General features: G+C 59.9%; 53 protein-coding genes, 1 other RNA gene and 1 pseudogene (2 of these 55 cut by a window edge). 24 read left to right on the forward strand and 31 right to left on the reverse strand.

Annotated elements, in window-relative coordinates; genetic code table 11:
• The 4 genes from ACYZT1_RS20220 to rlmF form a co-directional block, all read left to right on the forward strand.
• A protein-coding gene (locus tag ACYZT1_RS20220; protein ID WP_462016407.1) for a DNA polymerase III subunit chi crosses the window boundary here: on the forward strand, positions 1 to 274 show its 3' portion. Its footprint begins 155 nt before the window's first position; only the last 274 of its 429 coding nucleotides appear in the window; its start codon lies beyond the left edge, outside the window; it ends in the stop codon at positions 272 to 274.
• Positions 275 to 282: 8 nt separating this feature from the next.
• Complete coding sequence (locus ACYZT1_RS20225) at positions 283 to 672, forward strand: DNA polymerase III subunit chi (protein WP_462016408.1); 390 nt, start codon at positions 283 to 285, stop codon at positions 670 to 672.
• 177 nt (positions 673 to 849) lie between these two features.
• The gene (locus tag ACYZT1_RS20230) at positions 850 to 3,696 is read left to right on the forward strand and encodes a valine--tRNA ligase (RefSeq protein WP_462016409.1); all 2,847 of its coding nucleotides are present in this window, start codon (positions 850 to 852) and stop codon (positions 3,694 to 3,696) included.
• A 258-nt stretch (positions 3,697 to 3,954) separates the two neighbouring features.
• Entirely contained in the window at positions 3,955 to 4,977 is a 1,023-nt protein-coding gene (gene rlmF / locus ACYZT1_RS20235) for a 23S rRNA (adenine(1618)-N(6))-methyltransferase RlmF (protein ID WP_462016410.1), read from the forward strand.
• Positions 4,978 to 5,120: 143 nt separating this feature from the next.
• Here the strand turns inward: rlmF and ACYZT1_RS20240 are convergent, their stop codons facing one another.
• On the reverse strand, positions 5,121 to 5,402 hold the full coding sequence (locus ACYZT1_RS20240; RefSeq protein WP_007905514.1) for an HU family DNA-binding protein: 282 nt from the start codon (positions 5,400 to 5,402) through the stop codon (positions 5,121 to 5,123).
• A 393-nt stretch (positions 5,403 to 5,795) separates the two neighbouring features.
• On the opposite strand from ACYZT1_RS20240, the gene yejK reads away from it, so the two are divergent.
• On the forward strand, positions 5,796 to 6,800 hold the full coding sequence (gene yejK, locus ACYZT1_RS20245; RefSeq protein ID WP_462016411.1) for a nucleoid-associated protein YejK: 1,005 nt from the start codon (positions 5,796 to 5,798) through the stop codon (positions 6,798 to 6,800).
• A complete protein-coding gene (locus tag ACYZT1_RS20250) occupies positions 6,800 to 7,150 on the forward strand; it encodes a glutaredoxin family protein (RefSeq protein ID WP_462016412.1) in 351 nt (116 codons plus the stop codon). Before yejK ends, ACYZT1_RS20250 begins: the two co-directional genes overlap by 1 nt.
• A 49-nt stretch (positions 7,151 to 7,199) precedes the next feature.
• Here the strand turns inward: ACYZT1_RS20250 and ACYZT1_RS20255 are convergent, their stop codons facing one another.
• From ACYZT1_RS20255 to ACYZT1_RS20275, 5 genes are all read right to left on the reverse strand, one after another.
• On the reverse strand, positions 7,200 to 8,135 hold the full coding sequence (locus ACYZT1_RS20255; RefSeq protein ID WP_462016413.1) for a glutathione S-transferase family protein: 936 nt from the start codon (positions 8,133 to 8,135) through the stop codon (positions 7,200 to 7,202).
• A gap of 88 nt (positions 8,136 to 8,223) precedes the next feature.
• On the reverse strand, positions 8,224 to 8,538 hold the full coding sequence (locus ACYZT1_RS20260; RefSeq protein WP_462019292.1) for a GIY-YIG nuclease family protein: 315 nt from the start codon (positions 8,536 to 8,538) through the stop codon (positions 8,224 to 8,226).
• 39 nt (positions 8,539 to 8,577) lie between these two features.
• Complete coding sequence (locus tag ACYZT1_RS20265; RefSeq protein WP_462016414.1) at positions 8,578 to 9,048, reverse strand: nuclear transport factor 2 family protein; 471 nt, start codon at positions 9,046 to 9,048, stop codon at positions 8,578 to 8,580.
• A gap of 110 nt (positions 9,049 to 9,158) precedes the next feature.
• Positions 9,159 to 10,457 carry a CynX/NimT family MFS transporter gene (locus ACYZT1_RS20270; RefSeq protein WP_462016415.1) on the reverse strand — a complete coding sequence of 433 codons (1,299 nt, stop codon included), beginning with the start codon at positions 10,455 to 10,457 and terminating at the stop codon, positions 9,159 to 9,161.
• Positions 10,447 to 11,106, reverse strand: coding sequence for a FadR/GntR family transcriptional regulator (locus ACYZT1_RS20275; RefSeq protein WP_462016416.1), 660 nt, complete (start codon positions 11,104 to 11,106; stop codon positions 10,447 to 10,449). The genes ACYZT1_RS20270 and ACYZT1_RS20275 overlap by 11 nt, the downstream gene beginning before the upstream one ends.
• A gap of 167 nt (positions 11,107 to 11,273) precedes the next feature.
• Here ACYZT1_RS20275 and ACYZT1_RS20280 point away from each other — a divergent pair.
• Positions 11,274 to 11,584, forward strand: a pseudogene (locus ACYZT1_RS20280) (type II toxin-antitoxin system MqsR family toxin).
• Positions 11,581 to 12,063, forward strand: coding sequence for a type II toxin-antitoxin system MqsA family antitoxin (locus ACYZT1_RS20285; RefSeq protein ID WP_462016417.1), 483 nt, complete (start codon positions 11,581 to 11,583; stop codon positions 12,061 to 12,063). Before ACYZT1_RS20280 ends, ACYZT1_RS20285 begins: the two are co-directional and overlap by 4 nt.
• Before the next feature lie 59 nt (positions 12,064 to 12,122).
• Here the strand turns inward: ACYZT1_RS20285 and ACYZT1_RS20290 are convergent, their stop codons facing one another.
• From ACYZT1_RS20290 to ACYZT1_RS20305, 4 genes are all read right to left on the reverse strand, one after another.
• Positions 12,123 to 12,887, reverse strand: a complete 765-nt coding sequence (locus tag ACYZT1_RS20290; protein WP_092272917.1) for an amino acid ABC transporter ATP-binding protein — start codon at positions 12,885 to 12,887, stop codon at positions 12,123 to 12,125.
• 11 nt (positions 12,888 to 12,898) lie between these two features.
• Entirely contained in the window at positions 12,899 to 13,996 is a 1,098-nt protein-coding gene (locus ACYZT1_RS20295) for an amino acid ABC transporter permease (RefSeq protein ID WP_462016418.1), read from the reverse strand.
• A 10-nt stretch (positions 13,997 to 14,006) separates the two neighbouring features.
• Positions 14,007 to 15,188, reverse strand: coding sequence for an amino acid ABC transporter permease (locus ACYZT1_RS20300; protein ID WP_462016419.1), 1,182 nt, complete (start codon positions 15,186 to 15,188; stop codon positions 14,007 to 14,009).
• Positions 15,189 to 15,253: 65 nt separating this feature from the next.
• Positions 15,254 to 16,285 (reverse strand): amino acid ABC transporter substrate-binding protein, encoded by a 1,032-nt coding sequence (locus ACYZT1_RS20305; protein ID WP_462016420.1) that lies wholly within the window; start codon positions 16,283 to 16,285, stop codon positions 15,254 to 15,256.
• A gap of 467 nt (positions 16,286 to 16,752) precedes the next feature.
• Between ACYZT1_RS20305 and ACYZT1_RS20310 the strand changes: the two genes are divergently transcribed.
• From ACYZT1_RS20310 to ACYZT1_RS20330, 5 genes are all read left to right on the forward strand, one after another.
• The gene (locus ACYZT1_RS20310; protein WP_462016421.1) at positions 16,753 to 17,409 is read left to right on the forward strand and encodes an alpha/beta hydrolase; all 657 of its coding nucleotides are present in this window, start codon (positions 16,753 to 16,755) and stop codon (positions 17,407 to 17,409) included.
• 100 nt (positions 17,410 to 17,509) lie between these two features.
• Entirely contained in the window at positions 17,510 to 18,973 is a 1,464-nt protein-coding gene (rhlB, locus tag ACYZT1_RS20315) for an ATP-dependent RNA helicase RhlB (RefSeq protein WP_462016422.1), read from the forward strand.
• A 126-nt stretch (positions 18,974 to 19,099) separates the two neighbouring features.
• On the forward strand, positions 19,100 to 20,077 hold the full coding sequence (locus ACYZT1_RS20320) for an ornithine cyclodeaminase family protein (RefSeq protein ID WP_462016423.1): 978 nt from the start codon (positions 19,100 to 19,102) through the stop codon (positions 20,075 to 20,077).
• Entirely contained in the window at positions 20,074 to 21,201 is a 1,128-nt protein-coding gene (locus tag ACYZT1_RS20325; RefSeq protein WP_462016424.1) for an NAD(P)/FAD-dependent oxidoreductase, read from the forward strand. Before ACYZT1_RS20320 ends, ACYZT1_RS20325 begins: the two co-directional genes overlap by 4 nt.
• Positions 21,202 to 21,290: 89 nt before the next feature.
• Positions 21,291 to 21,932, forward strand: coding sequence for a helix-turn-helix transcriptional regulator (locus tag ACYZT1_RS20330; RefSeq protein ID WP_462016425.1), 642 nt, complete (start codon positions 21,291 to 21,293; stop codon positions 21,930 to 21,932).
• A 96-nt stretch (positions 21,933 to 22,028) separates the two neighbouring features.
• Here the strand turns inward: ACYZT1_RS20330 and hmpA are convergent, their stop codons facing one another.
• Entirely contained in the window at positions 22,029 to 23,210 is a 1,182-nt protein-coding gene (gene hmpA, locus ACYZT1_RS20335) for an NO-inducible flavohemoprotein (protein ID WP_462016426.1), read from the reverse strand.
• Between the two features lie 155 nt (positions 23,211 to 23,365).
• On the opposite strand from hmpA, the gene norR reads away from it, so the two are divergent.
• The 5 genes from norR to ACYZT1_RS20360 all read left to right on the forward strand — a co-directional run bounded on the left by norR (position 23,366) and on the right by ACYZT1_RS20360 (position 27,910).
• Positions 23,366 to 24,916 carry a nitric oxide reductase transcriptional regulator NorR gene (gene norR / locus ACYZT1_RS20340; RefSeq protein WP_462016427.1) on the forward strand — a complete coding sequence of 517 codons (1,551 nt, stop codon included), beginning with the start codon at positions 23,366 to 23,368 and terminating at the stop codon, positions 24,914 to 24,916.
• 268 nt (positions 24,917 to 25,184) lie between these two features.
• Positions 25,185 to 26,087, forward strand: a complete 903-nt coding sequence (locus tag ACYZT1_RS20345; protein WP_462016428.1) for a chemotaxis protein CheW — start codon at positions 25,185 to 25,187, stop codon at positions 26,085 to 26,087.
• A 3-nt stretch (positions 26,088 to 26,090) separates the two neighbouring features.
• Entirely contained in the window at positions 26,091 to 26,573 is a 483-nt protein-coding gene (locus ACYZT1_RS20350) for a GNAT family N-acetyltransferase (protein WP_462016429.1), read from the forward strand.
• A gap of 177 nt (positions 26,574 to 26,750) precedes the next feature.
• Positions 26,751 to 27,077 carry a hypothetical protein gene (locus tag ACYZT1_RS20355; protein WP_462016430.1) on the forward strand — a complete coding sequence of 109 codons (327 nt, stop codon included), beginning with the start codon at positions 26,751 to 26,753 and terminating at the stop codon, positions 27,075 to 27,077.
• 83 nt (positions 27,078 to 27,160) lie between these two features.
• Positions 27,161 to 27,910 (forward strand): YkgJ family cysteine cluster protein, encoded by a 750-nt coding sequence (locus ACYZT1_RS20360; RefSeq protein ID WP_462016431.1) that lies wholly within the window; start codon positions 27,161 to 27,163, stop codon positions 27,908 to 27,910.
• Positions 27,911 to 28,003: 93 nt separating this feature from the next.
• Here ACYZT1_RS20360 and ACYZT1_RS20365 read toward each other — a convergent pair whose 3' ends face one another.
• Both ACYZT1_RS20365 and ACYZT1_RS20370 read right to left on the reverse strand, forming a co-directional pair.
• Positions 28,004 to 28,249 carry a hypothetical protein gene (locus ACYZT1_RS20365; RefSeq protein ID WP_462016432.1) on the reverse strand — a complete coding sequence of 82 codons (246 nt, stop codon included), beginning with the start codon at positions 28,247 to 28,249 and terminating at the stop codon, positions 28,004 to 28,006.
• A gap of 138 nt (positions 28,250 to 28,387) precedes the next feature.
• On the reverse strand, positions 28,388 to 28,519 hold the full coding sequence (locus ACYZT1_RS20370; protein ID WP_462016433.1) for a hypothetical protein: 132 nt from the start codon (positions 28,517 to 28,519) through the stop codon (positions 28,388 to 28,390).
• A 452-nt stretch (positions 28,520 to 28,971) separates the two neighbouring features.
• On the opposite strand from ACYZT1_RS20370, the gene ACYZT1_RS20375 reads away from it, so the two are divergent.
• From ACYZT1_RS20375 to ACYZT1_RS20395, 5 genes are all read left to right on the forward strand, one after another.
• A complete protein-coding gene (locus ACYZT1_RS20375) occupies positions 28,972 to 30,132 on the forward strand; it encodes an efflux RND transporter periplasmic adaptor subunit (protein ID WP_462016434.1) in 1,161 nt (386 codons plus the stop codon).
• On the forward strand, positions 30,129 to 33,236 hold the full coding sequence (locus ACYZT1_RS20380; protein WP_462016435.1) for a multidrug efflux RND transporter permease subunit: 3,108 nt from the start codon (positions 30,129 to 30,131) through the stop codon (positions 33,234 to 33,236). Before ACYZT1_RS20375 ends, ACYZT1_RS20380 begins: the two co-directional genes overlap by 4 nt.
• An 8-nt stretch (positions 33,237 to 33,244) precedes the next feature.
• Complete coding sequence (locus ACYZT1_RS20385; RefSeq protein WP_462016436.1) at positions 33,245 to 33,919, forward strand: heavy metal response regulator transcription factor; 675 nt, start codon at positions 33,245 to 33,247, stop codon at positions 33,917 to 33,919.
• Entirely contained in the window at positions 33,912 to 35,276 is a 1,365-nt protein-coding gene (locus ACYZT1_RS20390) for a heavy metal sensor histidine kinase (protein WP_462016437.1), read from the forward strand. Before ACYZT1_RS20385 ends, ACYZT1_RS20390 begins: the two co-directional genes overlap by 8 nt.
• 400 nt (positions 35,277 to 35,676) lie before the next feature.
• Positions 35,677 to 37,179, forward strand: a complete 1,503-nt coding sequence (locus ACYZT1_RS20395; protein ID WP_462016438.1) for a diguanylate cyclase — start codon at positions 35,677 to 35,679, stop codon at positions 37,177 to 37,179.
• 164 nt (positions 37,180 to 37,343) lie between these two features.
• On the opposite strand, the gene lpxC is transcribed toward ACYZT1_RS20395, so the two are convergent.
• From lpxC to rsmI, 18 genes are all read right to left on the reverse strand, one after another.
• Positions 37,344 to 38,255, reverse strand: a complete 912-nt coding sequence (gene lpxC / locus ACYZT1_RS20400; RefSeq protein ID WP_064675983.1) for a UDP-3-O-acyl-N-acetylglucosamine deacetylase — start codon at positions 38,253 to 38,255, stop codon at positions 37,344 to 37,346.
• A gap of 112 nt (positions 38,256 to 38,367) precedes the next feature.
• Positions 38,368 to 39,561 carry a cell division protein FtsZ gene (ftsZ, locus tag ACYZT1_RS20405; protein ID WP_462016439.1) on the reverse strand — a complete coding sequence of 398 codons (1,194 nt, stop codon included), beginning with the start codon at positions 39,559 to 39,561 and terminating at the stop codon, positions 38,368 to 38,370.
• A 103-nt stretch (positions 39,562 to 39,664) separates the two neighbouring features.
• Positions 39,665 to 40,924 (reverse strand): cell division protein FtsA, encoded by a 1,260-nt coding sequence (ftsA, locus tag ACYZT1_RS20410; RefSeq protein ID WP_461996174.1) that lies wholly within the window; start codon positions 40,922 to 40,924, stop codon positions 39,665 to 39,667.
• A gap of 14 nt (positions 40,925 to 40,938) precedes the next feature.
• Positions 40,939 to 41,808: a cell division protein FtsQ/DivIB gene (locus ACYZT1_RS20415; RefSeq protein ID WP_462016440.1), complete on the reverse strand. Its 870-nt coding sequence runs from the start codon at positions 41,806 to 41,808 to the stop codon at positions 40,939 to 40,941.
• A gap of 3 nt (positions 41,809 to 41,811) precedes the next feature.
• Positions 41,812 to 42,780 (reverse strand): D-alanine--D-alanine ligase, encoded by a 969-nt coding sequence (locus ACYZT1_RS20420; protein WP_462016441.1) that lies wholly within the window; start codon positions 42,778 to 42,780, stop codon positions 41,812 to 41,814.
• Positions 42,777 to 44,237 carry a UDP-N-acetylmuramate--L-alanine ligase gene (murC, locus tag ACYZT1_RS20425; protein ID WP_462016442.1) on the reverse strand — a complete coding sequence of 487 codons (1,461 nt, stop codon included), beginning with the start codon at positions 44,235 to 44,237 and terminating at the stop codon, positions 42,777 to 42,779. Before murC ends, ACYZT1_RS20420 begins: the two co-directional genes overlap by 4 nt.
• Positions 44,230 to 45,300, reverse strand: coding sequence for an undecaprenyldiphospho-muramoylpentapeptide beta-N-acetylglucosaminyltransferase (murG, locus tag ACYZT1_RS20430; protein ID WP_462016443.1), 1,071 nt, complete (start codon positions 45,298 to 45,300; stop codon positions 44,230 to 44,232). Before murG ends, murC begins: the two co-directional genes overlap by 8 nt.
• Complete coding sequence (ftsW, locus tag ACYZT1_RS20435) at positions 45,290 to 46,507, reverse strand: putative lipid II flippase FtsW (RefSeq protein ID WP_462016444.1); 1,218 nt, start codon at positions 46,505 to 46,507, stop codon at positions 45,290 to 45,292. Before ftsW ends, murG begins: the two co-directional genes overlap by 11 nt.
• A complete protein-coding gene (gene murD / locus ACYZT1_RS20440) occupies positions 46,504 to 47,850 on the reverse strand; it encodes a UDP-N-acetylmuramoyl-L-alanine--D-glutamate ligase (RefSeq protein WP_462016445.1) in 1,347 nt (448 codons plus the stop codon). The genes ftsW and murD overlap by 4 nt, the downstream gene beginning before the upstream one ends.
• 5 nt (positions 47,851 to 47,855) lie before the next feature.
• Positions 47,856 to 48,938, reverse strand: a complete 1,083-nt coding sequence (mraY, locus tag ACYZT1_RS20445; RefSeq protein WP_462016446.1) for a phospho-N-acetylmuramoyl-pentapeptide-transferase — start codon at positions 48,936 to 48,938, stop codon at positions 47,856 to 47,858.
• Positions 48,938 to 50,305: a UDP-N-acetylmuramoyl-tripeptide--D-alanyl-D-alanine ligase gene (locus ACYZT1_RS20450; protein ID WP_462016447.1), complete on the reverse strand. Its 1,368-nt coding sequence runs from the start codon at positions 50,303 to 50,305 to the stop codon at positions 48,938 to 48,940. The genes mraY and ACYZT1_RS20450 overlap by 1 nt, the downstream gene beginning before the upstream one ends.
• A complete protein-coding gene (locus tag ACYZT1_RS20455; protein WP_462016448.1) occupies positions 50,298 to 51,761 on the reverse strand; it encodes a UDP-N-acetylmuramoyl-L-alanyl-D-glutamate--2,6-diaminopimelate ligase in 1,464 nt (487 codons plus the stop codon). Before ACYZT1_RS20455 ends, ACYZT1_RS20450 begins: the two co-directional genes overlap by 8 nt.
• On the reverse strand, positions 51,761 to 53,500 hold the full coding sequence (locus tag ACYZT1_RS20460; RefSeq protein WP_462019293.1) for a peptidoglycan D,D-transpeptidase FtsI family protein: 1,740 nt from the start codon (positions 53,498 to 53,500) through the stop codon (positions 51,761 to 51,763). The genes ACYZT1_RS20455 and ACYZT1_RS20460 overlap by 1 nt, the downstream gene beginning before the upstream one ends.
• On the reverse strand, positions 53,500 to 53,793 hold the full coding sequence (ftsL, locus tag ACYZT1_RS20465) for a cell division protein FtsL (RefSeq protein ID WP_427636176.1): 294 nt from the start codon (positions 53,791 to 53,793) through the stop codon (positions 53,500 to 53,502). The genes ACYZT1_RS20460 and ftsL overlap by 1 nt, the downstream gene beginning before the upstream one ends.
• On the reverse strand, positions 53,790 to 54,737 hold the full coding sequence (gene rsmH, locus ACYZT1_RS20470; RefSeq protein WP_462016449.1) for a 16S rRNA (cytosine(1402)-N(4))-methyltransferase RsmH: 948 nt from the start codon (positions 54,735 to 54,737) through the stop codon (positions 53,790 to 53,792). Before rsmH ends, ftsL begins: the two co-directional genes overlap by 4 nt.
• Positions 54,734 to 55,189 carry a division/cell wall cluster transcriptional repressor MraZ gene (gene mraZ / locus ACYZT1_RS20475; protein ID WP_008147486.1) on the reverse strand — a complete coding sequence of 152 codons (456 nt, stop codon included), beginning with the start codon at positions 55,187 to 55,189 and terminating at the stop codon, positions 54,734 to 54,736. Before mraZ ends, rsmH begins: the two co-directional genes overlap by 4 nt.
• 354 nt (positions 55,190 to 55,543) lie before the next feature.
• Positions 55,544 to 55,897: RNase P RNA component class A (gene rnpB / locus ACYZT1_RS20480), an RNA gene on the reverse strand.
• A gap of 76 nt (positions 55,898 to 55,973) precedes the next feature.
• Complete coding sequence (gene rsmI / locus ACYZT1_RS20485; protein ID WP_462016450.1) at positions 55,974 to 56,879, reverse strand: 16S rRNA (cytidine(1402)-2'-O)-methyltransferase; 906 nt, start codon at positions 56,877 to 56,879, stop codon at positions 55,974 to 55,976.
• Positions 56,880 to 57,055: 176 nt separating this feature from the next.
• On the opposite strand from rsmI, the gene ACYZT1_RS20490 reads away from it, so the two are divergent.
• Positions 57,056 to 57,083: the beginning of a penicillin-binding protein activator gene (locus tag ACYZT1_RS20490; RefSeq protein ID WP_462016451.1), read on the forward strand. 1,784 nt of this gene lie beyond the right edge of the window; only the first 28 of its 1,812 coding nucleotides appear in the window; its start codon is at positions 57,056 to 57,058; the stop codon falls past the right edge of the window.

Here is a 57,083-nt window from a genome sequence, read left to right on the forward strand (position 1 = left end):
GTGGGCGTTCAAGGGCGAAAGCTTCGTACCGCACGGTCCCGCTGAAAGCGAGCCGGACAGCTTGATCGTACTGGGCCTGGGTGATGATTGCGGTCAGCATCAGGATTTACTGATCAACCTTGACCTGAAAGTTCCGGTCTTCGCTCAACGCTTCGCCCGTGTGGCTGAGATGGTGGTGGAAGAACCGGCGATTCGCACGGCCGCGCGGGAGAGTTTCCGCTTCTACCGCGAACAGGGCTATTCTCTGCAAGATCACCGTTTACAGCGACTCTGAGCATTTCGATGGACACTCCAAAACCGCTGCAAAAACCTGCGCACCTGCTGGACGACCTCGAGTCGATCCGCCAATTGCTGGGCGATGACAACCTGCAACCGCCGCTGCTGACCGATACGGTCGAAGAGGATGACCAGGAACAGATCCCCATGTTGTTCGACTCGGTCAGCGCTTCCCAGCCTGCCGTCGAATCCTCTGCGCCGGCCGCCGCCGCCAAACCGGCAGCTGCCGCGAGCAAGAATCCCGACGACCTGCTGCACCTGGACAGCGAACTGCGCGCCGCTGCGCAATTGATCATGCAGGACGTGATCGACGATTTTGCGCCGCATATCGAAACTGAAATCAAACGTCGCCTCAGCGCGCGGCTGGAAAGGTTGCTGAGCCAGTACAACGACTGAACCGCCTGGCGCGCGGCATTGTGGCGAGGGGGCTTGCCCACAGATAAACCCCCTCGCCACAAAAACCAAATTTCACAATTCGCTTCGTGCTCCATCCCCGCCCGCTCGCCCTATCCCCCGTGCCCCGCTATACTCGTCGGCTTTTCCTGAATTAATGCCAATAGGGTCCCGCCGCGCATGGATAAGACCTACCAGCCGCACGCCATTGAAACTTCCTGGTACAACACCTGGGAGTCCGCGAATTACTTCGCCCCGCAAGGCGCGGGCGAGTCCTACACCATCATGATTCCGCCGCCGAACGTCACCGGCAGCCTGCACATGGGTCACGGTTTCAACAACGCGATCATGGACGCCCTGATCCGTTTCCGCCGCATGCAGGGTCGCAACACCCTTTGGCAACCGGGCACCGACCACGCCGGTATCGCCACGCAAATGCTGGTGGAGCGTCAACTTGAAGCCCAGGGCCAGAATCGCCATGATCTGGGCCGCGAGAAATTCCTCGAGAAAGTCTGGGAATGGAAGGATCAGTCCGGTGGCAACATCAGCCGTCAGATCCGCCGCCTCGGCTCGTCCGTTGACTGGAGCCGCGAGCGCTTCACCATGGACGACGGCCTCTCGGAAGCGGTCAAGGAAGCCTTTGTGCGTCTGCACGAAGACGGCCTGATCTATCGCGGCAAGCGGCTGGTCAACTGGGACACCAAGTTGCACACCGCGATTTCCGACCTCGAAGTGGAAAACCACGACGAGAAAGGTTTCCTGTGGAACCTGAAATATCCGCTGGCTGATGGTGTGAAAACCGCTGAAGGCAAGGATTACCTGATCGTCGCGACCACTCGCCCGGAAACCATGCTCGGCGACGCCGCCGTCGCCGTGAACCCGAACGATGAGCGTTACAAAGCCCTGATTGGCCAGTTTGTCGAGTTGCCCTTGGTGGGCCGCCGCATCCCGATCATCGCCGACGATTACTGCGACCCCGAATTCGGCACCGGATGCGTGAAGATCACCCCGGCACACGACTTTAACGATTACGAAGTCGGCAAGCGCCACAATTTGCCGCTGCTGAACATCTTCGACAAGAACGCTACGGTACTGCCGGCCTGCCAGGTATTCAACCTCGACGGCACGCTGAACGAAAACATCGACGGCATGATTCCGGCTGAATACGCCGGCCTTGACCGTTTCGAAGCGCGCAAGCAGATCGTGGCCGCGTTCGACGCCGCCGGACTGCTGGTCAGCGTCGACGATCACAACCTGAAAGTGCCAAAAGGCGACCGCTCCGGCACCGTCATCGAACCTTGGCTGACCGATCAGTGGTACGTGTCGACCAAACCTTTGGCCGAGCCTGCAATCGCTGCCGTTGAAGATGGCCGCATTCAATTCGTGCCCAAGCAATACGAAAACATGTACTTCTCGTGGATGCGCGACATCCAGGATTGGTGCATCAGCCGTCAGCTGTGGTGGGGCCACCGGATTCCGGCCTGGTACGATGAGTCCGGCAAGGTCTATGTCGGCCGCGACGAAGCCGAAGTCCGTGCCAAGCACAACCTCGGCCCGGACGTTGCGCTGCAACAGGACAACGACGTACTCGACACCTGGTTCAGTTCGGGCCTGTGGACGTTCTCCACACTGGGCTGGCCTGAGCAGACCGAATTCCTCAAGAAATTCCACTCCACCGACGTGCTGGTCACCGGTTTCGACATCATTTTCTTCTGGGTTGCCCGGATGATCATGATGACCATGCACTTGATGAAGAACGAAGACGGCACGCCGCAAGTCCCGTTCAAAACGGTGTATGTACACGGACTGGTCCGGGACGGCCAGGGCCAGAAGATGTCCAAGTCCAAGGGCAACGTCCTTGACCCGCTGGACATCATTGACGGTATCGAGCTGGAAGCGCTGGTGCAGAAGCGTACGTCGGGCCTGATGCAGCCGAAACTGGCGAAAAAGATCGAGAAGCAGACCCGCGACGAGTTCGCCGAGGGCATCGCCAGCTACGGCACCGACGCCCTGCGCTTCACGTTCTGCTCGCTGGCGTCCACCGGTCGTGACATCAAGTTCGACATGGGCCGCGTCGAAGGCTATCGCAACTTCTGCAACAAGATCTGGAACGCCGCGCGTTATGTTCTGGACAAGGGCGAAGACTGCGGCCAGAACGGCGAAGCGTACGAGCTGTCGCTGGCGGATCGCTGGATCATTTCCCAACTGCAACGCACCGAAGCCGAAGTGACCCGTCAACTGGATCAGTTCCGTTTCGACCTGGCGGCGCAGGCCTTGTACGAGTTCATCTGGAACCAGTATTGCGACTGGTACCTGGAACTCTCCAAGCCTGTGCTGTGGGACGAAAATGCCCCGGTTGAACGTCAGCGCGGCACCCGTCGCACGCTGGTTCGCGTGCTGGAAGTCGCGCTGCGTCTGGCGCATCCGTTCATGCCGTTCATCACCGAAGAAATCTGGCAGCGCATCGCGCCGTTGGCCGGTATCGAAGGCAAGACCATCATGCTGCAGCCTTGGCCGGTGGCCAATGAAGCACGCATAGATCCGGCAGCCGAAAGTGACATCGAATGGCTGAAGGAACTGATGCTGGGCACGCGCAACATTCGTGGCGAAATGAACATCGGTCCGGGCAAGCCGCTGAACCTGTTCCTGAAAAACGTCAGTGCCGAAGACCAGCGTCGCCTCACCGAAAACGAGGCGCTGTTGAAGAAACTCGCGCGGCTCGAATCCATCACTGTATTGGCGACCGGCGAAGAAGCACCGCTGTCGGCCACTGCTCTGGTCGGCGAGATGGAAGTGCTGGTGCCGATGGCCGGCCTGATCGACAAGGACGCCGAACTGGCGCGTCTGGACAAGGAAATGCTGCGCCTGCAGGGCGAAGTTCAGCGCGTGGGCGGCAAGTTGTCCAACGCCGGTTTCGTCGACAAGGCCCCGGCCGAAGTCATCGAGAAAGAACGCGCCAAACTGGCCGAAGCCGAACAGGCTTTGGGCAAGCTGGCGGAGCAACATGCGCGGATTGCCAGTTTGTAACGGCACATCGCAATGAAAAAGGGAGGCCAGCGATGGCCTCCCTTTTTTGTGCCTGTGTCCCTTTATCTCGGACTCCACAAATCCCTTGTGGGAGCGAGCCTGCTCGCAATGATGTGTCAGCTTGAAGCCGACTGACCCACCATCGCGAGCAGGCTCGCTCCCACAGGGAAAACAAGGCCGATCGCACAATGGGGTTCACAACGCTTGAATGTGGGACAATGCCCGCCACTTTCAGCCATACCCGAATCGACAACGCCCATGAACGCCCCCCGCACTCCCAAACCTGCGCGTAAAAAGCCTGCCTCCGCGCCCCCGGCCAATGCCGTCGAGCCGCGCGAGAAGGCCAGCCTGCACCCGCGCAATCGCCATCAGGGTCGCTACGACTTCCCGGCGCTGATCAAAACCACGCCGGAACTGGCGAAGTTCGTGATCATCAACCCGTACGGCAAGGAAAGCATCGACTTCGCCAGCCCGGATGCGGTGCGCGTGTTCAATCGGGCATTGCTCAAATCGTTTTACGGCATTGCCCATTGGGACATTCCCGCGGACTACCTCTGCCCACCGGTGCCGGGCCGTGCCGATTACGTGCACTTTCTGGCGGACCTGCTGGCCAGCGTCAACGATGGCGAAATCCCGCGCGGTGCGCCGGTCAAGGTGCTCGACATCGGCATGGGTGCCAACTGCGTCTATCCATTGATCGGCTACAGCGATTACCGATGGCACTTCCTCGGTTCGGAAATCGATCCGACTGCCGTCGCCGCTGCCAAAGCCATCGTGCAATCCAACGGGCTGAACAAAGCCATCCAGCTGCGCCAGCAAAGCAATCCCAAGCACATCCTGCTGGGCCTGCTGGAGCCGGGCGAGCGCTTTGACCTGACCATGTGCAACCCGCCGTTCCACGCTTCGATGGACGAGGCCACCAAGGGTAGCGAGCGCAAATGGCGCGCCCTCGGTCGCGCCGACCCCAAGCGCAAACTGCCGGTGCTGAATTTTGGCGGACAATCCGCTGAGCTGTGGTGTGAAGGCGGCGAAGCACGCTTCGTGACTCAACTGATCGCCGAGAGCGCGCACTTCCAGCACAAGGTGTTGTGGTTCAGCACGCTGGTGTCCAAAGCCTCCAATCTGCCGGCGATCGAGATCGCTTTGAAAAAGGCCGGAGTGCTGGAAAGTCAGGTCGTGGAAATGTCCCAGGGCCAGAAGAAAAGCCGATTTGTTGCGTGGACCTTCCAGACCAAATCCGAGCAGCAGGTCTGGCGCGAGCGTTGGGCCCGCAAGAGCTGATTAACGCTGACGAAGATCAACTGTGGGAGCGAGCTTGCTCGCTCCCACAGGCGGGGGCCGCGACGCCTGTGGGTCAATCGCCAAATTGCAGGCCCAAAAAAACCGTGCCCGAATCGCTCCGGTGCACGGTTTTTTAATGCGTCTTACTTGTTAACAGCGTCGGTCAGGCCTTTGGCCACAACCAGCTTGATAACTTTTTTGGCAGCGATTTCGATGGCAGCGCCAGTCGAAGGGTTGCGGCCGGTACGGGCAGGACGCTCAGTCACTTTCAGTTTGCCGATACCTGGCAGAGTGATTTCGCCGCCGTTTTCCAGCTGATCGGCAACGATCTGGCCCAGTTGGTCCAGAGCGTTACGCGCGGTGGTTTTTGGCGCGTCGATAGCTTCAGCGATGTCGGCGATCAGTTGGTCTTTAGTAAGAGCCATGTAGTGTTCCTTCCCTATCAAATTCATATGGATTGCAGAGTGCAGTGTCAGCCATCGAGCCCGATCTTCTGGATCTGGCACCCTCGGCCAATAACCACGGGATCGGGGTTATAGATACCGAAATCAGGGTTTGGTTCGACCTGACAAATGCTGAATGCACGCTTGACGCAGTGACTTCGCGCAAGACCGGGCAAAACTAGCACAGAGACGGGGAAATATCGCCTCTAGCTACCCATTTGGTCAGCTTTATTGCGCTAAACCGGGAAAAAACTGCCCGAGCAGTGCCGCACCGTTGTCAATTGCCCTTCACCCAGCGCCAAAAGCAGTGGTTGCGGTACACTGAGCGCTTTTTCGGGGAGCACGCCCTCCTCTCTTCAATCAGCCGAGAAGCCCATGCCGATCCGTCATTGCATCGTCCACCTGATCGACAAAAAACCCGACGGCACACCTGCAGTTCTTCATGCCCGCGATTCCGAACTGGCCGAGTCGAGCGCCATCGAAAACATGCTCGCCGACCTCAACGAAAGTTATAACGCCAAACAAGGAAAGGCCTGGGGTTTCTTCCATGCCGAGTCGGGCGCGCATCCGTTCAGCGGCTGGCTGAAGGAGTATCTGGACGGCGGCAAAGACTTCACTGCATTCAGCCGTGTGGCGGTGGAACATCTGCAGAAGTTGATGGAAGAGTCGAATCTCTCGGTGGGCGGCCACGTGCTCTTCGCTCATTACCAGCAGGGCATGACCGATTACCTGGCGATCGCCCTGCTGCACCACAGCGAAGGCGTCGCCGTGACCGATCAGCTCGACGTCACTCCGTCACGCCATCTCGACTTGGGCCAGTTGCACCTTGCCGCGCGGATCAACGTCTCGGAATGGCAGAACAACAAACAGTCCAGGCAGTACATTTCGTTTATCAAAGGCAAGAACGGCAAGAAGGTCTCGGAGTATTTCCGCGACTTCATTGGTTGTCAGGAAGGCGTCGACGGCCCGGGCGAAACCCGCACCTTGCTCAAGGCGTTCAGTGACTTCGTCGAAAGCGAAGATTTGCCGGAAGAAGCTGCCCGTGAGAAAACCAGGACGCTGGTCGATTACGCCAGCAGTCAGGCAAAAATGGGCGAACCCATGGGGCTGCAGGAGTTGTCGGAGCTGATCGACGAAGAGCGTCCGAAAGCTTTTTACGATCATATCCGCAACAAGGATTACGGTCTGTCCCCGGAAATCCCTGCGGACAAGCGCACCCTGAACCAGTTTCGCCGCTTCACCGGTCGCGCCGAAGGGCTGTCGATCAGCTTTGAAGCGCACCTGCTGGGCTCGAAGATCGAATACGACGAAGAAGCCGGCACGCTGATCATTAAAGGCTTGCCAACGCAGCTGACCGATCAGCTCAAGCGACGCAATTGATGCTGGCCGCCGTCCTCAAAAAAGTCCTGCTGATTGTACTGGTGGTCGTCGTTTATCAGAACTGGGGCAAGATCGAGCGAGTATTCAACCCTTCGCAGGGGGTGTCCGAGCAGACTCAGGCCAACGCCAACATCGTGCTGTACGCCACCGAGTGGTGCGGCTATTGCAAACTGACCCGGCGTTTTCTTGATCAGAAAGGCATTCCGTACCAGGAATTCGATATCGAAAAGAACACCGAAGCGCGCAAGGCCTATGAGGCCTTGGGCGGGGGCGGAATTCCGATCATCGATGTCAACGGCACATTGATTCGCGGGTATGACCCCGACGCCATCCTTGCGGCACTGAAATAACGCCTCGCCACAAGGATGTGTGAATTACCAAGCCTGGACTATGTGTGAATCAGCAAGCCTCGATACGGAACCCGAACCGTGGAAAGTGCACATGCACCACACCGCCGCGCGCGTCTTCGCGACGCAGAATCAATTCTTCGCTCCCCGCAAACAGCAATTCGCCGGCCACCGGATCAACACCGTAATCGGTAGCGGCAATCGTCACCTGCTGGCCAGGCTTAAAGCCGTTCGGCTCTTCGAACTGCTCATCCGGCAAGGCCGCCGGCGTCGCATTGCGCGCCACTTCCAGCGCCTGCCCGGCGCTCATCTCGCTCGAGGCGCCATGGCCGAAGCTCATGACCCGAGCGAACCACGCCGACACCGCTGGATAAGCATCAACCAACGGCGCAGTCACCGGCGTTGCCTTGAGGAACCACAATGGATGAGCCAGCGCAAAGTCGGCAATCGACGGCGCGCCGAACAGGAAGTCACCCTGCTCGCGCTGCAGCTGCTGCTCCAGGCGCGCCATGATGGTTGGCCATTGATGCCGCGCCTGCTCGGCCGACAACCGCGTGGCGCTGCCACCGCTGAACAACCCGGCGCGATCCGCCAAAAACGCCTTGATGGCTTCCGGCGGCAAACTGGCGAAGCGCACGGCAACGGATTCGGGCTGGAACACCAGGCTGACAGCGTGCTGGAACACGACCGAATCAACCCACGCCGCGAACGACGCGACGACCATTTCCTGGCCTTCGGGGAAGAACGCCGGCAAGGCCTTTTCCTGCTCCAGCCGACGCGCAATCAAGGCAGTGTCGCAATAAATATCGGCGCCAATCTGCAACACCGGCGTCTTGCGATAGCCGCCAGTCAACGCGGTCAGATCGGGTTTTGGCATCACCGGGGAAATCTTCACCGAGCGCCATGACAAGCCTTTGAAGCCCAGCAACAGGCGGGCCTTTTCGGCGAAGGGGGACGTCGGGTAATGATGAAGGATCAACGCTGACATGCTCGGCTCCGCCGCTGGAATAAGTAACCCGCAGCTTAGCGCGCAAATCGGTAGCAGCCTACAGATCTGCCTGATGGGAAATGATCAGTCAGATTGATAAGGCGCCAGCGGCACTCGCCACCAGGCATTCCTTGGCGCTTTTCTTGAGTTTTTTGATCAGCCGTTCCTGGCGCAACGCTTCGCTTCTGTCGCAACAGGCTTCGGTATAGACCAGCGCCACCGCTGGGCTGGAGAGGAAAAATCGTGCGCCCTTTCCACTTTGATGCTTAGCAAAGCGGCGCACGGGATCGTCGCTGATCCCGCAGTAAAGCGAGCCATTGGCCGCACGAACCAGGTAGACGAACCAGGGTTTAGCAACCGGTGGCTCGGCCGCAATGATGGAGAGTTCGCTCGGGGTATTCACGTGACGATCAAAGTTTGAAGGAGACAAGCCGCGATCTTATCAGCGACCGGCCTGAAAAGCCTTCAGCCCCTTCAACGCCTGAGCGCGCACGGCGTTCCTGACCAGCGGCGTCCAGCCCAGCAGCAAACCTTTGAAACCCAGCGCCTGACGCGACCAGGCCCACAAATCGAAATGGTCGTGGTGCTCGCAGATTCTGCCGTCGCGAAACACGAAACGCGCCTGAATATCGTTGACCACAATGTTGCCGGTCTGGCTGAACAGATAAGTCGCCACCCAATGTGCGCCACCCGTGCGCTCATCGCTGCGCACCTTATCGAACGTCACGGAAAACTCTTTCGCGCGGGTAGTCAGCATGCGCCACATATCGCCCGCATCTCGCCCACGCAATTCGCCGAAGGCCGGATCGCTGAACACCACGTCGTCGGTATAGCAGGCGCTCATGGCCTGCGCATCCAGTCGCTGGAAAGCTTGGTAAAAGCGGGTGATCAAGGCGTCGTGAGTTTCGCTCATGGGCAAGCTCTGTGGGTGCAAATGGCTGGGTAACAATGCCTGCACGATAGTCTGCAAAGCCGCGAAACACTATCGGCATTCGTGAACCGAATACCGGGAGTGCCGACATCTCAGACCTTTTCGCTTTCTACCTGGACGTACAACGAACGGCCCGCGCCAAGCCCGGCAACGATCGCGCCGAGGCCGATCACGGCGAAAATCCAGCCGACCGCCGACCAACCCCCGGTCCAGTCATGCACGATGCCGACCGCGAAGGGCCCCATGGAAGCCAATGTGTAGCCGAACCCCTGAGCCATGCTCGACAGGTTGGCGGCGACGTGGGAATCGCGCGAGCGCAGCACGATGAGCGTCAGCGCCAGACTGAATGCACCGCCCTGCCCCAGGCCCAGTACAATTGCCCACCCCCACAGGCCCTCGATGGGCGCGTAGAGGCAACCGAACAAGCCGCCAAGAACCAGCGCCATGACCACCACGATCGCCAGCCGTTGATCTTTGCCGCGCGTGGCCAGCCACGGGGCGGCCAGGGAACTCACCAGTTGCACGATCACCGATCCGGACAGCACCAGACCGGCCTCGGTCGGCGTCAGTCCGCGACCGATCAGGATCGAAGGCAACCAGCCGAAAACGATGTACGCCAGTGAAGATTGCAGGCCCATGTACAAGGTCACCTGCCAGGCCAGACGATCGCGCAACAGTCCGCGAACGCGATAAGCAACGTGATGCGAACCGTGTTTCTGTCCGACTTGCGGCAACCAGAAGATCGCCGCCACCACGGCGGGGATCACCCAGATACCGAGACCCAGTGCCCAGCTATGGTCGAAATGCTCGCTCAACGGTACGGTCGCGCCCGCGGCCATCGCGGCGCCCAGACAGAGGGCCATGGTGTAGACGCCAGTCATGGTGCCGGCGTGTTTGGCAAAATCGCGTTTGACGATGCCCGGCAGCAATACGCCGATCACGCCGATACTGGCCCCGGCCATCACGCTGCCAGCGAACAGACCCCACTGACCGAACGAGCTGCGCACGATGATCCCGGCGGCCAGCGTCAGGAGAATCCCCAACACCACCCGCTCGGCACCGAAACGGCGTGCGAGGATCGGTGCCATCGGTGCAAACAAGCCCAGGCATAGCACGGGCAGCGTGGTCAGCAAACCGGCCTGCGCGGCGGACAGCCCGAGCGTCCTGGAGATTTCACTGAGCATCGGCGCCAGGCTCGACAACGCCGGGCGCAGGTTCAGCGCCACCAAAATCAGGCCCAGCAACAGCAACCACGGGCGGCGCAGTAATGGGGGGCGTTGCTGAACTTCGTCGTCATCGGCTTCGGCGTCGATCAGCAGCTCTTCGAGCTCGGCCGTGCGCTGGGTGTGTGGCGTGTTACTGGACATGGATTTTCCGGTTTCAAGGTTCATTGATCAACTGCCTCGACAGGGCTTTCGCTCGTTCGGGGTCGTGTCGTTCGACGGCATCAAGCAGTTCGATATGCAGATCGAAGACTTCCTGGCGTCGGGGTGTGATGTTCAGACTGTGGCGCAATTGTGCGCCGACAATGCTGGAAAAGTAGCCATACAGCTCGCTAAGGGCCGGGTTGTGCGCGGCGGCAACCAATCGGCGGTGAAACACCAGGTCGCAGGCGATATAAGTGTCAAGGTCGCCGTGGTAATGACTGCCGCTGACAGCGAGGGCCTCGCGCAGTGCTTGCAAATCTTCATCCGTGCGCCGCAATGCAGCGAGGCCGATCGCCTCGACTTCGAGGATGTGCCGTGTCTCGCGCGCCTGTTCGATCGAGCAGCGCGACAAGGCCTTAACGGCGTCGAGGGGGTCGACCACCGTGCGTAGATAACTGCCGTCGCCCTGGCGGATTTCGATCAACCCGGAAAACGCCAGCACGCGCATCGCCTCGCGCACGGTGTTGCGGCTGATGCCCAGCTCTGCCGAGAGCTCGGGTTCGGTAGGCAAACGCTGCCCAACGACCCAAACACCTTGGGTAATGCGCAAGCGCAGCTGCTCCAGCGCCTGATCGACCAGAGAGCGTTTGATTAACGGAGAAATGTCTGACATGGAGCCCGCCCTTTCATCCAATCATAGGATGAATTTTCTGACATGTTAGTCAGCTTCGTGTAGGACGGCAACCGTCCAGGGTCATTGAGCAGAAGAAGGAGCGGGATTTTCGATTAGTCAAAATTACCCTTTAAGGGTAATTTCACGGACAGGGTTAACGGCTTCTTATGGAAAAGAACACGCCCCATTACAACCTGATAGTGATCAAGGCAGACGTCCGGCGACTTGGAACCAAAGCATTCACCAGCACGGCTAAAAACGACGGCCACGTTCTTGGGTTAACCATCGAGGAAATGCTGACGGTCATTTTCGAGCTACAGGGAAGGATGCTGTACAAATCGATGACCACCTATGCTGATCATCGCGTTTGGCAGGATGTTTATCACATCAACTCATTCGGCTTGGAGATTTATATCAAGGTGACATATCGCCCGGCGGTGGCCCACCCATAATCTCCTTCAAGGAGAAATCCCAATGAAAACCCAGCAATGTTTTAGCTGCGGAGCCCAGGAAGGCATGCGCCATTTCGAGGGTCGCGCGAAGACCATGTCCGTCAAAGGCATAGAGCGCCGCGTAGATGATTTATCTGGCTGGGAATGCCAGATGTGTGGAGAGGTGGAATTAGACGACAGCTGTTCTGAGCGCCATTCGGACGCGGGTGACGAATTGGTGATGGCGGCACGACAGATGATTGGCGACGAAATGAAGCGAATCCGGCGCAAGCTGCATCTGACGCAAAAAGAGGCGGTGCAAGTACTGTCTGGTGGCGGGCACAACGCGTTTTCTCGTTACGAGCGTGGCGAAATACTTCCCCCAAAAACATTGGTGTTGCTGATGCGCCTGCTCGACCGCTATCCGCATTTGCTTGCTGACGTAAGATCACTGGGTGAAGGTGCGGACTTGAGGGGGTTCAAGCAGGTAGAGCATAAAGAGCACCAAACCCTCACGGTTACCTGAGCGAGAAAAAAGCAAAACCCGGCACGTGGCCGGGTTTGTCTATTCGAGTCGGCCCGGCATCAATGCAAAATCTGGCTCAAGAATAACTTGGTCCGATCATTCTGCGGGTTATCGAAGAAGTCATTCGGCGCCGCCTGTTCGACGATTTCACCTTTGTCCATGAAGATCACGCGATTGGCCACGGTACGGGCGAAGCCCATTTCGTGGGTAACGCAAAGCATGGTCATGCCATCCTCGGCGAGGCCGATCATGGTGTCCAGAACCTCTTTCACCATCTCCGGATCGAGCGCCGAAGTCGGTTCGTCGAACAGCATGATTTTTGGCTTCATGCAGAGGGCCCGTGCAATCGCCACACGTTGCTGCTGACCACCGGACAACTGCCCCGGAAATTTATGCGCCTGCTCTGGAATGCGTACGCGCTCCAGGTAATGCATGGCGATTTCTTCGGCCTTGCGCTTGGGCATCTTGCGCACCCACATCGGCGCCAGTGTGCAGTTCTGCAGGATGGTCAGGTGCGGGAACAGGTTGAAATGCTGGAACACCATGCCGACTTCGCGGCGCACCGTCTCGATCTGCTTGAGGTCGTTGGTCAACTCCACGCCGTCTACCACGATGCGGCCCTGCTGGTGTTCTTCCAGACGATTGAGGCAGCGAATGGTGGTGGATTTGCCGGAACCCGACGGGCCGCACAGGACGATGCGTTCGCCCTGCTTGACGTTCAGGTTGATGTCTTTCAACACATGGAACTGGCCGTACCACTTGTTCACGCCCTGCATCTGAATAATGCCTTCAGGGCTCACAGGCTGTTTGATCGCTTCACTCATAAACTACGCTCCTAACGCTTGTGGCCAGTGTCGAGCTTGCGTTCCAAATGCATGGAATAGCGCGACATACCAAAACAGAAAATCCAGAACACCAGCGCCGCGAACACGTAGCCTTCAGTGGCCATGCCCAACCATTTCGGGTCGGCGGCGGCTTGCTTGACGCTGTTGAGCAAGTCGAACAGGCCGATGATGATCACCAGGCTGGTGTCCTTGAACAGCGCGATGAAGGTGTTGACGATGCCGGGAATCACCATCTTCAGGGCTTGCGGCAGAATCACCAGGCCCATGCTGCGCCAGTAACCGAGGCCCATCGCCGCGGCCGCTTCGTACTGACCTTTGGGAATCGCCTGCAGACCACCGCGCACCACTTCGGCCACGTACGCCGACTGGAACAGGATCACGCCGATCAAGGCCCGCAGCAATTTGTCGAAGTTCATGCCTTCTGGCAGGAACAATGGCAACATCACCGAAGACATGAACAGCACCGTGATCAACGGCACGCCACGCCAGAATTCGATGAAGGTCACGCAGACCACACGAATCGCCGGCATGTTCGAACGACGGCCCAGCGCCAGGACAATCCCCAGCGGCAACGCACCGGCGATGCCGACCGTTGCGATCACCAGGGTCAGCATCAAACCGCCCCATTGGCTGGTCGACACGGTGCTCAGACCGAATACACCGCCATGCAGCAGGCACCAGGCAATGATCGGGTACAGCACGAGGAAGCTCAGGCCGTACACCGCTTTGCGCGGAAAGCGCGAAATGAACAACGGTGCCACGCCAATCACTGCCAGCCACACGGTCAGGTCCACGCGCCAGCGCATGTCCACCGGGTAATAGCCGTACATGAACTGGCCAAAACGCTGCTGAATGAACACCCAGCAGGCGCCCTCTTTGGTGCAATCGGCCTGGCTGGTTCCGACCCAATTGGCATCGATGATCGCCCAGCCGAGGATGGGCGGGACCACCAGATAAATCAGGTAAAACGCAAACAGGGTCAACAGCGTGTTGAGCCAGCTGGAGAACATGTTCGCGCGCATCCACGCCACTGCCCCGATACTGCGGTTCGGTGGCGGCATGTCAGGTTTGAAAATATGAGTACTCATGCGCTTTTCCTTACCGCTCGATCAGCGCAATGCGCTTGTTGTACCCGTTCATCAGCAGAGAAATGCTGATACTGATCGCCAGGTACACGCTCATGGTGATGGCAATCACCTCGATCGCCTGTCCGGTCTGGTTCAGCACCGTACCGGCAAACAGCGAGACCATTTCCGGGTAACCGATGCCGGCCGCCAGGGAAGAGTTTTTCGCCAGGTTCAGGTATTGGCTGGTCAGCGGCGGGATGATCACGCGCAAGGCTTGCGGGATGATCACCTTGCGCAGGGTCGGACCGTTACGCAGGCCCAGTGAGTGCGCCGCCTCGGTCTGGCCGTGGCTGACCGATTTGATGCCCGAACGCACGATCTCGGCAATAAACGCCGCGGTGTACACGGTGAGCGCCAGAGTGAGCGCCAGCAGTTCCGGAATCAGCACCCAGCCACCGACGAAGTTGAAGCCTTTGAGCTGGGGCATTTCCCAGTGCACCGGTGCGCCGAAGATCAACGCGCACAGCGCCGGAATCACCAGAAGCAGTGCCAGGCCCACCCAGAACTTGTGGAACGGAACGCCAGTCGCTTCAAAACGTTTATTGGCCCAGCGGCACATCATCACGACGGCGACAATGGCAATGATGACGCTCACCACAAACGGCCAGAAACCTTCCGACGCCAACGCGGCCGGCATGTTCAGGCCACGGCTGCTGACGAAGAACGTGTCACCGAAGTTGTGACTGTTGCGCGGCCCCGGCATGGTCAGGAACACCGCGAAGTACCAGAACAGGATTTGCAGCAGCGGCGGAATGTTACGGAAAACTTCCACGTACACCGTCGCCAGTTTGGCAATGATCCAGTTCTTCGACAGGCGTGCCACACCGACAATAAAGCCGAGCACAGTCGCCAGAATCACGCCGATGAATGTCACCAGCAGCGTATTCAGCAGGCCGATGACAAAGACTCGCGCGTAGCTGTCCGATTCGGTGTAGTCGATCAGGGTTTGAGCAATGCCGAAACCGGCACTGCGCTCCAGAAAACTGAAGCCGGAGGTAATGCCCCGGTGTTCCAGGTTGGTTTGCGTGTTATCGAACAGAAACCAGCCCAGCGAGACCACACCAATAATGGTGACGATCTGAAATACCCACGCACGCACTTTTGGATCGCTGAGGCTGAACCTCTGCTTTGGTGCGCCGATTGAATTTTGCATGAAGTGCCCCGGATGTAATGGAACAGAACATCACCCGGCGGTTGGCCCACCGGGTGATAGATCCATCAGCGCACTGGTGGTGCGTATTGAATGCCGCCGTTGTTCCACAGAGCATTCAGCCCGCGGTCGATTTCCAGCGGCGTGCTCTTGCCAAGGTTCTTCTCGAACACTTCGCCGTAGTTACCCACTTGCTTGACGACCTGAACAACCCAGTCTTTCGGCAATTTCAGATCTTTGCCGTACTCACCGTCAGCGCCGAGCATACGAGCGACGTCGGGGTTCTTGGTGGCTTTGGCTTCGGCTTCGACGTTCTTCGAAGTGATGCCGGCTTCTTCAGCGTTGAGCATGGCGTAGCCAGTCCAGCGCACGACAGCCAGCCACTCGTCGTCGCCATTACGCACGACCGGGCCCAATGGTTCCTTGGAAATGGTTTCCGGCAGAACCACGTAGTCCTTCGGCGCGGCCAGCTTGCTGCGCTGTGCGAACAGTTGGGACTTGTCGGAGGTCAGTACGTCGCAACGACCGGATTCCAGCGACTTGGCGCTTTCGTCGGAGGTGTCGAACGTAATCGGGGTGTATTTCAGACCGTTGCCGCGGAAGTAGTCGGAAACGTTCAGCTCGGTCGTAGTGCCGGCCTGGATGCAGATGGTCGCACCGTCCAGTTCCTTGGCACTTTTGACGCCCAGCTTGTTGTTCACCAGGAAGCCGATGCCGTCATAGTAGGTAATGAAGCCTGGAAATTTCAGGCCCATGCCCGCATCACGCGAACTGGTCATGGTGGTGTTGCGCGACAGAATGTCAATTTCGCCGGACTGCAGCGCGGTGAAACGCTCTTTGGCGTTCAGCTGGCTGAATTTCACTTTGTTCGCGTCGCCAAAAACCGCAGCGGCGACAGCGCGGCAGAAGTCAGCGTCGATGCCGAGGATCTTGCCGGTGGCATCCGGTACCGAGAAGCCCGGCAAACCATCGCTGACGCCGCACTGTACGAAGCCTTTTTTCTGCACGGCATCCAGGGTCGCGCCCGCCTGAGCGAACCCACTGACGCCAAGCACTGCGGCTGCAGTCACGACGGCCAGGGTGGATTTCAACATCTTCATTCAAACCTCCAGTTTTGCTCTTGTTGTGTCGGAGCGAGCGTCCAGTCGCACCCTTATGAGGCGTTGTTGACCCGTGTTGGCTTTTTTTAGGGTCAACCGACGTAAGACCTAGCTATAAGTCGAGTAGGGAAAATCCACTTTCATGAATCCTCGCTTCTCATCAATCGGCCGAACAGGCTGTAGCCCTTTCACGTTCGCGAAGCCCGTTGCGGCCGCTGGCGAACATCCATCACCGGATTTTTTTGCTATCCCCCTGCTAGCGATGGCCTGATAGTGTTACCGCCAAGCGTGGGATTATTCGTACAAGTGTTTACATAGCAAAGCCCGTACCAGACCGCTTGCGGACCTCGATACGCGACAGGTCAATAGCTAAACTTGTAACCTTGCGACATCTTCTTAACTGATCAACCCGACGCGCACTCGAATCACGCACTCATTGAGAGCGTATGCACATATTTGGAGCAGCCATGACCGAGCCCTTGATTCTTCAACCTGTTAAGGCCGCTGATGCCTGTGTTATCTGGCTGCATGGCCTGGGCGCCGATCGTTTTGACTTCCTGCCGGTGGCGGAAGCGCTGCAGGAAAGCCTGCTGAGCACCCGCTTCGTTCTGCCGCAGGCACCCACTCGCGCCGTGACCATCAACGGCGGATACGAGATGCCCAGCTGGTACGACATATTGGCCATGAGCCCGGCGCGTGCGATCAGTCGCGAACAGCTCGACGCCTCCGCCGACCGCGTGCTGGCATTGATCGAAGAGCAGCGAGCCAGCGGAATAGACGCCTCGCGGATTTTCCTTGCCGGGTTTTCCCAAGGGGGCGCGGTGGTCTTGCACGCTGCCTTCCTCAAGTGGCAGGGACCGTTGGGTGGCGTACTTGCCCTCTCCACGTATGCGCCGACGTTCAGCGATGAGCTCGAATTGTCCGCCAGCCAACAGCGTATTCCGGTGCTTTCCCTGCACGGCCAATACGATGACGTGGTGCAGAACGCCATGGGTCGGACTGCTTACGAATACCTCAAGCACCATGGTGTCACCGTGACATGGCAGGAATACCCAATGGGTCACGAAGTGTTACCTGAAGAGATCCGCGACATCGGCGTCTGGCTCGGCGAGCGCTTGCGTTGATCGCGTGACGTTAATCGCGTGACAGCAGCCCATTGATCCCTCCCACTTCGCCGCGCCCGATTCTTGCATTACACTGGCCGGCACTTAACCTATTGATGAGATGACCGTGCTCAAAGCACTCAAGAAAATGTTCGGTAAAAGCGAGACTGAGCAGCTCGCGCCAGGCCCCGCTCCGTCTCACAGCCCCAGCCACCGCGCCGATGCCAATCAGTCGGGCCGCAGCCCAAGCGCAGAGGCAGCAAAACCGGCGCCGGTTGTCGAAGCAGCTGCTGTTGAACAGCCGCTCGCCGAAGCACCGCCCCCCCCGCGCCCGCGTCGTGAAACCAGGCCGAAAGCGCCAGTGATACCCTGGAAACTTGAAGATTTCGCAGTCGCCCCCCAGGAAGGCAAAACCCGCTTCCACGATTTCAAACTTGCGCCAGAGCTGATGCACGCCATCCAGGACCTGGGCTTCCCGTATTGCACGCCGATCCAGGCGCAGGTGCTCGGTTTTACCCTCGCCGGGAAAGACGCCATTGGCCGCGCCCAGACCGGCACCGGCAAAACCGCCGCGTTTCTGATTTCCATCATCACCCAGCTGCTGCAAACCCCGCCGCCCAAAGAGCGCTACATGGGCGAGCCGCGCGCGCTGATCATTGCGCCAACCCGGGAACTGGTGGTGCAGATCGCCAAGGACGCTGCCGACCTGACCAAGTACACCGGCCTCAATGTCATGACGTTTGTCGGGGGCATGGACTTCGACAAGCAGCTCAAGCACCTCGAAGCCCGTCACTGCGACATCCTCGTGGCGACGCCGGGCCGTTTGCTTGATTTCAACCAGCGCGGCGACGTGCACCTGGACATGGTAGAAGTGATGGTGCTGGACGAAGCCGACCGCATGCTCGACATGGGCTTCATCCCGCAAGTGCGGCAGATCATTCGTCAGACCCCACCGAAAGACGAGCGTCAGACGCTGCTGTTTTCCGCGACCTTTACCGAAGACGTGATGAACCTCGCCAAGCAGTGGACGACCGACCCGTCGATCGTCGAGATCGAGTCGCAGAACGTTGCCAGCGAAAACGTCGAGCAACACATCTACGCGGTGGCCGGTGCCGACAAGTACAAATTGCTCTACAACCTGGTCAACGACAACGGCTGGGAGCGGGTGATGGTTTTCGCCAATCGCAAGGATGAAGTGCGGCGTATCGAAGAGCGTCTGGTGCGTGACGGCGTCAACGCCGCGCAACTGTCCGGCGATGTGCCGCAACACAAGCGCATCAAGACCCTGGAAGGTTTCCGCGAAGGCAAGATTCGCGTGCTCGTCGCCACCGACGTAGCCGGACGAGGCATCCACATCGACGGCATCAGCCACGTGATCAACTTCACCCTGCCGGAAGTCCCGGACGATTACGTCCACCGTATCGGTCGGACCGGTCGTGCCGGCGCCGATGGCGTGTCCATCAGTTTTGCCGGTGAGGACGATTCCTATCAGTTACCGTCCATCGAAGCGCTGCTGGGCCGCAAGATCAGTTGTGAAACACCGCCAACGCATCTGCTGCGGGCGGTTGAACGCAAACGCCCGTAACACGGCGCAAAGCAAAAAGAGGCGCAGCCGGCCACGGACTGCGCTTTTTTTTTGCCTGGACGTTGCCTGATGAAACTAAATGTCCATAATGGACAAACCAGTTTAGTTAGAGCTTCCGGAACCGATATGTCCCGCCCCTCCAATGTGATCAACCAGCTTCAGGCGCGCGAACTGTTGGCTCGGGTCGATGTGCCGCACATCCTGCGCAAACTGTTCCGCGACCTCGCTGCCGGGCAGGCGGTGCAACCGGCACAACAACGGGTGGAGTTTCCACAGGGCGCGGGCGACTTCATCAATTTCCTCGGGGTGTTGGCCCAAGACGGCGTATATGGCGTCAAGACGTCGCCGTACATCGTGCGCGAGCAAGGTGCGCTGGTCACGGCGTGGACGCTGTTGATGTCCATGCAGACCGGCCAGCCATTGCTGCTATGCGATGCCGGCGAACTGACCATCGCTCGCACGGCGGCCACCACTGCTGTTGCCGTTGACGCCCTCGCCGCGCCCGATGTTCGACGCTTGGCAATTATTGGCAGCGGCAAGGTCGCCCAGGCACATCTGCACTACGTAAAAAATCTGCGGGACTGGCAGAGCATTCGCGTGTATTCGCCGAGTCTGGCTGAAAAAAGCCCGGAGGCCTTGGCTGGCTGGCAGCGTCTTGATGCTCGCCTCAGCTTTGCCGACAGCCGTGAAGCCGCGGTGGAACAAGCGGATGTGATCATGCTCTGCACTTCGTCCGCCGGCCCGGTCATCGACCCGGCCAGCCTGAGCAAACCTGCCCTGATCACCTCCATTAGCACCAACGCCCCGCGCGCCCACGAAGTGCCACCGCGAAGCCTCAATGACATGCGGGTATTCTGCGACTATCGGCAGACCACTCCGGACTCGGCCGGCGAGATGCTCATTGCCGGCGAGCAGCATGGTTGGGATATAAGTCTGATCGTGGGCGATCTGCCTGAGTTGATCAGCGCAAAAGTGAAGCGTCCCGATTACGATCGCCACGTATTCTTCCGGTCCATCGGCCTGGGTCTGGAGGACATTGCGCTGGCCAATGCCATCTACCGCTTGCAGACCGGACAACACGAAACCTGTGGGAGACATCAATGAGCCAGGCAGACTTCATCATCATCGGCGGCGGGATTGCCGGCGCCTCCACCGGTTTCTGGCTGTCGCAGCACGCCCGGGTCATCGTGCTCGAGCGCGAATCGCATCCGGGTTATCACTCCACCGGCCGTTCCGCCGCGTTGTACACCGCTGCATACGGCACGCCGCAGGTGCGGGCGCTGACCCAGGCCAGTCGCGACTTTTTCGACGCCCCGCCCGCCGGTTTCTGCGAACACCCGCTGCTGACCCCGCGCGGCGAGATGACCGTAGACTTCACGGGCGACCCGGCAGAGCTACAAAATCAGTACCTGAGCGCAAAAGCCACCGTTGCCGAAGTGCAAATGCTCAGTCCCGAAGAGGCCTGCGCCCGTGTGCCGATTCTGCGCCGGGAAAAAGTCCACGGCGCCATCTACGACCCGACTGCCAGCGACATTGACACCGATGCCCTGCACCAGGGTTATCTGCGCGGCATCCGGCGCAATCAGGGCGAGGTGCACACCGACAGCGAGGTCATGCGCCTGACCCGCGATAACGAGGGTGTGTGGCACGTACAGACCGCCCGCCAGACTTTCAGCGCACCGGTCGTCATCAATGCCGCCGGCGCCTGGGCCGACAAGATCGGCGCATTGGCCGGCGCCCGATCGCTGGGCCTGCAACCCAAGCGCCGCGCCGCGTTCATCTTCGCTGGCCCCGAGGGCGTAGACATTCACCAGTGGCCGATGCTGGTCAGCCTCGACGAATCGTTCTACATGAAACCTGACGCCGGCATGTTCCTCGGTTCGCCGGCCAACGCCGATCCCGTTGAACCCCACGACGTACAGCCGGAAGAGCTCGACATTGCGATGGGCATCTACCAGATCGAAGAAGCCACCACGCTGACCATCCGCCGACCGACGCGCACTTGGGCGGGCCTGCGCAGTTTTGTCAGCGATGGCGATATGCTGTGCGGTTTCGATCAGCACGTACCGGGATTGTTCTGGGTCGCGGCGCAGGGCGGCTATGGCATTCAGACCTCCCCGGCCATGGGCCAGGCCAGCGCCGCACTGGTACGCGGCGGGGCTCTGCCGGAGCAACTCACGCGTTTCGGTCTGCACGCTTCGATGCTCTCCCCGGCGCGGTTGGGTTGATCCTTGCTCAGGTGACGTGTCGACGCGATTGCGGCAAAATCCCTGCGCCCTTCTTCACCGGCGCAGATGCCTCCTGGAGCTCCACCGTTATGACCGCACCTGAACAAGACCCGAGCCAGGATGATGCCGTGCTGGATAACTACCGGGCGATCGCCGATGCAATCGCCACGTTGTTTTTCCCTCACGCCGAGGTGGTGCTGCACGACCTGCGCACACAGAAGGTCGACTACATCGCCAACAACCTGTCGAAGCGGGAAATCGGTGACGACTCGTCGCTGGAGGACATGCTCAGCGACGACGTCAGCGAACGAAACATCGGGCCGTATGAAAAGCTCAATTGGGACGGTCAGAAGATTCGCAGTCTGAGCAGCGTTCTGCGCGACAGCGCGGGGCATCCATTGGCCGTGCTGTGCATCAACCTGAATATTTCGCTGTTCGAGAATGCCAAGGCCGCGCTGGACCTGTTTCTGTCGCCCAGCAAATTGATTCCGCAGCCGGACTCTCTGTTTCGCGATGACTGGCAGGAGCGCATCAACACGTTTCTTCACGCCTGGCTGCGCGAGCGCCAGCTGAGCCTGAACCTGCTGACCCGCGATCACAAACGTGAACTGGTACTGGCTCTGCACGCCGAAGGCGCCTTCAAAGGCAAAAGCGCCTCCAACTACGTCGCCAATGTGCTGAACATGGGACGGGCGACGGTGTACAAGCATTTGAAGGAACTGAAAAGCTGAAGAACCCACCGGCGATTTTGTAGCAGCTGGCGCAGCCTGCGTCCTCCGACGCAGGCTTCGCCAGCTGCTACGGGAATCGTGTTACCCGATCTGGTGTTATTCCAGCGCCGAAGCCGGGCCGAAGAACTCGTAGCGGCTTTGCTTCTCCGGCACACCCAGTGCCTTGAGGTGGCGTTTGATGGCCGCCATGAAGCCTTTAGGTCCAAGGAAGTAGGCATCCACATCGCGATGCTGCGGCAGCCACTCGCCCAACTGTTCCTGACTCAACAAACCGACCTTGTCCGCCGCCGGGCTGACGCCATCGTCTTCGGCGTAGCAATAGAAGCGTTTGAGCTGCGGGTGACGCGCGGCCAATTCGTCGATCCAGTCACGAAACGCATGAACGCTGCCGTTGCGGGCGCAGTGGATGAAGTGCACCGGGCGCGTGGTGGCCAGCGCCGCTTCGAGCATCGCCAGGGTCGGGGTGATGCCGACGCCGCCGCTGATCAGTACCAGCGGTTTATCGCTGGCGGTCAGGGTGAATTCGCCCGACGGCGGGAACAGCTGAATGCTCGAACCGACGTGCAACTGGTCGTGCAAGTGGTTAGACGCTCGGCCACCGTTTTCGCGTTTGACGCTGATGCGGTACTGACCTTTGTTGGCCAGCGCCGACAACGAATAGTTACGACGAATCTCTTCGCCATCGAGGATCAGTTTCATGCCGATATATTGGCCAGGTTCCGCCGCCAGAATCGCGCCTTTGTCCGCCGGCTCGAAGTAGAACGAAGTGATTTGCGCACTCTCTTCCACTTTGGCCGAGACAATGAATTCCCGCGCACCGCGCCAGCCGCCGGGCGCCTGTGCTTTCTGATCGTAAATGCTGCTCTCCGCACCGATCAGGATGTCGGCCAACTGACCATAGGCCGCCCCCCAGGCGCTCATGACTTGCGGCGTGGCGATCTCGTCACCCAGCACTTCGGAGATGGCGCGCAACAGGCAGCTGCCCACAATCGGATAGTGTTCCGGAAGAATTTGCAGGGCGACGTGCTTGTTGATGATCTTCGCCACCAGGTCGCCCAACTGATCAAGCTGATCGATGTGTCGTGCGTACATCAACACGCCGTTTGCCAGAGCGCGGGGCTGATCACCGCTGGCCTGGTGGGCCTGGTTGAACAATGGACGAACTTCCGGATATTCGGAGAGCATCATGCGATAAAAATGAGTGATCAACGCTTCGCCACCGCTTTCCAGCAACGGCACGGTGGACTTGACGATTGCACGGTCTTGAACGCTAAGCATAAGTTGACTCCTGGCTTCTGGGGCTGCTAACTGATTGCCTTGTGCTTATCAGTTTCCGTGCCAGTTATTTATTCTTTAATAATCAACATGTTAAAAGAGTGATAGTCATATTGACGCAAGCTGACTTATAGTCATCCCGACTACATGGAGTCACTATGACTGCGAAATCTCTGCTGACGGCGTTGCTCCCTCTGGTCTCCGACCTGTCCCGCGAACTGCCTGAAAGCGAGCGTTATCGACGCCTGCTCGAAGCCATGCGCGCCTTGTTGCCCTGCGACGCCGCCGCCCTGCTGCGCCTCGACGGCGAATGGCTGGTACCGCTGGCCGTGGACGGATTGAGCACCGACACCCTCGGCCGGCGCTTCAAAGTCAGCGAACACCCGCGCTTCGAAATACTCCTGAGCAGCCCGGACCCGACCCGGTTCGCTGCCGACAGCGACCTGCCCGACCCTTACGATGGCCTGGTCGATGGGCTCGATGATCATCTGGAAGTCCACGATTGCCTGGGTTGCCCGTTGTTTATCGACGAACGCCCTTGGGGTTTGCTGACCCTCGACGCACTCGACCCGCAACGTCTTGAGCCGATTGAACTGGACGCCCTGCAGGCATTCGCCAGCCTCGCCGCCGCCACCGTCAACGCTGCCGAGCGCATCCAGCGCCTGGCCAATCGCGCAGAGCACGAACACCAGCGCGCCGAGGTCTATCGCCAGGCCAGCGGTCAGCAAAATCGCGAAATGATCGGCCAGAGCAAAGCGCATAAACGCCTGGTCGAGGAAATCAGCCTGGTCGGTGGCAGCGATCTCACCGTCCTCATCACTGGCGAGACCGGGGTCGGCAAAGAGCTGGTCGCTCAGGCCATTCATGCCACTTCGTTGCGTGCAGACAAGCCCATCATCAGCCTTAACTGCGCAGCGTTGCCGGACACGTTGGTGGAGAGCGAACTGTTCGGCCATGTGCGCGGGGCGTTCACCGGCGCGACCAGCGACCGTCGTGGCAAATTCGAACTGGCCGATGGCGGCACATTGTTCCTTGATGAAGTCGGGGAATTGTCGCTGACCGTGCAGGCGAAATTGTTGCGTGTGCTGCAAAGCGGTCAACTGCAGCGTTTGGGTTCGGACAAGGAGCACCAGGTCGATGTGCGCCTTATCGCCGCGACCAATCGCGACCTTGCTGAAGAAGTGCGCAGCGGCCGCTACCGCGCCGACTTCTATCATCGTTTGAGTGTGTACCCGCTGCTGGTGCCGGCGCTGCGTGATCGGGGCCGCGACGTGCTGTTGCTCAGCGGTTATTTTCTGGAGCAGAACCGCTCGCGCATGGGCCTGAACAGTTTGCGCCTGAGTGCAGAGGCTCAGGCGGCGCTACTGGCTTATGACTGGCCGGGCAACGTGCGTGAACTCGAGCACCTGATCGGTCGCAGCGCGCTGAAAGCCTTGGGTCAGTGCCAGGAACGGCCGAAGATCCTCAGCCTGAGCGCGGCGGACCTGGACCTGCCCAGCGCCCGTGTCGAAGTTATCGCCGAGCAAGCGACGGCTGCGCCATCGACGTCAGTAACGGGCGATTTGCGCGAGGCCACGGACAATTATCAGCGCCAGTTGATCGGCGCCTGTCTGGCACGCCATCAACACAATTGGGCCAGCGCCGCCCGCGAGCTGGGCCTCGACCGCGCCAACCTCGGACGCTTGGCCAAAAGGTTGGGCATGAAATAACCCCGATCCCTTGTAGCAGCTGCCGAAGGCTGCGTTCGGCTGCAGAGCAGTCGTCAATGGTTAAACTCAGTGCCCTGGACATTGCTCGTTGAGGGTCGGGCGAGGACTTCGTCCTCGAACGCAGCCTTCGGCAGCTGCTACAGGGTCGCTTTCACCAGGTGTCGATGGAATGTTGCTAAAGCCTGCCCACACCAAGTCGATAACCCGGCATCGATAGCTTCTGGCGATCCATGCGATCGCCCGCCACCTTTCTCTTCAGAAGGTTTTTATGTCCTCCACCAAAGCCCGCGCAGATTCACTTTCGCTTCTGCTGTTTACCTTGCGCAGCGGCAAGCTGATGGCGATCAACCTGCTTAAAGTCAGTGAAATCATCCCTTGCCCGCCGCTGACCAAGCTGCCGGAGTCGCATCCTCACGTCAAAGGCATCGCCACCCTGCGCGGCACGTCGCTGTCGGTGATCGACCTCAGCCGCGCCATCGGCGAGCGGCCGCTGGAAGATCCGAACGGCGGCTGCCTGATCGTGACGGATGTCAGCCGTTCGAAACAGGGTTTGCACGTTCAGGCCGTGAGCAAGATCGTGCACTGCCTGACCACCGATATCCGCCCGCCGCCCTTCGGCTCCGGCGGGGTACGTTCTTACATCACCGGCGTGACCTCGGTGGACGGCACGCTGGTCCAGGTGCTGGATATCGAAAAAGTCATCCACGGTATTGCCCCCGCTCAAATCGAGATGGCCCCGACCGAGCTGAGCATGGAAGACGCCGAAGTACTGGGCAATGCGCGCATTCTGGTGGTTGACGACAGTCAGGTCGCCTTGCAGCAATCGGTGCACACTCTGCGTAATCTCGGCCTGCAATGTCACACCGCCCGCAGTGCCAGGGAAGCCATCGATTGCCTGCTGGACCTGCAAGGCACGGCGCAGCAGATCAACCTGATCGTCTCGGACATCGAAATGTCCGAGATGGATGGCTATGCGTTAACCCGGACCCTGCGCGACACCCCGGACTTCGCGCACCTGTACGTGTTGCTGCACACCTCCCTGGACAGCGCGATGAACAGCGAAAAAGCACGGCTGGCCGGCGCCAACGGGGTGCTGACCAAGTTCTCTTCACCCGAACTCACCAAGTGCCTGATCCAAGCGGCGAAGGCTGTCGCCGAACAAGGTCACTGAGGGATGGCCGAGGATTTCTGCTATCTGATGCGGCGCAATCTGGCCGAGGTTTGCGCAGCGGTGGTGTGGCCACCGTCCATTATTCTCAGCGAGTACCGCCCGGAACTGGCAGAAGCGGTGCATGGTTTGATGGAACTGGGTTATCCGGACGGCGGTGGTCGCGTGCCGGCACTGGACGTCTGGCAGCAAAGGTTCGAAACCGATCCTGAATACGATCCTTCACTGTGTTTTATCGCCCTGGATGCCGACGGCATCGTTGGCGTCTGTCAGTGCTGGACCAGCGCGTATATCAAAAATCTGGTGGTGCATCCTCGCGCACGAGGTCAGGGTCTTGGCCGCGCATTGTTGCTGCATGCATTCAAGGTGTTCCAACAGCGCCGCGAAGGCTTTGTGGATTTGAAAGTGAAGGAAGACAACCTGCGGGCGCAGCGTTTGTATGAAGATGTCGGGATGTATGTAGTCCGGCGTGAAGTTATTCCAACCTGATCCACCGTCATCGCGGGCATGCCACGCTCCGGCAGGATTTTGCGTCGTACGTGGGAAAGCAATTCGACGCAGATTGTGTGGGAGCGCGGCTTGCCCGCGAAGAGGCCGACACATTCACACTAAACCCTCAGGCATACTCCAAACCTCGGCCAACCCAATGCCCAAGGATTCTTGACCATGAAAGTGACAACCCTGACCTTCCTCTGCCTCAGCGCCCTTGCCACCCAGGCGCAAGCCTCCAGCCCGGACGCCTGGGCAACGTTCGACAAAGCGGTGCTCGCCAGCTGCACCAAAGCCAGCGGCCTGAAAGGTGCAAAACCGGTGGGCAATGCAGCGCAGTTTGATGATCGCGTCGGCTACGTCGCCGTCCTGCTGCAAGGCCAATACCCGCAGAAGCACATGAAGGGCCAGCAAGGCACCGAGCTGTGCCTCTACAACAAAAAAAGCAAAACCGCTTACGTGACCGAATGGGATTCGGTCCGCACGCCCGCCAAATCGCGCTGAGTGGCGCACAACTTGCTTCGACGCAATCCTTGGCGGTGACATTCTGTCGCCGTTTCGGACCCTGAGAGTCGACTAAGCGCTCAATGAACACGACCTTTTCCTGCGTAGGCTGCGGCAAATGCTGCACTGACCATCACGTGCCCTTGACCCTGGCGGAAGCGCAGATGTGGGCGGCTGACGGCGGTCAGGTGATCGTGCTGGTGGAAGCGTTTCTCGACAATGGCCTGGGCCTGCCGCTGCAACAGCGCGAGCACGCCGAACGCCGGTCGGCGCAGGTGCACAGCGGCAAATCGAACGCTCATGTCGCCATCACCTTCGCGGCATTCAACGCCGGCCGCTGCCGGAATCTTGACGAAGAAAACCTCTGCCGGATTTATGAACGCCGGCCATTGGTGTGCCGCATCTACCCGATGGAGATCAACCCGCACATACCCTTGAATACTGCCGTGAAGGAATGTCCGCCCGAGTCGTGGCAAAAAGGACCGGCACTGATCATCGGTGGCGAGCTGGTCGATCAGGAACTTGCAGGGCTCATCCAGCGCTCGCGTCAGGCGGATCGTGATGACATCCGCACCAAGGAAGCAATCTGTGCATTACTGGGGATTCGCACGACGGCGCTGAAAGGCGATGGATTTACCGCGTATCTGCCGCAAATGAGCGCGTTCACAACGGCCATCGACCAGATTGCGCAACAACCGCTGGCGGGCACCTGCGGTGAATGGTTGTTTCATGTGTCAGGTGACGATATCGCCGGACAGGTGCTGGCGGCAGGTGCTCGAGTGACGACCGGGACGCCGCGCGGCTACACATTTATCTCGCTGCGGGCGATTTGATTCAACGGATGTACCGCTTGCCATGGCCTATTCGTCGAATCGCCGCCCTCGATCCGACGAAAGCGGCAGATCAGACAGGGCAGGCCTTGAATCTCAGCGCTTGCCCATTGAACGCCGCGTACCTGGCGGCGCAGCGCCCGGGGTTTTGGTATGTCCATTCCTGGCGCCGTTTTTGTACCAGGGCTGGCTCGCGTTCTTCGCGGCGGCCACTTCACCCGGTTTGAACGGAAACTTGAACGCCGGGATCGCGGCTTTGCTCTCGCTGTCGACGCTGTCTGGCAGGTCTGCCGGGGCGTCGCTCAAGGCATCGGCAACCGGCGGTTGTATCGGGGAAGTCATGAAAGCTCCGGGTGTTGCATGCAGTCGGCCCGGTCAGCGAGCCGTCAAAGGCGGCAGTATACCTGCCCGTATGACGCACGCACGCGCACCTTTGGTCGGCGATCAAAGTATTTTTCACCCACAAAAACCGGTAGGTACTTATCGGTAGGTGACCGTGACAATGCCCAGACCGGTGACCGCAACACCGTCTGTCTCGCTGGCAGGCACTGGCTCGAATGTCGCCGACAGCGGCATCGCGCCGCGATCGCAGGCATTTTGATACGTGTTCACATCCACCTCCACGCCCGGTGCCACCCGCAGACGTTGAAACTCAGTGCGCCGCAGCGCTCCCGCAGGCTCTACCGAACAACCGGCGTAAACGATGTTCCCCACAAAGCTGATGGTCCCCGACTCAATTCGGGGGGCAGCGGTCAGAACAAGCGGCGTAAACAACAGGGCACTCGAAATAAAAACGTTTAGCTTCATCTCAGGAACACTCCATGCCATTGCGGGACTGTCTTTGCGTATCTGCCTGTGAAAAGAATCTTTATTGAGCGTAGTTCGCGCCACGATAGAGGCCGGTTATTGTCAGCGCCTGGGTGTGCGCAAATATTTCCGGAGACAGATCTGCGGCCAAACTGACAGCGCCGTCAGCCAGCAGTCACTTTCCTGACGGCGTAACAGGGTTATAAGAGAGGTATACATAACCTGACTTCCAACTCCCCTGCCGGGCCTCGACTCGCATGCGAATACAGAAAAAAACCGCCCTGATCGCTGGCCTGCTGATCGTCCTGGCTGCGCTGGGCATCTGGTACCTGACCAAGCCAGCCACGGCTAAACTGGCGACCCCGACCGCTATTCCGGTGCGGGTGATCAGCGTTGCCGAGAAAGACGTGCCCCGCTACGTCACCGGCATCGGTTCGGTGCTGTCTCTGCACAGCGTGGTGGTGCGGCCGCAGATCGACGGCATTCTCACCAAAATTTTGGTCAAGGAAGGTCAACTGGTGGAAAAGGGTGACCTGCTGGCGACCATTGACGACCGCTCGATACGCGCCAGCCTCGATCAGACCCGCGCGCAATTGGGCGAGAGCCAGGCGCAGTTGCAAGTGGCGATGGTCAACCTCAAGCGTTACAAATTGTTGAGTGTCGATGACGGCGTCTCCAGGCAGACGTTTGACCAGCAACAGGCTCTGGTCAATCAACTCAAAGCCACCGCCCAGGGTAATCAGGCCTCGATCGACGCCGCTCAGGTGCAGCTTTCCTACACGCAGATCCGCTCTCCGGTGACGGGTCGAGTGGGGATTCGCACGGTGGACGAAGGCAATTTCCTGCGCATGACCGATACTCAAGGTCTGTTCACCGTGACCCAGATCGATCCGATCGCCGTGGAGTTTTCCCTGCCGCAGCAAATGCTGCCGACCTTGCAGGGTCTGATCGGCGACCCGCAGCGGGCCCGGGTCAAGGTTTACATCGGCGCCGACACCGATGGCGAAACCGGCAACCTGCTCGGCGAAGGCCTGTTGACCTTGATTGACAACCAGATCAACGCCAACACCGGGACCATCCGCGCCAAGGCTGAATTCAGCAATGCAAGGCAAAAGCTCTGGCCAGGCCTGTTGGTGACGGTAAAGATTCAGACAGCACTGGAGAAAGATGCCTTGGTGGTGCCGCCCACTGTCGTACAGCGTGGGCTGGATCAGCATTTCGTTTACCGGGTCAACGGTGACAAAGTCGAGATCGTCACCGTGCAGATGGTGTATCAGGGTGCCGACCAGAACATCGTCAAAGGCGTGAAACCCGGTGATGTGCTGGTCAGCGATGGCCAGTCGCGGCTCAAACCCGGGGCGGCGGTGCAGATTCTCACCGAGCCGCCGCAAGTGGTGCAGGCGGAGCCGAAGCCATGAAGGCTCACCGTTCGATTTCGGCCTGGTGCATCGATCATCCGGTGGCGACGATTCTGCTGACGTTCGCCCTGGTCCTGCTGGGCGTGATTGCCTTTGCGAAGCTGCCGATCGCGCCGCTGCCCGAGGCGGAATTCCCGACCATCCAGGTTGCCGCGCAGTTGCCTGGCGCCAGTCCGGAAACCATGGCGTCGTCGGTGGCCACGCCGCTGGAAGTGCAATTCAGTGCCATCCCCGGCGTGACGCAAATGACGTCGAGCAGCGCCTTGGGTTCGACCAACCTGACACTGCAATTTACCCTCGATAAAAGCATCGACACCGCCGCGCAGGAAGTTCAGGCCGCGATCAACACCGCCGCAGGCAAACTGCCCAAGGACATGCCGAACCTGCCGACCTGGCGCAAGGTCAACCCGGCCGACAGCCCGGTGTTGATCCTCAGCATCAACTCGACCTTGATGCCTGGCCCCGAACTCAGCGATCTGGTGGAAACCCTGTTGTCCCGGCAGATCAGTCAGATCGACGGCGTAGGCCAGGTCAACATCACCGGTCAGCAACGTCCGGCGATCCGGGTTCAGGCTTCGGCGGACAAACTGGCCGCCATCGGTTTGACCCTGGCGGATATTCGTCTGGCGCTGCAGCAGACCAGCCTTAACCTGGCCAAAGGTGCGTTGTACGGCGAGTCGAGCATTTCCACCCTGTCCACCAACGATCAACTCTTCCACCCGGAGGAATACAGCGAACTCATCGTTTCCTACAAGGACGGCGCCCCGGTTCACCTGCGCGATGTCGCCAAAGTCGTCAACGGTGCGGAAGATGCCTACGTTCAGGCATGGGCGGGCGATAGACCCGGCGTGAACCTGGTGATTTTCCGTCAGCCGGGGGCCAACATTGTTGAAACCGTTGACCGGGTTCAGGCCGCACTGCCGACGCTTACCGCCATGCTGCCGGCTGCGGTGCAGGTCAGCACCCTGGTTGACCGGACCCAGACCATTCGCGCTTCGCTGCACGAGGTGGAAATCACCCTGCTGATCGCGATCATGTTGGTGGTCGCGGTGATGGCGTTGTTCCTGCGCCAGTTGTCAGCCACGCTGATCGTGACGGCCGTGCTCGGCGTGTCGCTGATCGCCAGTTTCGCCCTGATGTACATCATGGGTTTCAGTCTGAATAACCTGACGCTGGTGGCGATCGTGGTGGCTGTCGGGTTTGTGGTCGACGACGCAATCGTGGTGGTGGAAAACATCCACCGGCATCTGGAGGCCGGCGACGACATGCGCGAGGCCGCGATCAAAGGCTCCAGCGAGATCGGGTTCACCGTGGTCTCGATCAGCTTCTCGCTGGTAGCAGCGTTCATTCCGCTGCTGTTCATGGGCGGCGTGGTCGGGAGATTGTTCAAGGAGTTCGCCTTGACCGCGACCTCGACCATCCTGATTTCGGTGGTGGTGTCCCTGACCCTCGCACCCACGCTGGCGGCGTTGTTCATGAAAGCGCCGGTGCATCACGCCCATGACAAACCCGGTTTCGGCGAGCGCTTGCTCGGGTGGTACGAGCGGGGTCTGCGTCGCGCCCTCGCCCATCAAAAATTGATGATCGGCGTGTTCGGCCTGTCACTGATGCTGGCGATAACCGGTTACATCTTTATCCCCAAGGGCTTCTTCCCCGTGCAGGACACCGGTTTTGTCCTCGGCACCAGCGAAGCCGCTGCCGATATTTCCTACGGCGACATGGTGAAAAAACACTTGGCCATGGCAGAAATCGTCGCGGCAGACCCCGCCGTCGATGTATTTTCCCACTCGGTCGGGGTTTCCGGCAGTAACCAGACCATTGCCAACGGGCGCTTCTGGATCTCTCTGAAAAAACGCGGCGACCGCGACGTGTCCGCCAGTGAATTCATCGACCGGATTCGCCCGCAGCTGATGAAAGTCCCGGGTATTGTCCTCTACCTTCGCGCCGGTCAGGACATCAACCTCAGCTCCGGCCCAAGCCGCGCCCAATACCAATACGTGCTCAAGAGCAACGACGGCGCGACCCTCAGCACCTGGACCCAGCGGCTCACGGAAAAACTGCGCAGCAACCCGGCCTTTCGTGACATATCCAACGACCTGCAACTGGGCGGCAGCATCACCCATATCAGCATCGACCGCAGCGCAGCCGCGCGTTTCGGCCTGACCGCCAGCGATGTCGATGAAGCCCTGTACGACGCTTTCGGCCAACGCCAGATCAACGAATTCCAGACCCAGACCAACCAGTACAACGTCATTCTTGAGCTGGACACCAAGCAACGCGGCAAGGCCGAAAGCCTCAACTATTTTTACCTGCGCTCGCCGCTGAGCGGGGAAATGGTGCCGCTGTCAGCACTGGCGCGGTTTGATCCGCCGACCGTTGGCCCGCTGTCCATCGCCCATGACGGGATGTTCCCGGCCGCCAACCTGTCCTTCAACCTCGCGTCTGGCGTGGCATTGGGCGACGCGGTGATCATGCTCGATCAGGCCAAGGCCGAGATTGGCATGCCGGCGGCCATGAGCGGCAATTTCCAGGGTGCGGCACAGGCGTTTCAGAGTTCGCTGGCGAGTCAGCCGTGGCTGATCCTGGCGGCGCTGGTGGCGGTTTACATCATTCTCGGCGTGCTCTACGAGAGCTTCGTGCATCCGCTGACGATCATCTCGACCTTGCCCTCGGCGGGGCTCGGTGCGGTGATCATGCTGTGGATCTGCGGCCAGGATTTCTCGATCATGGCGCTGATCGGGTTGGTGCTGCTGATCGGGATCGTCAAGAAAAACGGCATCCTGATGATCGACTTCGCACTGGACGCGCAGCGCAATCGTGGCCTCGCGCCGCAAGAGGCGATTTATGAAGCCTGCATCACGCGGTTTCGGCCGATCATCATGACCACCCTCGCCGCCCTGCTCGGCGCGTTGCCGCTGATGCTCGGGTACGGCACCGGCGCCGAATTGCGCCAGCCATTGGGGATCGCGGTCGTTGGCGGGCTGCTGGTGAGTCAGGCGCTGACGCTGTTCACCACTCCGGTCATATACTTATGGCTTGAGCGGCTGTTCCATAAGCCTGAGCCAGCGCCAGCATCGATGCCGACACTGGCGACCACAGACTGAGGCGGGTCATGCGCGTTCTGATTATCGAAGACGAGGAAAAAACCGCGGATTATCTGCACCGCGGCCTCACCGAACAGGGTTACACCGTGGACCTGGCGCGCGACGGCGTCGAGGGCCTGCACATGGCGCTGGAAAACGATTACGCCGTGATCGTCCTCGACGTCATGCTGCCGGACCTCGACGGCTTCGGCGTGCTGCGTGCGTTGCGTGCGCGCAAACAAACCCCGGTGATCATGCTGACCGCCCGTGAGCGTGTCGAAGACCGCATCAAAGGCTTGCGCGACGGCGCCGACGATTACCTCGGCAAACCGTTTTCCTTCCTTGAGCTGGTGGCACGCCTGCAAGCGCTGACCCGGCGCAGTGGCGGCCATGAACCGGTGCAGGTGAATGTTGGCGACCTGTGGATCGACTTGATCAGGCGCAAGGCCACCCGCGGCGGCGCCCGCCTTGACCTGACGGCCAAGGAGTTCTCGCTGCTCAGTGTGTTGGCCCGCCGACAGGGGGAAATCCTTTCGAAAACATCAATTGCGGAAATGGTCTGGGACATCAATTTCGACAGTGACGCCAATGTCGTCGAGGTTGCGATCAAGCGGTTACGCGCCAAGCTCGACGGACCGTTTGAAGAAAAACTGCTGCACACGATCCGTGGCATGGGTTATGTGCTGGAGAGCCGTGGTGTTTAGCCATTCGATTGCACTGCGTCTGAGCGGCATGTTCACACTGGTGGCGCTGGCGGTGTTTCTGCTGATCGGCGGTGCGCTGTATCAACAGGTCGACAAGGGCCTCGGCCTGCTGCCGGAAGCGGAGCTGGACGCGCGCTACAGCGTGCTCGAATCCACCGTGGGCCGTTTCGGCACGCCTGAGCATTGGGTGAAAATCAACAACAAGCTCAAGTTGCTCGGCGAAGAAGACAAGCGCATCCGTTTCTGGATCGTCAGCGGCGACCCGCAGTACGAATACGGCAACCCCACCGCGCAGATCCGCGCGTTCGCCGAAGGGCGATTGGGCATGCGCGACCTCGACCTGCCCGGCCAGCCTTATCCGCTGAAAGTGCTGGTCAGCCAGTTTCCGGCCAAGGATCAACGTCCGCCGCTGCGTTTCATGATCGGCATCGACACCCAGACGTTTTATCAGACTCAGCATCATCTGCTGATTGCCTTGATCAGCCTGGCGATAATTGGCGTGCTGCTGGCCTCCGCGTTGGGCTATTGGGTGGCGCGCATCGGCCTCAAACCGTTGATCAAGCTGTCTCAGGAAGCCCAGCGACTGGCGCCGCCGCTGCGCTCCGGACGTTTGCGTCTGGCCTCGCTGCCGCCGGAGCTCAATCAGTTCGTCCACTCGTTCAATTCGACCCTGGAGCGGGTCGAGCAGGCTTATTCGCGGCTTGAATCCTTCAACGCCGACGTCGCCCATGAACTGCGTTCGCCGCTGACCAACCTGATCGGTCAGACCCAGGTGGCGCTAACCCGTGGCCGCTCCGCCGAGCATTATTTCGAAGTGCTGCAATCGAACCTCGAAGAGCTGGAACGCTTGCGCTCGATCATCAACGACATGCTGTTCCTCGCCAGCGCCGACCAAGGCAGCAAGGCCACCAAACTGACGTCGGCGTCCTTGGCCGGCGAAGTGGCGACGACCCTGGAGTATCTGGATTTTATCCTCGAAGATGCGCGAGTCCAGGTGCAAGTCAGCGGTGACGCCCAGGTGCACATCGAGATCGCCCATCTGCGCCGGGCATTGATCAATCTGCTGAACAATGCAGTCCAGCATACCTCGCCGGGCCAGGTGATCGAAGTGCGGATTGAAGTGGACGAACGCCAGGTGAGCATCGGCGTCGCCAACCCTGGCTCGCCGATTGCCAACGAGCATTTGCCACGGCTGTTCGAGCGGTTTTACCGGGTCGATGCTTCGCGCAGCAACAGCGGCAACAACCACGGCCTGGGACTGGCGATTGTGAAGGCGATTGCGTTGATGCACGGCGGCGATGTCTTTGTGCGCAGTGATCGGGGGATGAACACATTTGGGATTCACCTCCCCGTTTGAGTGCTCCGATTCGCTGTGGGAAAAGCGGTCGGGGTGAGAGGCTCCTTGGTGCGCCGGCCACTGTGCCGGAAGGTTTCCTGTGATGAAAGATCTCGTGTGGCGAGGGGACTTGTCGAAACGTCGCACCGCCCCGTTCCAGCGCGCAGCACTGGCAGAATGTGGGTAACACTCTAGATTTTGGGGGCCGCTTCGCTGCCCAACGGGGACAAGTCCCCTCGCCAAGAAATCCCCGCAGGCATCAGAAAAGTTGTCTTAAAAGCCGCTGCTGTCAGCGGTTTTTTTTTGTTAAAACAGCCTGAAACGCGGGTGATCGTCGACTACCCGCTGAATGTCTTCTAAGCTTCAAGCAGTCTAAGGCCAGCTCGTTTGCTGGTTGAACGTTCATGCAGACAGCGTCGCCATGACAGCAAGTCATCCCACATACGTAACAGGTAAAACCCGGCTACCTGAGGTGATGGTCATGCTCGGCAGCGCGCTGACCGTGATTGCGATTCTGTGCATCGTCATCTTCCTGTTGATCCGTGAACACGCCAACGCTCAGCGGGATGCCACCCGCAGTGCGACCACCATCGCCCAACTGATCAACGCCGATGTCCTGCGCACGGTCGAGCTCTATGACCTGACGCTGCAAGGTCTGATCGCTGCTGCCCGGCGCGATGACCTCAAACAGGTATCCCCGCAGATCCGCCACATGGTGCTGTTCGACCGTTCGACGACGGCACGTTTCAAGGGCGACATTTTGCTGTTGGACCCGCACGGCCGGGTGCTCGCGAACTCGTCGACCATCGAGCCCGGACCGGGCAACTACGCCGGGCGCGATTTCTTCCTTGAGCATGCGGCCAAGCGAAACACCGGCCTGTTCATCAGCCGTCCGTTCAAAATGCAGTGCGATTGTGAGTTCAACGGTGAATGGCGGATCACGTTCAGCCGCCGTATCTCTACGGCCACCGGAGGGTTTCTCGGCGTAGCCGTGGCGTCGATGCGATTGAGCTACTTCGATCAGCTGTTCAACAGCCTCGACATCGGCACTGGCAGCACGCTGAACATCATCAACGCCGACGGTATTCTGCTCGCGCAAAAGCCTTACCTGGAGAACGATGCCATCGGCAAAAACTTCGCCAACCGGCCCAACATCGTGCGCATTCTGCGCGACGGCAATGGAAGTTTCGACAGTGTTTCGAGCATCGACGCCAAGCGCCGCCTGTACACCTTTGCCAGGGTAGGCAATCTGCCGCTGACGGTGATCGTCGCACTGTCCGGCGACGAGGTATTCGCCACCTGGAAGCGCACAGCGACCGTCATCAGCGGCGCCACAGGTGTGCTCTGTATCGGCCTGCTGTGGCTGAGCGGCTTGCTGTCCCGGGAACTGCGCTTGCGCCGCCATGCCGAGAAGGAACTGGCGCAACTGGCTGCCACCGATGCCCTGACGGGCGTGGCAAATCGGCGGATTCTCGACCTGACCCTGCGCCACGAGTGGTTTCGCGCCCAGCGCTCCGGTCAACCGTTGTCGCTGCTGATGATCGATGCCGACCACTTCAAGGCCTTCAACGATCAGCACGGCCATCAGGCCGGCGATGATGCCCTGCGCGCGGTGGCCAAGGTCATTTCCGACAATGTGCGAAGACCCGCCGACATGGTCGCCCGCTACGGCGGTGAAGAGTTTTCCGTGATATTGGCCGAAACGGACGGCGTGGGCGCGCAGCAGATTGCCGAGCATATTCGAGTGGCGGTGGAGCAGCTGCCTTTCGTGGCGGGCGTGGAGTCGCCAGTGACGGTCAGTATCGGGCTAAGTACGTGGACGACTGCAACCGATGTGAGTCTGGAGCAGCTGCTGTTTGCGGCCGACAAAGCGCTGTATCAGGCCAAGGAGCGCGGGCGGAATCGGGTGGTGGCCGCGCCGTGAACTCCTCAGCGAAACGACTGGCTCCATCGCGAGCAAGCTCGCACACAGGGAATGTGGGAGCGGCCTTGCTCGCGATGGCATCCGGGGCGGGCACTGCATGCCCGCCCTGCTGCCATAAAAAAGGCCACCCGAAGGCAGCCTTTAAAAACTAGAGAGGTTTTTACTTACACGGCCGCGACAGGACGCATGTAAGAGATCGGTGCAGTGCTGGCGTCTTCGAAAGTCACGACTTCCCAAGCATCTGTCTGCTCAATCAACTTGCGCAGCAGCTGGTTGTTCAATGCATGTCCGGACTTGAAGCCCTTGAACTCACCAATCAGGCTATTGCCCAGCAGGTAGAGGTCACCAATTGCATCGAGGATCTTGTGCTTCACGAATTCGTCTTCATAGCGAAGACCGTCTTCGTTCAGTACGCCATCCGCGTCGACCACAATAGCGTTTTCAACGCTGCCGCCGAGTGCGAGGTTGTGCTTGCGCAGGTACTCGATGTCACTCATGAAACCAAAGGTACGGGCGCGGCTGACTTCTTTCACGAACGAAGTACTGGAAAAATCCACGCTTGCGCTTTGTGTGCGGTCACGGAAAACCGGGTGATCGAAATCGATCTCGAAACTCACCTTGAAACCTTCGAAAGGGACGAAAGTGGCGCGCTTGTCGCCGTCTTCCACTGTCACTTCACGCAGGATGCGGATGAATTTCTTGGCTGCGTCCTGTTCTTCCAGGCCAGCCGATTGAATCAGGAATACGAAAGGTCCAGCGCTACCATCCATGATCGGGACTTCGGACGCGGAGAGCTCGACGTAGGCGTTATCGATGCCCAGGCCAGCCATGGCCGAGAGCAAGTGCTCCACCGTATCCACTTTGGTGTCACCACTGACCAATGTGGTCGACATCGTGGTTTCACCAACGTTTTCCGCGCGGGCAGGGATCTGCACCACAGGGTCGAGGTCGGCACGACAAAACACAATGCCGGTGTCGACAGGCGCTGGCTTGAGGGTCAGGTAGACCTTCTCCCCGGAGTGCAGGCCTACACCTGTGGCACGGATAATATTTTTCAGTGTGCGTTGTTTAATCATGGCTTGGGCCGCTTCAGCGCAAATTGCGAACTGGTATCAACAAAGGCTGGCGATGATAGCAGACCACGCCTTTGCTGAACACCAATCACCTTCATAGCCCTGATACATTCCATCAATCAGCCTGACGACGCAGGAATGCCGGAATGTCCAGGTAGTCCAGGTCATCTTGCGGATTCATCTTCGCAGCAGTCGCAGCACCGGCCTGAGCCTGGTTGCGCATGACGGTCGGACGGTCCAGATCACGGTAGTTCACCGGCGATTGTTCTTGACGGGCAGGCGCCTGCTGCTGCGGTTGCGAAGCCATGGAAGTGTGAACGGTATTGTCGATGACCTTTACCGGCTTCTCGATTTTAGCGCCCAGACCGGTGGCAACAACAGTCACGTGCAACTCGTCGCGCATGTCCGGATCGATAACGGTACCGACCTTGACCATTGCGTGCTCGGAAGCGAAAGCTTCGATGATGCTACCCACGTCGGAGTATTCACCCAGGGACAGGTCAGGACCAGCGGTGATGTTCACCAGGATGCCACGTGCACCTTGCAGATTCACGTCTTCGAGCAACGGGTTGCGGATGGCTGCTTCGGTCGCCTCGCGTGCACGGTTCGGACCGCTGGCGCAGCCAGTGCCCATCATCGCCATGCCCATTTCGCTCATCACGGTACGTACGTCGGCAAAGTCGACGTTGATCATGCCCGGACGCTTGATGATGTCGGAGATACCGCGAACGGCACCGGCCAGTACATCGTCAGCCTTGGCGAAAGCCGACAGCAGGCTGGCGTCTTTACCGAGGATGGTCAGCAGTTTCTCGTTGGGAATGGTGATCAACGAGTCGACGCTTTCAGACAGCAGACGGATACCCTCGTCGGCAATCTGCATGCGCTTGCGACCTTCGAACGGGAACGGACGGGTCACCACCGCAACGGTGAGGATCCCCATTTCCTTGGCCACTTCGGCAATGATCGGCGCAGCACCGGTACCGGTACCACCGCCCATGCCGGTTGTAATGAACACCATATTGGTGCCCTGCAGGACTTCGGCAATGCGCTCACGATCTTCGAGAGCGGCCTGACGACCTACTTCAGGGTTGGCGCCAGCGCCGAGACCTTTGGTCACGCCGGTACCCAGTTGCAGGATGGTCCGCGCGCCGATGCTCTTCAGCGCTTGGGCATCAGTGTTGGCGCAGATGAATTCAACGCCTTCAATGTTGCTCTTGACCATGTGGTTGACAGCGTTGCCGCCGCCTCCGCCAACACCGATAACTTTAATGACCGGGCTTGCGGGGATGTTGTCTACGAGTTCGAACATTTTCCCTCTCCTTTACGTTCTCTAGTTTTTTCGCCTACTGCGTTTGCTGCTTTTGCTGCTTTTGCTGCTTGTCGCTTGAAACTTGCCGCTTGAAACTGCTTCGTCAGAAATTGCCTTGTACCCAGCTCTTGATGCGATCGAGCAAGGCGGCTTTCGGTTCTTCGTTGCTGTAGCTGTCGCGGCTGCCGATGCCCGAGAAAGAGATCCCGTCGGACTGCTTTTGCAGGCCGTACATCAACAAGCCAACGCCGGTGGAATAAATCGGGTTGCGCACCACGTCGTCCAGGCCCTTCACGCCATGCGGCACGCCCAGGCGGACCGGCATGTGGAAAATCTCTTCGGCCAGTTCAGTGGCGCCTTCCATTTTCGAAGTACCGCCGGTCAGCACGATGCCGGCCGGGATCAGGTCTTCGTAGCCGCTGCGTCGCAGTTCGGCCTGGATCAGCGTGAACAGTTCGTCGTAACGCGGCTCGACCACTTCGGCCAGGGCCTGACGAGACAGCTCACGAGGCGGACGGTCGCCTACGCTTGGCACCTTGATGGTTTCACCGGCACCGGCCAGTTTGGCCAGGGCGCAGGCATAACGAATCTTGATTTCTTCGGCGTATTGGGTCGGTGTGCGCAACGCCATGGCGATGTCGTTGGTGACCTGATCGCCCGCAATCGGGATTACCGCGGTGTGACGGATCGCGCCCTCGGTGAAGATCGCGATGTCGGTGGTGCCGCCGCCGATGTCCACCAGGCAAACGCCCAGCTCTTTCTCGTCGTCGGTCAGTACCGAATACGCGGAAGCGAGCTGCTCGAGAATGATGTCGTCGATTTCCAGGCCGCAGCGACGCACGCATTTTTCAATGTTCTGTGCAGCGTTGACGGCGCAGGTGACCACGTGAACCTTGGCTTCCAGACGAACGCCGGACATGCCCAAAGGCTCGCGGACGCCTTCCTGGTTATCGATCACGTAATCCTGCGGCAGGGTATGCAGCACGCGCTGGTCAGCCGGGATCGCGACCGCCTGGGCGGCATCGAGCACGCGCTCGAGGTCGGCGGAGCTGACTTCGCGATCACGAATCGCGACGATGCCGTGAGAATTCAGGCTGCGGATGTGATTGCCCGCCACGCCTACGAACGCCGAGTGAATCCGGCAACCGGCCATCAGCTGCGCTTCTTCGATCGCGCGCTGGATCGACTGCACGGTGGACTCGATATTGACCACCACGCCCTTCTTCAGGCCACGGGATGGATGGGTACCGATCCCGACGATTTCCAGCGTGCCGTCGTCCGAAACCTCGCCTACCAGCGCCACCACCTTGGAGGTGCCGATATCGAGACCGACGATCATTTTGCCGCTTTGCACGTTTGCCATGGGTCCTGCCTCTCTTAATTCTTCGCGACAGCGGGTAGGGCTGTCGTGGGCGCTACAGGTTCCCGCCAGCCAACAGCGAGGCCGTTGGCGTAGCGCAGATCGATGCGCGCAATGTTCGTAATCTGTTCTTTAAGCGTCTTGTCGTAGATGGCGATGAAACGGCGCATCTTTTCCACCAGCTTGCCGCGTCCAAGCAGCAGTTCGATCCCCGGGCCCGAACTGCCGGCACCGGTGGTCAAAAACCAGCTGCCTCGTTCACGCAACTCCAGACGCGCAATCGAGAAGCCCAACGGCCTGAGCATCTGGCTCAGTACCTGGTATTGCTGCATCACTTGTTGCTGGGCCCGTTGGGGGCCAAACAGCTGTGGCAGGTGTTCGTAGTTCGCCAGCTCGCGCGGAGTAAACGCCTGGCCCTGGTTGTTCAACAACGACTCATCGCCCCAGCGGGCGACCGGCAATTGTTCTTCAAGGCGGATCACCACTTGATCCGGCCACACCCGACGCACTTCGGCGTGGGCAATCCATGGCATCTGTTCCAGCTCGGTGCGCATGCCTGCCAGGTCGATGGTGAAGAAGCTCGACGCCACAAACGGCGCGATACGCTGCTGCACCGCTTGCTGGCTGATGTAACTCAGGTCGCCCTGCACCGCGACTTTGGTAATCGGCCGATCGGCGTACGGCAACAAACGCTGCGCGCCTTCGTACGTGCCAAACCCCAGTGCGACCAGCAGCACCGGCCAGAACAAGGCTTTCAGAAAACCAAAATTGGCTTTCGGCAGGCGCGCGGACATCGGCTCTTTCGCCACCATTCGGCTGGCGCCCCGTGGCACCGGCTTGCGGCCGGGTGCGGGTGGGGGCTGATGTCGCAGCTGAGCGCCTTGCATGACTTACCCTCGCGGCTCGCTGTTGCCGGCAAAACCGGCGGCCAGAATCGCCAGAACCAGTTGCTGGAAATCCAGACCGGCAGCGCGGGCCGCCATCGGCACCAGGCTGTGATCGGTCATGCCCGGTGCGGTGTTGACTTCGAGAAACCAGAACTGCCCATCGGCGTCCTGCATCACGTCTGCCCTGCCCCAACCGGCGATACCCAGCGCCTCACAGGCCTTCGCCGTGAGGTCCATCAGTTCCTGTTCCTTGTCGCTGTCGAGCCCGCACGGGATCCGGTACTGCGTATCGCAAGCCACGTATTTGGCGTCGTAGTCGTAGAAAGTGTGCGGCGTGCCCAGGGCAATCGGTGGCAACACCTGGTCACGCAGGGTGGCGATGGTGAACTCCGGACCTTGAATCCATTGCTCGACCAACACTTGCGAATCGTAGGTACTGGCCGCTTTCCACGCCTCGATCAACTCGGACGGGGAAGTCACTTTGGCCATCCCGATACTTGAACCTTCATGGGCGGGTTTGACGATCATCGGGAAGCCCAGTTCCGCGGCCGCCGAAATACAATCGGCCTCGCTGCTCAGCGCCGCGTGACGGGGCGTCGGAATACCGAGGCTGTGCCAGACCTGCTTGGTCCGCAACTTGTCCATTGCCAGCGCGGAAGCCAGGATGCCGCTGCCGGTGTACGGAATGCCCACGCATTCGAGCAGCCCCTGAATGCTGCCGTCTTCACCACCACGACCGTGCAGAATGATGAAGGCGCGATCGATTTTTTCATTGAGCAACCGTTGCAGCAGGTCATCACCCACATCCAGGCCGAACGCGTCCACGCCCGCGCTTTGCAACGCCAGGAGCACCGCGTTGCCAGACTTCAGCGAGACTTCGCGCTCGGCACTCTTGCCGCCAAACAGCACGGCGACTCGGCCAAAGTCCTTTGGCGCAATGGTGGAGAACAGGTTGGCGTAAGCGGCAGTCATTTCAATTTCCCCACGGCTGGCGCGGCGACGGCGCCGGCAAACAACGGACTTTTCAACAGTTTTGGCGCAAGCCCGCCGATGTCACCGGCACCCTGGCACAGCAGGATGTCGCCGGCACGCAGCAGCGGCTTGACCAATGGCGCGAGGTCGACACCGCGTTCGATGTAGATCGGGTCGAGCTGACCGCGCTGACGAATGCTGTTGCACAACTTGCGGCTGTCGGCACCCGGAATCGGCTCTTCCCCGGCCGGATAGACTTCCATCAGCAACAGCACGTTGGCATCGGCCAGTACATTGACGAAATCGTCGTACAGGTCGCGGGTGCGGCTGTAACGGTGCGGCTGGTAAACCATCACCAGTCGGCGCTCCGGCCAGCCACCGCGTACGGCCTGGATCACGGCGGCGACTTCGGTCGGGTGATGGCCGTAGTCATCGACCAGCATCACGTTGCCGCCTTCGACCGGCAGCTCGCCGTAGACCTGGAAACGTCGGCCGACACCCTGGAATCCGGACAGGCCCTGAACGATGGCTTCATCGCTGACGCCTTCGTCGGTGGCGATGCAGATGGTCGCGAGTGCATTGAGCACGTTGTGGTTGCCCGGCATATTGACCGAGACGTCCAGCGGTTCGCGATCCGGGCGCAGCACGGTGAAGAAAGTCTGCATGCCTTGCTGGCGCACGTTGATTGCCCGCACATCGCAGTCTTCGCCGAAGCCGTAAGTGACCGCCGGGCGCTTGACCAACGGAAGGATTTCGCGAACAACCGGGTCGTCCAGACACACCACCGCCAAACCGTAGAACGGCAGGTTGTGGAGGAACTCGACGAAGGTTTTTTTCAGCTTGTTGAAGTCGCCGTCGTACGTCGCCATGTGATCGGCGTCGATATTGGTGACCACAGCTACCAGCGGTTGCAGGTGCAGGAAACTGGCGTCGCTTTCGTCGGCCTCGGCGATCAGGTAACGGCTGCTGCCAAGCTGGGCATTGGTGCCCGCAGCGTTGAGGCGACCGCCGATAACGAATGTCGGGTCCAGGCCTCCGGCGGCGAACACCGAAGCGATCAGGCTGGTGGTCGTGGTTTTGCCATGCGTGCCGGCAACGGCGATGCCGTGGCGATAGCGCATCAGCTCAGCCAGCATCTCGGCGCGCGGCACCACCGGAATACGGCGTTCCAGCGCGGTGGCGACTTCCGGGTTGGAGGTATTGACGGCGCTCGACGTCACCAGGACATCGGCAGTCGCGGCATTCTCGGCACGGTGGCCGATATGAATGGTGGCGCCGAACGATTCGAGACGCTCGGTAACCGGCGACGCTTTCAGGTCGGAACCGGATACTTCGTAGCCCAGGTTCAACAACACTTCGGCAATACCGCACATGCCTACGCCGCCGATACCGACGAAGTGGATGCGACGGATTCGGCGCATTTCCGGCTGTGGAATGGCTTTCTGATTCTCAACCATGGGCCACCTCCAGGCAGGTATCGACTACGTTACGGGTCGCATCGGGTTTGGCCAGGCGACGTGCCGCGGCCGCCATGTCGGTGAGTCGTTGTGGTTGCATCAGGACCTCTGTCAGGCGTGCGGCAAGATCCGCTGCGCCAGTCGTTCTTTGTGGCATCAGGAAGGCTGCGCCTTCTCGGGCCAAATAATCGGCGTTGCGGGTCTGATGATCGTCGATGGCGTGGGGCAAAGGCACCAGCATCGAGGGCAGACCGGCGGCGGCCAGTTCACTGATGGTCAGCGCGCCTGCGCGGCACACCACCAGGTCGGCCCAGCCATAGGCTTGAGCCATGTCTTTGATGAAAGGCTGCACTTGCGCCTCGACGCCAGCCGCGCGGTAGCGCTCTGCAGTGACTTCATCATGGTTTCTGCCGGCCTGATGGAACACTTCCGGACGCAGGTCGGCGGCGACGTGCGACAGGGCTTCGGGCAGCAACTTGTTCAACGGTTCTGCGCCCAGGCTTCCGCCCAGGATCAGCAAACGCGCCTTGCGACCGGCCAGGGCTGGTCGCAGTGTTTCGAGGAACAGCTCGGTGCGCACCGGGTTGCCGGTGGTTCGACGGCTGTTCGACAGGGTAAAGGTGTCAGGGAATGCTTCACAGACCCGGGCGGCCAACGGCACCAGCAACCGATTGGCGGTACCGGCCACGGCGTTCTGTTCGTGCACGATCACCGGCGCACCGGCCAGTCTGGCGGCCACGCCACCGGGGCCAGTCACATAACCGCCGAAGCCGACCACGCACACCGGTTGCAGCCGACGAATGATTGCCCGCGCCTGCCAGACCGATTTGAGCAACATCAGCGGTGCCTTGAACAGGGACAGTTTGCCCTTGCCGCGCAAGCCGCTGGCGTTGATCCGGTGCAGCTCGATGCCCGCCGCCGGAACCAGGTCGTTCTCGATGCCGCGCGGTGTTCCGAGCCAGTGCACGGTGTAACCACGAGCCTGAAACTCACGAGCACAGGCCAGCGCCGGGAACACGTGGCCACCGGTGCCGCCAGCCATGATCAGCACGTTAGCGCCCATGGGTCGGCTCCTCGGCAAAGTCACTCTCCTGGAACTCCATCTCTTCACTGCCCAAATGGGTTCGACTCTCCCATTCGATGCGCAGCAAAAGACCAAGACAGGCGCAGCAGATCACCAACGAACTGCCGCCATAACTCAGGAACGGCAGAGTCAGGCCCTTGGTCGGCAGCAGACCGACGTTCACGCCGATGTTGATCAGGAATTGACCAATCCACAGGAACGACAAGCCGTAGGCGATATAAGCCGCGAAGAACTGCTTGGCCTTCTCGGCCCAATAGCCGATGTACATGCCGCGAATACAGACGAAGGTGAACAACGCGACCGTCAACAGCGAACCCAATGCACCCAGCTCTTCAGCCAGCACCGAGAACACGAAGTCGGTGTGTGCTTCAGGCAGGTAGAACTGTTTCTGTACGCTGTTGCCCAGACCAACGCCAAGCCATTCACCTCGACCGAACGCGATCAATGCCTGAGACAATTGATAACCGGCGCCGAACTGGTCAGCCCAAGGATCGGCAAAGTTGGTCAGACGCGCCATCCGATACGGCTGCATCTGAATCAGCAAGACCACCGCGCCCACCGCCAGCACCACCATCAGCAGGAAACGGAACAAGCCGACCCCGCCGAGGAACAGCATCGCCGCAGCGGCGCCCATCATCACGACGGTGGCGCCGAAGTCCGGCTCCATCAGCAACAGGCCGGCCATTGGCAGCAGCACGATGAACGGCTTGAAGAAGCCCATCCAGCTTTCGCGCACCTCTTTTTGGCGACGCACCAGGTAACCGGCGAGGTAGATCACCACGAATACCTTGGCGATCTCGGAAGGCTGGACGTTGAAGAAGCTGAAACCGATCCAGCGCATCGAACCGTTCACTTCGCGCCCGATCCCCGGGATGATCACCATCACCAGCAAACCGAACGCGCCGATCAGCATCAGCCAGCCGAGGCGTTGCCAGGTGGCGATTGGAATCATCATGGTGACGATGCAGGCGCCAAGGCCCAGCACCACGTAAATCAGGTGACGAATCATGTAATAGAGCGCGCTGCCGGACTGCACCGCGGCCACTTCGGTCGAGGCCGACGCAATCATGACCAGACCCAGACCGAGCAGCGCCAGGCAGCCAGCGAGCATCGGGAAATCGAGGTCAATGCCGCGTCCGGTGATCAGCGGCGATGGATACGGCTTGATGATATTGGCGAGGTTCATGCCAAGACCTCCACGGCGCGGACAAACTGATGACCGCGATCTTCGTAGTTCTTGAACATGTCGAAACTGGCGCAGGCCGGAGACAACAGAACGGCATCGCCTGCTTGCGCAAGCGCGCGGCATTGGGCGACCGCTTCATCAAGCGAGCTGACTCGAATCAAAGGCACGGAGTCGCCGATGGCCTGGCCGATCAAATCGGAGTCGCGGCCCATCAGCACCACCGCGCGGCAATTGGCCGCGACCGGATCACGCAAATCCTTGAACTCGGCGCCCTTGCCATCGCCACCAGCGATCAGCACGAGCTTGCCGTCGATGTCCGCGCCCAGGCCTTCGATGGCCGCCAGTGCGGCGCCGACGTTGGTGGCTTTGGAATCGTTGTAATAGCTCACGCCGTCCAGGTCACGGACCCATTGGCAGCGATGTTCCAGGCCAGCAAAGGTGCGCAGGCTGGAGAGCATGGCGTCGAACGGCAAACCGACCGCATGGCCCAGCGCCAATGCCGCCAACGCGTTGGACTGGTTGTGCGCGCCACGGATTTTCAGTTCACGCACCGGCATCAGGCTCTGGAATTCGAATGCCAGATACTTTTCGCCATTCTCCTCGCGTAGACCAAATGCCTTGAAATCGGGTTGGCTCAAACCGAAGGTCCAGCACGGCTGGCCTTCGCCCATCAACGGACGGGTCAGTGCGTCCTGACGGTTGACCACAAACTGTTTGGCACCACGGAAGATTCGGTGCTTGGCCAGGTGATAGGCCGGCAAACCGCTGTAGCGGTCCATGTGGTCTTCACTGATGTTGAGCACGGTCGCGACTTCGGCACCGAGGTGATCAGTGGTTTCCAGCTGGAAGCTCGACAATTCCATCACGTACAGTTCGACTTCGTCGCTGAGCAGATCCAGCGCCGGCACACCGAGATTGCCGCCGACAGCAACACGCTTGCCGGCCGCTGCTGCCATCTCGCCGACTAGGGTGGTGACGGTACTTTTCGCGTTGGAACCGCTGATCGCGACAATCGGTGCTTTCGCGTTACGCGCGAACAGCTCGATGTCGCCGGACAATTTCACGCCACGGGCGGCGGCGGCTTGCAGGGCCGGGGTCGCCAGCGCCAGGCCGGGGCTCACATAGAGTTCGTCGGCACGGCACAGAAATTCGACATCCAGCTCGCCACAACGCACTTCCACGTGCGGATAGTCACGCTTGAGCGTGGCCAGTTCCGGTGGATTGTCCCGCGTGTCGGCGACAGCAAACGACGTGCCCCGATTCGCCAAAAAGCGAACCAGGGACATGCCGCTCTTGCCGAGGCCGACAACGATGCGGAAGTGGTCAGAAGCGATCAGAGACACTCGTTCTACCTCAGCTTCAGGGTGGCAAGGCCAACCAGTACGAGAATCACGGTGATGATCCAGAAACGGACGATCACGCGCGGCTCGGGCCAGCCCTTGAGTTCAAAGTGGTGGTGAATCGGCGCCATTCGGAACACACGGCGACCGGTCAATTTGAAGGACGCAACCTGAATGACGACGGAGAGGGTTTCCATCACGAACACGCCGCCCATGATGAACAGGACGATTTCCTGACGGACGATCACCGCGATGGTGCCCAATGCCGCGCCCAGCGCCAGTGCGCCGACATCGCCCATGAACACTTGCGCCGGGTAGGTGTTGAACCAAAGGAAACCGAGACCGGCACCGATCAGCGCGCCGCAGAAAACGATCAGCTCACCCGCGCCCGGGACATACGGAATCAGCAGGTATTCGGCGAATTTCACGTTACCGGACAGGTAGCAGAAAATCCCCAGGCCGCCGCCAACCATCACGGTCGGCATGATCGCCAGGCCGTCGAGGCCGTCAGTCAGGTTGACCGCGTTGCTCGAGCCAACAATCACGAAGTAGGTCAGGATGACAAAACCGACGCCCAGCGGAATGCTGTAGTCCTTGAGCATCGGCAGGATCAGGGTAGTTTCGACCGCTGAAGGGGCCGTCATGTAAAGGAAGATCGCTGCGCCCAGACCGAACACCGATTGCCAGAAATACTTCCAGCGGCTCGGAAGGCCGCGGGAGTTTTTCTCGATTACTTTGCGATAGTCATCGACCCAGCCGATGGCACCGAACAGCAAGGTCACCAGCAGCACAGTCCAGACATAACGATTGCTCAGGTCCGCCCAGAGCAACGTGCTGACGCCGATGGACGACAGGATCAGCGCGCCGCCCATGGTCGGGGTGCCCGATTTGGACAGGTGCGATTGCGGACCGTCATTGCGAACGGACTGGCCGATCTGACGGTTCTGCAGGGTGCGGATCATCCACGGGCCGTAGCACAGCGACAGGACCAGCGCGGTCAGCACACCGAGAATCCCGCGCAGGGTCAGGTACTGAAAGACCGCGAAGCCTTTGTAGAACTGTTGCAGATACTCCGCTAGCAGCAGCAGCATTAATGTTTCTCCAGGCTAGACCCGCACAAAGCGGCGACGACGTTTTCCATCGCAGCGCTGCGCGAGCCCTTGATCAAAATGGTGGTATTGGTGTCCTGCTCGGCGCCCAGCGCCTTGATCAGTTCAGCCTGCGTGGCGAAGTGAAAAGCCTGTGGGCCGAAGGCGTTGGCGGCGTGCATCATCATTGGCCCGACGGCATACAGCGCGGATACCTTGTCGCGGGCGTATTCGCCCACTTCGCGGTGCCCCTGCTCAGCCCAGTCGCCCAACTCGCCGATATCCCCGAGCACCAGGACGGTGCGACCGGAAAAGCCGGCGAGTATATCAACGGCGGCGCACATGGAGGTCGGGTTGGCGTTGTAAGTGTCATCGATCACGCGCAGGCCATTGCTGGCCAGTTGCGCAACGGTGCGGCCCTTGACCGGTTGCACGGCGCCAAGCCCGGCGGCAATGCCAAACAGCGACACGCCCAAGGCATGCGCGGCAGCGGCGGCGGCCATGGCGTTAGCGACGTTATGAGTGCCGAGCAGGTTCAGTTGAACGCGCTCCACACCTTCAGGCGTGTGCAGGTTGAACGCCGGACATCCGCGAGCATCACGGTCCAGGTCGCTGGCGTAACAATCGGCGCTGACATTGCTCAGGGCAAACGTCAGCACTTTGCGACCGGCCGCCCGGGTTTTCCAGATGTCGAAGGCTTTGTCGTCGAGATTGAGCACGGCAACGCCATCGGCCGCCAGCCCTTCAATGATCTCGCCCTTGGCCTCGACGATTTTTTCCGGCCCGCCGAACTCGCCAACATGAGCGGTCCCTGCGTTATTCAACACGGCCACGTGGGGTTTGGTCATCGCCACGGTGTAGGCAATTTCGCCGAGGCGCGACGCGCCCAGTTCGATCACGGCAGCGGTGTGTTCCGGCGCCAGTTCGAGCAATGTCAGCGGTACGCCGAGGTCGTTGTTCAGGTTGCCACGCGTCGCCAGCACCGGACCGCGGGTGCGCAGAATGCTTGCGAGCATTTCCTTGACCGTGGTCTTGCCGCTGGAACCGGTGATCGCTGCGACCGGGCTGGTAAAAGCCGAACGATTCATCGCACCCAGTTGACCCAAGGCCTGACGGGTGTCCTTGACCAGCAGTTGCGGCAGCGAGCTGTCGGCGACTTCGCGCTCGACCAATGCAGCGACAGCGCCTTTGCTCGCCACCTCGTTCAGATAGTCATGACCGTCGAAGCGCGGGCCGGTCAGCGCAATGAAGAGTTGACCAGGCATGATCGCACGGCTGTCGATACTGACGCCGTCGAAAGCAGCGTCGTCGGCGATCAGGCGGGCATTCAATGCGCCGGTCAATTCGCTCAGTTGTAAGGCCTTAAGCATGGGATACCTCCCAAGCGGTCAAGGCGCGATCAGCCTCGACCAGATCGGAAAAGGCTTCGCGCTGACCGTTGATTTCCTGATAGTCCTCGTGGCCTTTGCCGGCCAGCACGATCACGTCATCCGCCGATGCGCTGGCAATCAGTTTGGCAATCGCCGGCCCACGACCGGCAACGAAATCGACTTTGTCTGCAGCGCTGAAACCCGTGCGGATGTCGTCAAAAATCACCGCCGGATCTTCGGTGCGCGGGTTGTCATCGGTCACCAGTACGCCATCGGCCAGACGCTCGACCACTTCGGCCATCAGCGGACGCTTGCCGCGATCGCGATCACCGCCGCATCCGAACAGGCACAGCAAGCGGCCCTTGGCATGCGGGCGCAGGGCTGTCAGAACTTTTTCCAGGGCATCCGGCGTATGGGCGTAATCCACCACAACCAGAGGCTGAGTGCCGCCGCCGAGACGCTGCATACGGCCGGCCGGGCCTTCGAGTTTTGGCAGCACCTTGAGAATTTCGTCCAGCGCATAATCCAGACCGAGCAGCGCGCCGATAGCGGCCAGCACGTTGCTCAAGTTGAAACGACCGAGCAAGGTGCTGCGCAAATGGTGTTGGCCCTGCGGCGTGACCAGCGTGGCGCGGACGCCCTCGTCGTCGAACTGCGCGTCGCGACAATAAAGATAGGCGCCGGTGTCTTCGAGGCTGTAAGTGATCAGCCGCGATTCACGTTTGTCAGCGGTCAATTGGCGGCCGAAAGCGTCATCCAGATTGACCACCCGGCATTTCAAATCATTCCAGGCAAACAGCTTGGCCTTGGCTTCGCCATAAGCTTGCATGCTGCCGTGGTAATCGAGGTGATCACGGGACAGATTGGTCAGCACTGCAACATCAAACGCCAGCGCAGTGACGCGGCCCTGATCCAGACCATGGGAAGACACTTCCATCGCCACGGCTTTGGCGCCAGCCTTTTTCAGGTCGGCGAGGGTCGCTTGCACGGCGATCGGGTTCGGCGTGGTGTGCAGGCCGCTTTCCAGCGCACCGTAAAAACCGGTGCCCAGTGTCCCGACGATTCCGCAATGCTGGCCGAGCAAATCCAGTGCCTGCGCAACAAGCTGCGTCACGCTGGTTTTGCCGTTGGTGCCCGTCACGCCGACCAGATTCAGATGACGGCTCGGATCACCGTAGAAACGTCCGGCAATGTCAGACAACTGCGCCGCCAGCCCCTTCACCGGAATCAACGGCACGTCAGTGATCGGCAGCACGGTAGCGCCTTCAACTTCATAAGCCACCGCGGCAGCACCGCGCTGCAAGGCATCGGCTATATGCGCACGACCGTCGAACTTGCCGCCAGGGACGGCAAGAAAAAGATCACCCGCCCGCACGTTGCGACTGTCCAGCGTCAGCTCACGAATCAGCAGATCGCGACCGGCGTGGGCAAAAATCTTGTTCAGACTCAGAGACATCAGCCGCGCCCTCCATTGGCTTTCAGTGGAACAACCGGTGCTGCGTTGGCCTGTTGCACAGGCGGCAGGTTATCCGGCGTGATGTTCATCAGACGCAAGGTCCCGGACATCACTTTGCTAAATACCGGTGCGGAAACCAGGCCACCGTAGTAGCCGGCCTTGGTCGGTTCATCGATCACCACCACAATGGCGTATCGCGGATCGTTCATCGGGCCGAAACCGGCGAACAGCGAACGGTAGGAATTCTCGGCATAACCTTTGGTACCGACCGACGTTTTACGCGCAGTACCCGACTTGCCGCCGACGTGATAAGCCGGCACCTGGGCACGGAACACACCGCGCGGTGCTTCGATCACTTGCTGCAGCATGGTCTGCATGGTCTTGGCCACTGCCTCAGGCAGTACTTCGGCAGACTGCGGGATCTTGTCGGTTTTGATCAGGGTCAACGGCGCGAGGCGACCGTTGTTGGCCAAGGCAGAGAAGGCATGAACCAGCTGAATCGCGGTCACGGAAATACCGTAACCGTAAGACAGCGTGGCGGTTTCAGCCTTGCGCCACTCGCGATAGTTCGGCAGGTTGCCGACGCGCTCCCCCGGAAAACCGAGACCGGTGTCCTGCCCGAGGCCGACTTTTTGCGCAAGGCGGAAGATCGTCTCACCGCCAATATCGAACGCGACCTTACTCATGCCGACGTTACTGGAATTGATCAGAATACCGGTCAGGTCGAGCACCGGCCCTTCACTCTTCGAGACGTCCTTGATGGTGTACTTGCCGATCTGCAAGGTGCCCGGGTAAACCTCGACGGTGTCGGTCGGTTTCCAGCGGCCGGTTTCGATCGCAGCACTCATGGAAATCGCTTTCATGGTCGAACCCGGCTCGAACACGTCGATCATGGCGCGGTTACGCATCATCGCCGGCTGCAGGTTGCGGCGGTTGTTCGGGTTGTAGGTCGGCTGGTTGACCATGGCCAGGATCTCGCCGGTCTTGACGTCCATGATCACCAGGCTGCCGGCCTTGGCGCCGTTCTCGATGATCGCATTACGCAATTCACGGTTGGCCAGATATTGCAGGCGCAGGTCAATCGATAACGCCAAGGGCTTGCCGGCCTTGGCGTTTTTGGTGACCTGCACGTCTTTGATGAGCCGACCGCGCCGATCCTTGATGACCTGGCGTTTGCCCGGGACACCGGCGAGCCATTCGTCATAGGCCAGTTCGACACCTTCGCGTCCATGATCGTCGATGTCGGTGAAACCGACCATGTGAGCGGTCACTTCGCCGGCCGGATAGAAACGCCGAAATTCTTCGATGCCATAAACGCCCGGCACTTTCAGATCGAGCACAGACTGGCCCTGCTCGGGGGTGAGCCCGCGCACCAGGTAAATGAATTCCTTGTTGGCCTGCGCGAGCAGTCGCTCGGACAGTGCTTTGGGGTCCTGGCCCAAGGCCGCCGCCAGTGCTGGCCACTTCTCTTTGGCCTGTTGCATTTCCTTCGCGTTCGCCCACAGGGTGGTGACCGGAGTACTCACAGCCAACGGCTCACCATTGCGGTCAGTGATCAGACCACGGTGAGCGGGAATCGGAATGTGACGCACGCTGCGCGCATCGCCCTGACCTTTGAGAAAGGCGCGGTCGACCACTTGCAGGTCGATGATCCGCCAGCAGATCGCCGCGACCATGACGCCGAGCAAACCCACCACGAGGCGGAACCGCCATGGAAAGAGTGCGCCTTCGAGTTTCATCATGGCGCCACCATCTGCACTTCAGCGGCGCCGGGAATGCGCATCTTCAGTTGTTCGGTGGCCAGGACTTCGATACGGCTGTGGGCGGTCCAGGTGCTCTGTTCGAGAATCAACCGACCCCATTCAGCCTGCGCCTTGTCGCGCACGCTCAATTCGTTGTACAGCGAGTTCAACAGCTGACGATTCCAGTGCGCGCTATACGACACGCCGATGGCCGAAACGAGCACGCCGACGAACAACAGCAGCATGAGAAAGCTTCCGCCAGGAAGTGGCTTGGCGAACAATTTGCTCACCGCAACTTCTCCGCGACGCGCATGACGGCGCTACGGGAGCGTGGGTTGGCTTTGAGTTCGGCCTCGGAGGCGGACTGCGCTTTGCCATGGACTTTGATTTTTGGCTCGAAGGCGACGTGACGCACCGGCAGGTTGCGCGGCAGGTTGTCGGCTTCTCCTTTTACCAGTTTACGCATGAACAATTTGACGATGCGGTCTTCCAGCGAGTGGAAGCTGATCACCACCAGTCGACCGCCGATCTCCAGGCATTCCAGCGCGGCTTCCAGGCCGGCTTCCAGGTCGCCCAGTTCATTGTTGACGTGAATGCGCAGGCCTTGGAACGCACGGGTGGCCGGGTTCTTGCCCTTTTCCCAGGCGGGGTTGGCTACTTTGAGAACTTCGGCGAGGTCGCCAGTGCGCTCGAACGGCTTGATGTCGCGACGCTCGGCGACGGCACGGGCCATGCGCCCGGAAAAGCGTTCTTCGCCGTATTCCTTGAACACCCGGGCGATTTCTTCCACCGGCGCAGTGTTGACGAATTCGGCAGCGCTGATGCCACGGGACGGATCCATGCGCATGTCCAGCGGGCCGTCGTTAAGGAAACTGAAGCCGCGTTCAGGATCGTCCAGCTGCGGGGAGGACACGCCCAGATCGAGGAGAATGCCGCTGACTTTGCCGGCCAGGCCGCGCTCGGCCACTTCCGAACCCAGCTCGGCAAAGCTGCGCTGCACAACGACAAAGCGGCCGTCTTCGGCCGCTAGCGTTTGCCCGGTGGCAATCGCTTGAGGATCTTTATCGAATCCGAGCAAGCGACCATCGGGACCGAGCTGGCTGAGGATCAACCGGCTGTGTCCGCCGCGCCCGAACGTGCCATCCAGATAGCAGCCATCAGCACGTACGGCGAGAGCCTCGACGGCTTCGTCAAGCAGTACGGTGATGTGGTTAAAGCCGCTATCAATAGTCACAGGATCAAATCACGCAGTTCATCAGGCATGGCGCCCGGTTGTTGAATGGCAGCGAGGTCAGCGGCAGAAACCGCATCCCAGGCATCCTCGTCCCACAATTGGAACTTGTTCAGTTGGCCAACCAGCATCGCGCGCTTGTCCAATTTGGCATATTCACGCAGACGCGGTGGAACCAGAAAACGGCCACTGCCATCGAGTTCGAGGTCGACAGCGTTACCGATCAGCAAACGTTGCAAGCGGCGGTTCTCCTCGCGAAGCGAAGGCAGTGCGCGCAGTTTGGTTTCAATAATTTCCCACTCATCGAGGGGGTAAACACACAAACACGGATCAACAGCGTCAATGGTCACGATCAGCTGACCGGAACTACGCGAAACGAGCTCGTCACGGTACCGGCTCGGCATAGCGAGACGGCCCTTTGCATCGAGACTAATTGCGTTGGCTCCGCGAAACACGTCAGCGCTTCTCCAAATATTAGCGTTTTACGTTCAAAAAACCCACTTCATGCCACTTTCCGCCACTTGCGCACACTATAGGAATGCGGCTACCGCACCGTCAAGGCGCGGATAGAAGGAAAAGCCTTATAGAACTGAGATTTAGACGTGTATCAGAAGGGGTATCGACATTTTGACGGGTAAATCGGGGCAATAACTTGAGGCAGTACAGCGATCTGCACTCAGAAGTTAAAGTAGTTTGTGAAGAGTAAGATTTTTTTGGTATTACAAATGCGCTTCTGCCAGTGATTCGGCAGGGAGGGAAATTGCAATTACGCGTATCGCTGCAACTGAGTGAAGCAGAGAAGAAAAAAGGTGGAGAGTCGATCTGTAAGCCGGGTTCTGTCTTGAACAGTCATTCGTCTACGATGGCCATCACTGGACATCTTTAGCAACCTACCCGGTCCCAGCGCGGGCCACGCCTTGGGACCCTATTTGGTCTTGCTCCAAGTGGGGTTTACCTAGCCACGAACTGTTGCCAGACGTGCGGTGCGCTCTTACCGCACCTTTTCACCCTTACCGGCGCCGAAGCGCTTAGGCGGTTATTTTCTGTGGCACTTTCCGTAGGCTCACGCCTCCCAGGCATTACCTGGCACTTCGCCCTATGGAGCCCGGACTTTCCTCCCCCCCCTAATTTTCATAGAGGGCAGCGACTGTCCGATCGACTCTCCGCCGCGAAGGTTAACGGCAGCGCGCCCGAAGAACAAGCGCTAAACGCCGCCTGGCACTCCGGCACGTCGGGATTTCATTCGCTTTTCTGTTTATCCAGCGCGACCTGATAGAGGACATTCTTACGCTCACCGGTAATTTGTGCCGCCAACGCAGCCGCGCGCTTGAGTGGCATTTCTTCGAGCAAAAGATCAAGGATGCGCATGGCTTCGCTGCTGACGGCGTCGTCGGTTTCCGGCGCGGACCAACCCGCGACCAAAACCACGCACTCGCCGCGCTGCTGGTTGCTGTCCGACTCGACGAACTCGCGCAATTGCGCCAGCGGCAAGCCTTTAAGCGTCTCGAAAGTCTTGGTCAGCTCGCGAGCCAGCAGTGCCGGACGTTCCGGGCCGAATACCAGCTCCATGTCCTGCAGACACTCCAGAATACGGTGCGGCGCTTCATAGAAAATCAGCGTGCGCGGCTCTTCCCTGACCAGCTCGAGGCGCGCGCGACGCCCCACAGACCTGGCCGGCAAAAAACCTTCGAATATGAAGCGATCCGAAGGCAGACCCGCGGCAGACAACGCCGCAATCAATGCACAGGCGCCCGGCACCGGGACGACATTGATACCCGCAGCTCGCGCCTGGCGCACCAGGTGATAGCCCGGGTCGGAGATTAGCGGCGTGCCGGCGTCGGAGATCAGCGCCACATCATCGCCCGCCAGCAAGCGTGTGACGAAGCGGCTGCCTTCATCTCGTTCATTGTGTTCATGACAAGCTGCCAGCGGCGTCGCAATACCGAAATGCTGCATCAGGCGCTGGGAGTGACGAGTGTCTTCAGCAGCGATCAACGCGACGTCGCGCAGGATTTTCAGCGCACGGGCACTGATATCGTCCAGGTTACCGATGGGCGTCGCCACCACATAAAGCGAGCCAGCAGCGGAATTCAAAGCACCTGGAGCAGTCAAAGCGCACACCTCATGATCGGACAAAGCCGACATTGTAGCGCGTCGCGGCTGCCGCGATACCTGCAAGCAACCCTCGGCTTTTCAGACTTCCATGCGGCACTGCAACATTTTCACGAGCTAAATTGATCGTTTCACGCCACTAACATCGCGCCCCGGCCAGTGCTTGGGTACAATTCCACGCTAATTTGATCGAGTATCGGGAACACTACATGATCGCTTGCCTGCGGCTGTTCACTG

The organism is Pseudomonas sp. PB3P13 (assembly GCF_054897735.1).

Bases quoted from the DNA above. Each gene is read 5' to 3' on its own strand.
- ACYZT1_RS20225 (WP_462016408.1), top strand. From the start codon at position 283: ATGGACACTCCAAAACCGCTGCAAAAACCTGCGCACCTGCTGGACGAC.
- ACYZT1_RS20230 (WP_462016409.1), top strand. From the start codon at position 850: ATGGATAAGACCTACCAGCCGCACGCCATTGAAACTTCCTGGTACAAC.
- rlmF (WP_462016410.1), top strand. From the start codon at position 3,955: ATGAACGCCCCCCGCACTCCCAAACCTGCGCGTAAAAAGCCTGCCTCC.
- ACYZT1_RS20240 (WP_007905514.1), bottom strand. From the start codon at position 5,402: ATGGCTCTTACTAAAGACCAACTGATCGCCGACATCGCTGAAGCTATC.
- yejK (WP_462016411.1), top strand. From the start codon at position 5,796: ATGCCGATCCGTCATTGCATCGTCCACCTGATCGACAAAAAACCCGAC.
- ACYZT1_RS20250 (WP_462016412.1), top strand. From the start codon at position 6,800: ATGCTGGCCGCCGTCCTCAAAAAAGTCCTGCTGATTGTACTGGTGGTC.
- ACYZT1_RS20255 (WP_462016413.1), bottom strand. From the start codon at position 8,135: ATGTCAGCGTTGATCCTTCATCATTACCCGACGTCCCCCTTCGCCGAA.
- ACYZT1_RS20265 (WP_462016414.1), bottom strand. From the start codon at position 9,048: ATGAGCGAAACTCACGACGCCTTGATCACCCGCTTTTACCAAGCTTTC.
- ACYZT1_RS20270 (WP_462016415.1), bottom strand. From the start codon at position 10,457: ATGAACCTTGAAACCGGAAAATCCATGTCCAGTAACACGCCACACACC.
- ACYZT1_RS20275 (WP_462016416.1), bottom strand. From the start codon at position 11,106: ATGTCAGACATTTCTCCGTTAATCAAACGCTCTCTGGTCGATCAGGCG.
- ACYZT1_RS20285 (WP_462016417.1), top strand. From the start codon at position 11,581: ATGAAAACCCAGCAATGTTTTAGCTGCGGAGCCCAGGAAGGCATGCGC.
- ACYZT1_RS20290 (WP_092272917.1), bottom strand. From the start codon at position 12,887: ATGAGTGAAGCGATCAAACAGCCTGTGAGCCCTGAAGGCATTATTCAG.
- ACYZT1_RS20295 (WP_462016418.1), bottom strand. From the start codon at position 13,996: ATGAGTACTCATATTTTCAAACCTGACATGCCGCCACCGAACCGCAGT.
- ACYZT1_RS20300 (WP_462016419.1), bottom strand. From the start codon at position 15,188: ATGCAAAATTCAATCGGCGCACCAAAGCAGAGGTTCAGCCTCAGCGAT.
- ACYZT1_RS20305 (WP_462016420.1), bottom strand. From the start codon at position 16,285: ATGAAGATGTTGAAATCCACCCTGGCCGTCGTGACTGCAGCCGCAGTG.
- ACYZT1_RS20310 (WP_462016421.1), top strand. From the start codon at position 16,753: ATGACCGAGCCCTTGATTCTTCAACCTGTTAAGGCCGCTGATGCCTGT.
- rhlB (WP_462016422.1), top strand. From the start codon at position 17,510: ATGACCGTGCTCAAAGCACTCAAGAAAATGTTCGGTAAAAGCGAGACT.
- ACYZT1_RS20320 (WP_462016423.1), top strand. From the start codon at position 19,100: ATGTCCCGCCCCTCCAATGTGATCAACCAGCTTCAGGCGCGCGAACTG.
- ACYZT1_RS20325 (WP_462016424.1), top strand. From the start codon at position 20,074: ATGAGCCAGGCAGACTTCATCATCATCGGCGGCGGGATTGCCGGCGCC.
- ACYZT1_RS20330 (WP_462016425.1), top strand. From the start codon at position 21,291: ATGACCGCACCTGAACAAGACCCGAGCCAGGATGATGCCGTGCTGGAT.
- hmpA (WP_462016426.1), bottom strand. From the start codon at position 23,210: ATGCTTAGCGTTCAAGACCGTGCAATCGTCAAGTCCACCGTGCCGTTG.
- norR (WP_462016427.1), top strand. From the start codon at position 23,366: ATGACTGCGAAATCTCTGCTGACGGCGTTGCTCCCTCTGGTCTCCGAC.
- ACYZT1_RS20345 (WP_462016428.1), top strand. From the start codon at position 25,185: ATGTCCTCCACCAAAGCCCGCGCAGATTCACTTTCGCTTCTGCTGTTT.
- ACYZT1_RS20350 (WP_462016429.1), top strand. From the start codon at position 26,091: ATGGCCGAGGATTTCTGCTATCTGATGCGGCGCAATCTGGCCGAGGTT.
- ACYZT1_RS20355 (WP_462016430.1), top strand. From the start codon at position 26,751: ATGAAAGTGACAACCCTGACCTTCCTCTGCCTCAGCGCCCTTGCCACC.
- ACYZT1_RS20360 (WP_462016431.1), top strand. From the start codon at position 27,161: ATGAACACGACCTTTTCCTGCGTAGGCTGCGGCAAATGCTGCACTGAC.
- ACYZT1_RS20365 (WP_462016432.1), bottom strand. From the start codon at position 28,249: ATGACTTCCCCGATACAACCGCCGGTTGCCGATGCCTTGAGCGACGCC.
- ACYZT1_RS20375 (WP_462016434.1), top strand. From the start codon at position 28,972: ATGCGAATACAGAAAAAAACCGCCCTGATCGCTGGCCTGCTGATCGTC.
- ACYZT1_RS20380 (WP_462016435.1), top strand. From the start codon at position 30,129: ATGAAGGCTCACCGTTCGATTTCGGCCTGGTGCATCGATCATCCGGTG.
- ACYZT1_RS20385 (WP_462016436.1), top strand. From the start codon at position 33,245: ATGCGCGTTCTGATTATCGAAGACGAGGAAAAAACCGCGGATTATCTG.
- ACYZT1_RS20395 (WP_462016438.1), top strand. From the start codon at position 35,677: ATGACAGCAAGTCATCCCACATACGTAACAGGTAAAACCCGGCTACCT.
- lpxC (WP_064675983.1), bottom strand. From the start codon at position 38,255: ATGATTAAACAACGCACACTGAAAAATATTATCCGTGCCACAGGTGTA.
- ftsZ (WP_462016439.1), bottom strand. From the start codon at position 39,561: ATGTTCGAACTCGTAGACAACATCCCCGCAAGCCCGGTCATTAAAGTT.
- ftsA (WP_461996174.1), bottom strand. From the start codon at position 40,924: ATGGCAAACGTGCAAAGCGGCAAAATGATCGTCGGTCTCGATATCGGC.
- ACYZT1_RS20415 (WP_462016440.1), bottom strand. From the start codon at position 41,808: ATGCAAGGCGCTCAGCTGCGACATCAGCCCCCACCCGCACCCGGCCGC.
- ACYZT1_RS20420 (WP_462016441.1), bottom strand. From the start codon at position 42,780: ATGACTGCCGCTTACGCCAACCTGTTCTCCACCATTGCGCCAAAGGAC.
- murC (WP_462016442.1), bottom strand. From the start codon at position 44,237: ATGGTTGAGAATCAGAAAGCCATTCCACAGCCGGAAATGCGCCGAATC.
- murG (WP_462016443.1), bottom strand. From the start codon at position 45,300: ATGGGCGCTAACGTGCTGATCATGGCTGGCGGCACCGGTGGCCACGTG.
- ftsW (WP_462016444.1), bottom strand. From the start codon at position 46,507: ATGAACCTCGCCAATATCATCAAGCCGTATCCATCGCCGCTGATCACC.
- mraY (WP_462016446.1), bottom strand. From the start codon at position 48,938: ATGCTGCTGCTGCTAGCGGAGTATCTGCAACAGTTCTACAAAGGCTTC.
- ACYZT1_RS20450 (WP_462016447.1), bottom strand. From the start codon at position 50,305: ATGCTTAAGGCCTTACAACTGAGCGAATTGACCGGCGCATTGAATGCC.
- ACYZT1_RS20455 (WP_462016448.1), bottom strand. From the start codon at position 51,761: ATGTCTCTGAGTCTGAACAAGATTTTTGCCCACGCCGGTCGCGATCTG.
- ACYZT1_RS20460 (WP_462019293.1), bottom strand. From the start codon at position 53,500: ATGAAACTCGAAGGCGCACTCTTTCCATGGCGGTTCCGCCTCGTGGTG.
- rsmI (WP_462016450.1), bottom strand. From the start codon at position 56,879: ATGTCGGCTTTGTCCGATCATGAGGTGTGCGCTTTGACTGCTCCAGGT.